Source organism: Rhodococcus sp. 008 (assembly GCF_001682295.1).
Classification (GTDB): domain Bacteria; phylum Actinomycetota; class Actinomycetes; order Mycobacteriales; family Mycobacteriaceae; genus Rhodococcus_F; species Rhodococcus_F qingshengii.
In genome coordinates this window covers 2003052-2060722 of record NZ_CP012749.1, presented here as the reverse complement: position 1 = coordinate 2060722, position 57671 = coordinate 2003052, and the positions used below count along the sequence as shown (strand labels likewise).

52 protein-coding genes (2 of these 52 cut by a window edge) are annotated in these 57671 nt (G+C 62.8%); 23 read left to right on the top strand and 29 right to left on the bottom strand.

Annotated features, from left to right (window positions below; genetic code table 11):
* The 5 genes from cutA to AOT96_RS09735 all read left to right on the top strand — a co-directional run.
* Positions 1-1066, top strand: the end of a protein-coding gene (gene cutA / locus AOT96_RS09755; protein ID WP_058039341.1) for an aerobic carbon-monoxide dehydrogenase large subunit. 1457 nt of this gene lie to the left of the window's left edge; 1066 of the gene's 2523 nt are visible here — the last part of the coding sequence; its start codon lies off the left edge, out of view; its stop codon occupies positions 1064-1066.
* Complete coding sequence (locus tag AOT96_RS09750) at positions 1063-1734, top strand: SRPBCC family protein (RefSeq protein WP_050656897.1); 672 nt, start codon at positions 1063-1065, stop codon at positions 1732-1734. Before cutA ends, AOT96_RS09750 begins: the two co-directional genes overlap by 4 nt.
* Before the next feature lie 281 nt (positions 1735-2015).
* Positions 2016-4115, top strand: a complete 2100-nt coding sequence (locus AOT96_RS09745) for a hydantoinase/oxoprolinase family protein (RefSeq protein WP_007735491.1) — start codon at positions 2016-2018, stop codon at positions 4113-4115.
* On the top strand, positions 4115-6055 hold the full coding sequence (locus AOT96_RS09740) for a hydantoinase B/oxoprolinase family protein (protein WP_065351652.1): 1941 nt from the start codon (positions 4115-4117) through the stop codon (positions 6053-6055). Before AOT96_RS09745 ends, AOT96_RS09740 begins: the two co-directional genes overlap by 1 nt.
* 14 nt (positions 6056-6069) lie before the next feature.
* Positions 6070-6903, top strand: coding sequence for an NmrA family NAD(P)-binding protein (locus AOT96_RS09735; protein ID WP_003945973.1), 834 nt, complete (start codon positions 6070-6072; stop codon positions 6901-6903).
* A gap of 6 nt (positions 6904-6909) precedes the next feature.
* Here AOT96_RS09735 and AOT96_RS09730 read toward each other — a convergent pair whose 3' ends face one another.
* The 5 genes from AOT96_RS09730 to AOT96_RS09710 are packed head-to-tail and all read right to left on the bottom strand — an operon-like array spanning position 6910 to position 11334.
* Positions 6910-7920, bottom strand: coding sequence for a YdcF family protein (locus AOT96_RS09730; RefSeq protein ID WP_047271863.1), 1011 nt, complete (start codon positions 7918-7920; stop codon positions 6910-6912).
* 22 nt (positions 7921-7942) lie between these two features.
* Positions 7943-8752, bottom strand: a complete 810-nt coding sequence (locus tag AOT96_RS09725; protein ID WP_064113529.1) for an ABC transporter ATP-binding protein — start codon at positions 8750-8752, stop codon at positions 7943-7945.
* Positions 8752-9534: an ABC transporter permease gene (locus AOT96_RS09720; protein ID WP_231915863.1), complete on the bottom strand. Its 783-nt coding sequence runs from the start codon at positions 9532-9534 to the stop codon at positions 8752-8754. Before AOT96_RS09720 ends, AOT96_RS09725 begins: the two co-directional genes overlap by 1 nt.
* Before the next feature lie 2 nt (positions 9535-9536).
* The gene (locus AOT96_RS09715; RefSeq protein ID WP_020971398.1) at positions 9537-10319 is read right to left on the bottom strand and encodes an ABC transporter permease; all 783 of its coding nucleotides are present in this window, start codon (positions 10317-10319) and stop codon (positions 9537-9539) included.
* Positions 10320-10329: 10 nt separating this feature from the next.
* Positions 10330-11334, bottom strand: a complete 1005-nt coding sequence (locus AOT96_RS09710) for an ABC transporter substrate-binding protein (RefSeq protein ID WP_065351651.1) — start codon at positions 11332-11334, stop codon at positions 10330-10332.
* A gap of 195 nt (positions 11335-11529) precedes the next feature.
* Here AOT96_RS09710 and AOT96_RS09705 point away from each other — a divergent pair, with 195 nt between their 5' ends.
* The 3 genes from AOT96_RS09705 to AOT96_RS09695 are packed head-to-tail and all read left to right on the top strand — an operon-like array spanning position 11530 to position 13550.
* Positions 11530-12306 carry an IclR family transcriptional regulator gene (locus tag AOT96_RS09705; RefSeq protein ID WP_007735498.1) on the top strand — a complete coding sequence of 259 codons (777 nt, stop codon included), beginning with the start codon at positions 11530-11532 and terminating at the stop codon, positions 12304-12306.
* Between the two features lie 2 nt (positions 12307-12308).
* Positions 12309-13121 (top strand): alpha/beta fold hydrolase, encoded by an 813-nt coding sequence (locus AOT96_RS09700; protein WP_065351650.1) that lies wholly within the window; start codon positions 12309-12311, stop codon positions 13119-13121.
* Between the two features lie 42 nt (positions 13122-13163).
* Positions 13164-13550: a RidA family protein gene (locus AOT96_RS09695; protein ID WP_003946047.1), complete on the top strand. Its 387-nt coding sequence runs from the start codon at positions 13164-13166 to the stop codon at positions 13548-13550.
* A gap of 13 nt (positions 13551-13563) precedes the next feature.
* On the opposite strand, the gene AOT96_RS09690 is transcribed toward AOT96_RS09695, so the two are convergent.
* From AOT96_RS09690 to AOT96_RS09650, 9 genes are all read right to left on the bottom strand, one after another.
* A complete protein-coding gene (locus tag AOT96_RS09690) occupies positions 13564-14814 on the bottom strand; it encodes a reverse transcriptase family protein (protein ID WP_081377614.1) in 1251 nt (416 codons plus the stop codon).
* A gap of 240 nt (positions 14815-15054) precedes the next feature.
* Positions 15055-15996, bottom strand: coding sequence for an ABC transporter substrate-binding protein (locus tag AOT96_RS09685; protein ID WP_003946000.1), 942 nt, complete (start codon positions 15994-15996; stop codon positions 15055-15057).
* A gap of 42 nt (positions 15997-16038) precedes the next feature.
* Positions 16039-16746 (bottom strand): class II aldolase/adducin family protein, encoded by a 708-nt coding sequence (locus AOT96_RS09680; RefSeq protein ID WP_058227752.1) that lies wholly within the window; start codon positions 16744-16746, stop codon positions 16039-16041.
* The gene (locus AOT96_RS09675; protein WP_065351649.1) at positions 16743-17897 is read right to left on the bottom strand and encodes an LLM class flavin-dependent oxidoreductase; all 1155 of its coding nucleotides are present in this window, start codon (positions 17895-17897) and stop codon (positions 16743-16745) included. Before AOT96_RS09675 ends, AOT96_RS09680 begins: the two co-directional genes overlap by 4 nt.
* On the bottom strand, positions 17894-19003 hold the full coding sequence (locus AOT96_RS09670; RefSeq protein ID WP_050656907.1) for an LLM class flavin-dependent oxidoreductase: 1110 nt from the start codon (positions 19001-19003) through the stop codon (positions 17894-17896). The genes AOT96_RS09675 and AOT96_RS09670 overlap by 4 nt, the downstream gene beginning before the upstream one ends.
* Positions 19000-20040 (bottom strand): ABC transporter substrate-binding protein, encoded by a 1041-nt coding sequence (locus AOT96_RS09665; RefSeq protein WP_065351648.1) that lies wholly within the window; start codon positions 20038-20040, stop codon positions 19000-19002. The genes AOT96_RS09670 and AOT96_RS09665 overlap by 4 nt, the downstream gene beginning before the upstream one ends.
* Entirely contained in the window at positions 20024-20866 is an 843-nt protein-coding gene (locus AOT96_RS09660) for an ABC transporter ATP-binding protein (protein ID WP_007735504.1), read from the bottom strand. The genes AOT96_RS09665 and AOT96_RS09660 overlap by 17 nt, the downstream gene beginning before the upstream one ends.
* Positions 20863-21720 (bottom strand): ABC transporter permease, encoded by an 858-nt coding sequence (locus AOT96_RS09655; RefSeq protein ID WP_003946011.1) that lies wholly within the window; start codon positions 21718-21720, stop codon positions 20863-20865. Before AOT96_RS09655 ends, AOT96_RS09660 begins: the two co-directional genes overlap by 4 nt.
* A gap of 4 nt (positions 21721-21724) precedes the next feature.
* Complete coding sequence (locus AOT96_RS09650; RefSeq protein ID WP_047271869.1) at positions 21725-22777, bottom strand: NrtA/SsuA/CpmA family ABC transporter substrate-binding protein; 1053 nt, start codon at positions 22775-22777, stop codon at positions 21725-21727.
* Positions 22778-23024: 247 nt separating this feature from the next.
* Here AOT96_RS09650 and AOT96_RS09645 point away from each other — a divergent pair, with 247 nt between their 5' ends.
* From AOT96_RS09645 to AOT96_RS09630, 4 genes are all read left to right on the top strand, one after another.
* A complete protein-coding gene (locus tag AOT96_RS09645) occupies positions 23025-23774 on the top strand; it encodes an IclR family transcriptional regulator (RefSeq protein ID WP_042448211.1) in 750 nt (249 codons plus the stop codon).
* A gap of 118 nt (positions 23775-23892) precedes the next feature.
* Complete coding sequence (locus tag AOT96_RS09640; RefSeq protein WP_007735511.1) at positions 23893-24363, top strand: NfeD family protein; 471 nt, start codon at positions 23893-23895, stop codon at positions 24361-24363.
* Positions 24360-25175 (top strand): slipin family protein, encoded by an 816-nt coding sequence (locus AOT96_RS09635; protein ID WP_050656912.1) that lies wholly within the window; start codon positions 24360-24362, stop codon positions 25173-25175. Before AOT96_RS09640 ends, AOT96_RS09635 begins: the two co-directional genes overlap by 4 nt.
* A gap of 58 nt (positions 25176-25233) precedes the next feature.
* The gene (locus AOT96_RS09630; protein WP_065351647.1) at positions 25234-26472 is read left to right on the top strand and encodes an HNH endonuclease signature motif containing protein; all 1239 of its coding nucleotides are present in this window, start codon (positions 25234-25236) and stop codon (positions 26470-26472) included.
* 65 nt (positions 26473-26537) lie between these two features.
* Here the strand turns inward: AOT96_RS09630 and AOT96_RS09625 are convergent, their stop codons facing one another.
* Positions 26538-27245 (bottom strand): pyridoxamine 5'-phosphate oxidase family protein, encoded by a 708-nt coding sequence (locus tag AOT96_RS09625; protein ID WP_065351646.1) that lies wholly within the window; start codon positions 27243-27245, stop codon positions 26538-26540.
* A gap of 97 nt (positions 27246-27342) precedes the next feature.
* On the opposite strand from AOT96_RS09625, the gene pdxR reads away from it, so the two are divergent.
* Both pdxR and AOT96_RS09615 read left to right on the top strand, forming a co-directional pair.
* A complete protein-coding gene (gene pdxR / locus AOT96_RS09620; protein WP_065351645.1) occupies positions 27343-28728 on the top strand; it encodes a MocR-like pyridoxine biosynthesis transcription factor PdxR in 1386 nt (461 codons plus the stop codon).
* A gap of 59 nt (positions 28729-28787) precedes the next feature.
* Positions 28788-30905: an oxidoreductase gene (locus AOT96_RS09615; protein ID WP_065351644.1), complete on the top strand. Its 2118-nt coding sequence runs from the start codon at positions 28788-28790 to the stop codon at positions 30903-30905.
* A gap of 7 nt (positions 30906-30912) precedes the next feature.
* Here AOT96_RS09615 and AOT96_RS09610 read toward each other — a convergent pair whose 3' ends face one another.
* The 6 genes from AOT96_RS09610 to AOT96_RS09585 all read right to left on the bottom strand — a co-directional run bounded on the left by AOT96_RS09610 (position 30913) and on the right by AOT96_RS09585 (position 36342).
* Positions 30913-31971, bottom strand: coding sequence for an isopenicillin N synthase family dioxygenase (locus AOT96_RS09610; RefSeq protein WP_223304565.1), 1059 nt, complete (start codon positions 31969-31971; stop codon positions 30913-30915).
* Between the two features lie 144 nt (positions 31972-32115).
* Positions 32116-33219, bottom strand: coding sequence for an inositol-3-phosphate synthase (locus tag AOT96_RS09605; RefSeq protein ID WP_003945979.1), 1104 nt, complete (start codon positions 33217-33219; stop codon positions 32116-32118).
* Positions 33212-33775 carry a PadR family transcriptional regulator gene (locus tag AOT96_RS09600; protein WP_003946014.1) on the bottom strand — a complete coding sequence of 188 codons (564 nt, stop codon included), beginning with the start codon at positions 33773-33775 and terminating at the stop codon, positions 33212-33214. The genes AOT96_RS09605 and AOT96_RS09600 overlap by 8 nt, the downstream gene beginning before the upstream one ends.
* Before the next feature lie 116 nt (positions 33776-33891).
* Positions 33892-34662: a DUF1707 SHOCT-like domain-containing protein gene (locus AOT96_RS09595; protein WP_050656989.1), complete on the bottom strand. Its 771-nt coding sequence runs from the start codon at positions 34660-34662 to the stop codon at positions 33892-33894.
* 9 nt (positions 34663-34671) lie between these two features.
* Positions 34672-35493: a DUF1707 SHOCT-like domain-containing protein gene (locus AOT96_RS09590; protein ID WP_042922022.1), complete on the bottom strand. Its 822-nt coding sequence runs from the start codon at positions 35491-35493 to the stop codon at positions 34672-34674.
* A 9-nt stretch (positions 35494-35502) separates the two neighbouring features.
* Positions 35503-36342: a DUF1707 SHOCT-like domain-containing protein gene (locus AOT96_RS09585; RefSeq protein WP_065351643.1), complete on the bottom strand. Its 840-nt coding sequence runs from the start codon at positions 36340-36342 to the stop codon at positions 35503-35505.
* 149 nt (positions 36343-36491) lie between these two features.
* Between AOT96_RS09585 and AOT96_RS09580 the strand changes: the two genes are divergently transcribed.
* The 3 genes from AOT96_RS09580 (at position 36492) to AOT96_RS09565 (ending at position 41241) form a co-directional block, all read left to right on the top strand.
* Positions 36492-36890: a DUF5318 family protein gene (locus AOT96_RS09580; RefSeq protein WP_007735522.1), complete on the top strand. Its 399-nt coding sequence runs from the start codon at positions 36492-36494 to the stop codon at positions 36888-36890.
* Positions 36891-37476: 586 nt separating this feature from the next.
* Positions 37477-39624, top strand: a complete 2148-nt coding sequence (locus tag AOT96_RS09570; protein ID WP_007735524.1) for a transglycosylase domain-containing protein — start codon at positions 37477-37479, stop codon at positions 39622-39624.
* Positions 39625-39663: 39 nt separating this feature from the next.
* Positions 39664-41241, top strand: a complete 1578-nt coding sequence (locus AOT96_RS09565; RefSeq protein ID WP_030537124.1) for a glycosyltransferase family 87 protein — start codon at positions 39664-39666, stop codon at positions 41239-41241.
* A gap of 2 nt (positions 41242-41243) precedes the next feature.
* Here the strand turns inward: AOT96_RS09565 and AOT96_RS09560 are convergent, their stop codons facing one another.
* Entirely contained in the window at positions 41244-41543 is a 300-nt protein-coding gene (locus AOT96_RS09560) for a helix-turn-helix transcriptional regulator (protein ID WP_003941253.1), read from the bottom strand.
* Between the two features lie 186 nt (positions 41544-41729).
* Here AOT96_RS09560 and AOT96_RS09555 point away from each other — a divergent pair, with 186 nt between their 5' ends.
* The gene (locus AOT96_RS09555; RefSeq protein WP_065351642.1) at positions 41730-45572 is read left to right on the top strand and encodes an nSTAND1 domain-containing NTPase; all 3843 of its coding nucleotides are present in this window, start codon (positions 41730-41732) and stop codon (positions 45570-45572) included.
* Positions 45573-45578: 6 nt separating this feature from the next.
* Here AOT96_RS09555 and AOT96_RS09550 read toward each other — a convergent pair whose 3' ends face one another.
* Genes AOT96_RS09550 through AOT96_RS09540 form a run of 3 tightly spaced genes read right to left on the bottom strand, consistent with a single transcriptional unit; the run spans position 45579 to position 48343 of the window.
* On the bottom strand, positions 45579-46358 hold the full coding sequence (locus AOT96_RS09550) for a DUF4190 domain-containing protein (protein WP_030537127.1): 780 nt from the start codon (positions 46356-46358) through the stop codon (positions 45579-45581).
* Between the two features lie 45 nt (positions 46359-46403).
* Positions 46404-46988, bottom strand: coding sequence for a GNAT family N-acetyltransferase (locus AOT96_RS09545; RefSeq protein ID WP_007735529.1), 585 nt, complete (start codon positions 46986-46988; stop codon positions 46404-46406).
* Complete coding sequence (locus tag AOT96_RS09540; RefSeq protein ID WP_003941247.1) at positions 46988-48343, bottom strand: glycosyltransferase family 87 protein; 1356 nt, start codon at positions 48341-48343, stop codon at positions 46988-46990. Before AOT96_RS09540 ends, AOT96_RS09545 begins: the two co-directional genes overlap by 1 nt.
* A gap of 210 nt (positions 48344-48553) precedes the next feature.
* On the opposite strand from AOT96_RS09540, the gene rpsF reads away from it, so the two are divergent.
* The 5 genes from rpsF to dnaB all read left to right on the top strand — a co-directional run bounded on the left by rpsF (position 48554) and on the right by dnaB (position 53352).
* Positions 48554-48841 (top strand): 30S ribosomal protein S6, encoded by a 288-nt coding sequence (rpsF, locus tag AOT96_RS09535; RefSeq protein ID WP_003941237.1) that lies wholly within the window; start codon positions 48554-48556, stop codon positions 48839-48841.
* A gap of 64 nt (positions 48842-48905) precedes the next feature.
* The gene (locus tag AOT96_RS09530; RefSeq protein WP_003941248.1) at positions 48906-49430 is read left to right on the top strand and encodes a single-stranded DNA-binding protein; all 525 of its coding nucleotides are present in this window, start codon (positions 48906-48908) and stop codon (positions 49428-49430) included.
* Positions 49431-49469: 39 nt separating this feature from the next.
* Complete coding sequence (gene rpsR / locus AOT96_RS09525) at positions 49470-49712, top strand: 30S ribosomal protein S18 (RefSeq protein ID WP_003941245.1); 243 nt, start codon at positions 49470-49472, stop codon at positions 49710-49712.
* An 18-nt stretch (positions 49713-49730) separates the two neighbouring features.
* Positions 49731-50186 (top strand): 50S ribosomal protein L9, encoded by a 456-nt coding sequence (rplI, locus tag AOT96_RS09520; protein ID WP_007735531.1) that lies wholly within the window; start codon positions 49731-49733, stop codon positions 50184-50186.
* Positions 50187-50694: 508 nt separating this feature from the next.
* A complete protein-coding gene (gene dnaB / locus AOT96_RS09515) occupies positions 50695-53352 on the top strand; it encodes a replicative DNA helicase (protein ID WP_065351641.1) in 2658 nt (885 codons plus the stop codon).
* A gap of 98 nt (positions 53353-53450) precedes the next feature.
* Here the strand turns inward: dnaB and AOT96_RS09510 are convergent, their stop codons facing one another.
* The 4 genes from AOT96_RS09510 to AOT96_RS09495 all read right to left on the bottom strand — a co-directional run.
* The gene (locus AOT96_RS09510) at positions 53451-53801 is read right to left on the bottom strand and encodes a hypothetical protein (protein WP_039973505.1); all 351 of its coding nucleotides are present in this window, start codon (positions 53799-53801) and stop codon (positions 53451-53453) included.
* 164 nt (positions 53802-53965) lie between these two features.
* Positions 53966-54427: an Hsp20/alpha crystallin family protein gene (locus tag AOT96_RS09505; protein WP_007735543.1), complete on the bottom strand. Its 462-nt coding sequence runs from the start codon at positions 54425-54427 to the stop codon at positions 53966-53968.
* 1254 nt (positions 54428-55681) lie between these two features.
* Entirely contained in the window at positions 55682-56122 is a 441-nt protein-coding gene (locus AOT96_RS09500; RefSeq protein ID WP_191908650.1) for a DUF1931 family protein, read from the bottom strand.
* A gap of 13 nt (positions 56123-56135) precedes the next feature.
* On the bottom strand, positions 56136-57671 hold the 3' portion of the coding sequence (locus AOT96_RS09495) for an FAD-dependent oxidoreductase (RefSeq protein WP_020971360.1). It continues 192 nt past the right edge of the window; 1536 of the gene's 1728 nt are visible here — the last part of the coding sequence; its start codon lies beyond the right edge, outside the window — the gene reads right to left on this strand; it ends in the stop codon at positions 56136-56138.

Here is a 57671-nt window from a genome sequence, read left to right as displayed (position 1 = left end):
TCGGTCGGTCGGCATCGGTATCGGCGCGTACGTCGAGGGAACCGGACCCGGACCGTACGAGGGTGCGCACGTCGTGGTCGAGACGTCCGGAAAGGTCAAGGCCGCAACAGGCTTGACGACGCAAGGCCAAGGCCATCAGACCGCGTTCGCCCAGATCGTCGCGGACGACCTCGGAGTGAAGGTCTCCGACGTCGAGATCGTCACGGGTGACACCCGCCGGTTCGGTTATGCCGTCGGCACTTTCGCCTCGCGTGGGGCGGTCATGTCGGGTTCGGCCTTCCATGTCGCGGCGCAGATGGTCGCGGAGAAGGCGAAGAAGATCGCCTCCGGAATCTTGGATCTGCCGGAAACCGAACTGGAACTCCGGGAAGGGCACGTGTGCAAGATCGGCACCGAAGCCGGAGTGGAGGGTACGTCCGTACCGCTGAGTGTTGTTGCCGTGCTGTCGAACCCGCTACGATATGCGTTCGACCGTGAGTCGAAGCTGGCCACCGGTTTCGCCAAGACCGACACGGACATGTCGAAGCCGCCGATTCCCGAGGGTGAGCAGCCCGGTCTGGAAGCAACCGGCTACTACTCGCCGCCCAGTTCCACCTTCGCTTCGGGAGTGCACGCGGCGATCGTCGAAACCGATCCCGTGACAGCCGAGATCACGGTCCGTCGTTACGTTGTCATCCACGACTGCGGAAACGTGATCAACCCCCGCATCGTCGAAGGTCAGGTCATGGGCGCCGTTGCGCAAGGTATCGGCGGCGCACTCTACGAGCGGATCGTCTACGACGAGCACGGGCAGATGCTCAACGCGTCGTACATGGACTTCTTGATGCCGTTCGTCACCGAGATGCCGGATTCGCTCGAGATGGATCACACCGTCACGCCGTCGGGACTCAACCCACTCGGAATGAAGGGTGCCGGTGAGGCGGGTGTGATCCCCACCAGCGCCGTCATCGCGGCTGCCATCGAGGACGCCGAAGGAATCTCGATCACGTCCATGCCCATTTCACCGTCCGAACTGTTCGAACTTCGACTCGCACACGCGGGTTCGTCATCAGAGGAGAATGCATGAGAATCGCCGGCACCGCGCAGCTGACGGCACCTCGCGAAGAGGTCTACGACAAGCTCCAGGACGGTCGTGTACTGGCCGCGACCATTCCCGGTGTGCAGTCGCTCGAGCAGCTCACGGACAATCACTACAAGCTCTCCATCATGGCGGGAGTTGCGTCGATCAAGGGCGTCTACGACGGCGAGGTTGTTCTGTCGCAACAGAATCGGCCCAATTCGTTTGTCATGACGGCTTCGGGGGCGGGTGCTCCCGGCACGGTGAAGGCGGACGTCACGGTCACCTTGACGGAGAACGAGGGTGGCACGCTGCTTTCGTATGACGCCGACGCCGTGGTCGGCGGGATGGTCGGCGGCGTCGGGCAGCGCATGATCACCGGTGTAGCCAAGAAGATGGCCGGGGTGTTCTTCAAGAGCATCGACGGCGTCATTGCCAACGGCATCCCCGAGAAGGTCACTGCCGCCGTGGCGGCGGCGGTACCGGCAGTGGCGGTCGAAGGCGCGCCGGTAGTTTCCGGAGCTGTCGCGGCACCGGCGGTTCTTCCGGCCGCCGCACCGACAGCGGGCAGCACAGATGCTCGCACGGTGATGGTCAGCGCCGTCGTCGGCGCAGCCATTGCTTTGTCAGGTGTTGCTATAGGCGGATTCCTGGCGCGTTCTGGTTGTCGCGAGTAGTTCACTCAGGTGTCAACAGCTGATTCACGATGAGGGAAACGCCCCGAACCGACCAGGTTCGAGGCGTTTTTCACGTCCGCGTAACCCACGGGGGCGCCGGCGAAGATCCGCTCGTGATCGTGCGCCGAACCTTGGTCCCCCGATTCGGCGAATTGTGACAAAGAATCCGCTCTTCCGAACCTGTGGAATAGCTCTACACGTCAGGTACGAGCCACTCACCGGCTAGGCCGCAACCGTCGATCGGTACCAGACGAGACGAGCCAAAGATCTCAGGAGGAAGCGTGGAACCCAGGAAGATTCGGGTCGGTATCGATACCGGCGGAACGTTCACCGACATCGTGGCAGTGGACGACGAAACCGGCGCCATCGTCACCACCAAGACCCCGTCCACCCCGGCGGACCCCGCCGAGGGCTTTCTCGCCGGTATCGAGAAGGTACTCGCCAAGCTCGGTGAGAGTGGCGACTCCATCGGTGCGGTCAGCCACGGCACGACCGTAGCGACGAACAAGCTGCTCGAAGGCAAGGTCGAGAACCTCGGCTTCATCACCACCGAGGGCTACGAGCACGTTCTCGAGATCGCTCGTCAGTCGGTGCCGGACGGTTACGGCAACTCGTACTTCTGGGTCAAGCCCGAACGCATCGTCCCCGCCGATCGTGTACGCACCGTCGGTGGACGCCTTTCCTTCGACGGCAGCGAGATTCGTCCGCTCGACGAAGAGAGCGTTCGCAGCGCAGCGCAGTTCTTCAAGGACCGCGGGATCCGGACCATCGGCGTCTGCCTCATGCACTCGTACGCCGATCCGACGCACGAGGAGCGCGTACGCGACATCCTCTTCGAAGTTTTCCCCGATGCGACGGTGAGCATCTCGAGCCAGGTGCTGCGTGAGTACCGCGAATACGAGCGGTCCATCACCACACTCGTGGACGCCGCGGTCAAGCCGAACATCCGCAACTACGTGAACAACATCGCGAATCGTCTGCGTGAGTTCTCGACCACCGACGGTGAACCCCGCGACATCCCGTTCTACGTCATGAAGTCCAACGGCGGTGTCCTGTCGGCCAAAGAGGTTGTTCACCAGCCTATTACGACAGTCCTGTCGGGACCGGCCGCCGGAGCCCTCGGTGCTGCGCTGATCGCCGACGCCGCCGGCGTCGAGCAGGTGTTGACCTGTGACGGCGGCGGAACGTCGACGGATGTCACCGTCGTGGTTCGCGGCGAGCCCGCGCTGACCACCGAAGGGCGAGTGGGCAACTACCCGTCGAAGATCCCGATGATCGACGTCGTGACCGTCGGCGCCGGTGGTGGGTCGATCGCGTGGATGACGCCGGAACACACCCTCCGAGTCGGCCCTCAGTCGGCCGGCGCCGATCCCGGACCGTTGTGCTACGGCAAGGGCGGCAGCGAACCGACCATCACCGACGCGCACGTCCTGCTCGGTCGCATCCCACCCCACCTGCTCGGTGGCGAGATTCCTCTCGACACGGAATTGGCACGCAAGGGCCTCGAAGAGCTTGCAACACAGCTCAGTCTGGGCTTCGAAGAGTGCGCGGTCGGCGTCCTCGAGGTCTCGGCATGGAACCAGGCCAACGCCCTGCGTCAGATCACCGTCAAGCGTGGCCTCGACGTTCGCGACTTCACCCTCGTGACGTTCGGCGGTTCCGGCTCCCTGCTCGCCTGCCGTCTCGTCGACATCCTGGGTCTGAAAGACGTTCTCGTCCCGCTCAATCCGGGTAACGTCTCCGCGTTCGGTCTGCTGACGGTCGATGTCCGCAACGACTACGTCCAGACGCACGTCAGTCGTCACGACCGGTTGAAGGCTGAAGACCTGCAGAGCCAGTTCGACGCGCTGGCCGGCGAAGCCGAGATCGCGCTTGCCGAAGAGGGTTTCGACGAGACGCAGCGCAAGTACTCTCGCACTGCGGATCTGCGTTACCTCGGTCAGGCCTTCGAGGTACGCGTCCCGGTGGCGGAAGGTACCGTCACGACGCAGATCATGGACGACGCGGCCGAGGCGTTCCACCAGGCGCACCGCGAGCTGTACGGCTACGACTTCCGGGGAGACCCGTCGCAGCACGTGGAATGGGTCAACCTGCGCGTGAGTGGCATCGGCCCGATCAAGCGTCCGACGCTCAAGGAGATCCCGGCCGGCACCGGCGCCGACACCGCTCGAACCGGTTCGCGTCAATCGTATTTCGACAGCTGGGTCGAAACGGCCACCTACGATCGCACACTGCTCGGTGCGGGTGACGTCATCGAAGGACCGGCCGTGATCGAGGAGTTCAGCTCGACTGTCCCGATCCATCCCGGATTCTCGGCACGTATCGACACCTTCGGGAACATTCGTATCTCGAAGTCTTCCGACTCGAACGGAGTGAAGTGATGACCGCCATTCTCGATGCTGCTGCCACCGCGGCCAAGCCGTACCGACTCACCGCTACCGACGGCGCGTCACCTGATCCGATTCTGGTCGAGATCGTCGCCGGTTACCTTGCCAGCGTGGAAATGGAGGTCGAGACCTCCATTTCGCGCACCTCGCGCTCACCGATGATCCGTGACGCTCACGACTTCCGCGCGGGTATTCACGACCGGAACCTCCGCAAGCTCACGGGCCGTTCGTATTCCGCACTGGTTCATCCGATCGCCCGGGACTTCCCACTCGAGACGATGAAGCCGGGAGACGTGTACTTCCACAACGACGTCTACCTGTCCGAAGGTGGCATCGGCCATCTCCCCGACCTCTGCGTCACGGTGCCTGTCTTCGCCCGCGTCACTCCCGATGCCGAGCCGAAGGTTGTTGCGTTCGTTCAGGCATTCGGTCACCACGACGACATCGGCGGTTGCTGCCCCGGCTCCATGCCGTCCGGCGCGACCACGGTGTACGAAGAGGGACTGATGGTTCCGCCGATCAAACTGTGGGACCAGGGAGTTCCCAACGAGGCGGCGCTGCGAATCATGACGCGTAACTCCCGCATGCCCGACGCTCTCGCAGCTGACCTCGACGCCGAGTGCTCGGCGTGCCTGATGGGTGCGCGTCGACTCACCGAATTGTTCGAGCGCTACGGCGTCGACACCGTCGAGTCGTGCTTCGACGCGATGATGGACGCGACCACCGAGACGTACCGCCGCGAGATCCTCAGCAAGATCCCGGTCGGTGAGTACACGTGGGAGGACTACGCCGAGCACGACGGCGTCGACGAACCGATGCTCCACATCCAGCGGATCACGCTCACGAAGACGCGGCCGGAGGACGAGGGCGGCGAGCGACTCATCCTGGACTTCAACGGAACCGGACCGCAGGCAAAGGGTCCGATCAACCACTGCGGTGACTACGCGGACGGAAACTTCCTCATCAAGTGGTTGGCCCCGATTCTGCGTAACCTCGCGGACACCCCGGAGCGCATGGCCGAACTGGATGTCAACGAGGGCGTCGTACCGCTGATCGAGATGAAGTTCCCCGAGAAGGGAACACTGATCACCCCGATCTTCCCCGCTCCCACCAACGCGCGCACGTTTGTCATCCTCCGTCTGCTCGGAGTGCTGGCCGGCGTCGTGGCCAAGGCTGTGGACGGCAACATGCCCGCCGATCAGGAGACCATCAGGTACACCGGTGTTTACGGTGAGGACTTCGAGGGTCACTCGTACCTCATGCGTGAGGTGCTCGGCGGAGGTTCCGGCGGACGCTACTACGCCGACGGCGAGGACACGATTCACGTCGTTCCCGATTCACGGAACCTGCCGACCGAATTCACCGAGAGCCGTTTCCCCTTCATCGTCGAAAAGCTCGGTCTGGCCATGGATTCGGGCGGAGCCGGACGCTACCGCGGCGGTCTGGGATACGAGAAGCACATCCGCATGCTCAAGGATGCTCACTTCATGTCCATCGCGGACCGTTCGATCCTCGCCTGCTGGGGAGTCAAGGGCGGCAAGGCCGGTCGGCCGTTCTCCGTCGTCCTGGATCCGGGTGGACCGAACGAGCGTGAGTTCGACGCGCTGACCGATGCCGAGCCGATCAAGGCCGGCGAGGTCGTACGGATTCGCACCACCGGTGGTGGCGGTTGGGGAGATCCACTGGAGCGCCCGACCGAAGAGGTCTTGCGAGACATTCAGTGGCGCAAGGTTTCCGTAGAGGGTGCACGCGACGACTACGGCGTTGTCGTCGTGATCGAGGGTGACGAGCCGACCGTCGACGAGGCTGCTACCACGGAGCTACGGGATCAGTTGCGCTCGGAACGCGGTGAGAACGAACCCTTCTTCGATCGGGGTCCGGGCTACGCGCAGCTTTCCGGTGGCGCCACCTCAGCGGTCTACGACTACGTCTAGGACGGAAAACTCTCATGGAGAACGGAATTGCTCGCGGCGCCGACATCGCGGTGATCGGCGCCGCGGGTAAGACCGGTGAGGCAGTCGTCGCTGCACTGCCGCCGAGCGTGACAGTTCGGCGACTGGTGCGAAAGGCGCGTGTCGACGGGGACTTCGAGGTAGAACTGGAAACCGGAAGCGGACTGCGCAAGGCGCTCGCCGGGTGCCGAGGCGTGTACTTCATTGCCCCGAACGTCCATCCCGACGAGCCCGCACTGCTTCGCAATGCGCTGACGGCAGCGGCATCGGCGGGAGTGGAGCACTTTGTCTATCACTCCGTCGCGTGGCCGTTCAGCCCGTCCATGCCGCATCACCTGGACAAAGCCAGGTGTGAGGACGAGCTGCATCGTTCACCCTTGAAATGGACTGTGCTGCAACCGTGTGCGTACGCGCAGAATTTCGAGGCGGTACTCACTGGTCGGTCTGACACCATCGTCCTGCCGTACAGCGCGGAAACGAAGTTCTCGTTCGTGAGTCTGGCGGACGTGGCGGCTGTTGCCGCGGTCGTACTGAGCGAGGGCTCGGGTGAACATCACGGAGCGACGTACGAGGTGGGCGGCCCGCAAGCTCTGAGCGTCATGGAGGTGGCACAGATGGTGGAAAAGCAGACGTCACGGACCGTCGCGATAGATCAGATCAGCGTGGATCAATGGCGCGAACAGATCGGCAGCAGCCTTGACGTCAACGCCAGCTCGCGTCTGGCGGCGATGTTCGAGTTCTACAACCACCACGATTTTCTTGCCGGCAGCGCGGCCGTCGAACTGCTTTTGGGTCGCCGACCGATGGCCGTCGAGAGCCTGATTCGCTGAATCCGGCTACGAAATGCCTCCGACCGCCCAGACCACCAGTGGGGGCAGGGCGGCCAGGATCAGGCAGACCGTTCCGTTGAGCCACTTGTGCTCCACCGTGACGGCGGCGAACTCGCGCAGAATGGCGCTCGGCAGGTAGTACCGGGCGGTGTGGGAACCGATGACTTCCGCATCCAGATCGAGGCTTCGGGCAAACGTCGCAGTTCGGAGGATGTGGAAGTTGCTGGTGACCAGCACCATTCGAGGCTTCGTGGTGTTGGCACGGAGAAGGTCCCTGGTGTACTCGAGGTTCTCGAGCGTGGTGGTCGAGCGGTCCTCGAGAATCACGCTCTCGCGCGGTATCCCGTGATCGACGAGGTAGACGCACATTGCCTCCGCCTCGCTGACCACCTCGTCCGAACCCTTCCCGCCGCTCACGACCAACAGTGGTGAACGTCCTTCGCGGACCTCGGCGCGAAAGACGTCGGCCGCCTTGTCCAGACGGCTGGCAAGCAGGGGTGTCACGTCGGCGCCCGAAAGCCCGGCGCCGTGAACCACTATCGCGTCCATCCCGGGCTGGTACTTCTGGCGTCCGTAGACGTAGGAGTAGAGCAGAAAGCTCGTGAACAGAAACCCCAGGTACGACGCGACCAGGCTGAACGAACCGAGAACGACTGCGAGCCAATATCTCTGCGTCAGCAGCGCTGATGCGAGCAACACGTAGGGAACGAGCAGGCCGAGTCCGGCGACGAGTGAGAGCAGATTCGCGACGCTGAATCCCTCGCGCCGCAGCATCGTGACTCCGTTGACGATCAGGAATCCTGCGAGCATGAGCACCAGCAACGGCGAGAGCAGAGCGATCGTCGCGATGACGAACGACGGGACCTCGGTTCCCGGCGCACCCGACTGCAACATCCACAGACCGGTGAAGATCAGTCCGAGAAGTAGGTAGACGCCGTTGCTCAGCCTCCGTCGATCCTGCCTGAACCGGTAGCCGCAGAATCCGAGCAGCGCGAGGCCGATGAGGAGAAGGATCACGGAGCCAGCCTAGGCGAGGCGCTTACGACACGGGCGCCACCACCTTCGACTGCTGGATCGCGGACAGGACCCTGGTACGGCACTTGATGAACAGTGGGTCTGCCTTGGTGGTCAGTTGATCTCGAGCTCCGGTCAACGGGACGTCGACGATGTCCTGCGTCAATGCCGGAGTTCCGCCGAGGACGACCACTCGATCGGACAGGTACACCGATTCGTCGACGTCGTGGGTGACGAGGAGGACGGTGATGCCAAGATCACGCTGAAGCGTCAGCAGCAGGTCTTCGAGTTCCGCGCGGGTCTGCGCATCGACCGACGCGAAGGGTTCGTCCATGAGGAGTACCTGCGGCCGATAGGCGAGAGCGCGAGCTATCGCCACTCTCTGCTGCATTCCGCCGGACAACTGCCAGGGGTAGGAACGCGCAGCACCGCCTAGACCGACAACGGCAAGTGCATCGCCAACCCTCTCGTTCTGAACCTTCCGCGCCAGACCGTTGCCCCGTAGCGGCAGGCGAACGTTCTCGCCCACTCGAAGCCACGGCATCAGTGTGCGTCCGTAGTCCTGTGACACGAGAGCCAGCGTGGCCGGCGGTGCATCGATCGCGATCCCGGCGATGCGGACCTCACCGGTGGTCGGCTTCTGCAGACCGGCGATGCAACGAATCAGCGTGCTCTTGCCGATGCCGGAATGGCCGACGATGCAGACGATTTCTCCGGGTGCAACGGACAGATCGATGCCGCGGAGCACTTCGCGGCCGGTGGGACCGCCGTAGGTCACCCCGAGGCCGCTCAGTTCGACTGCGGGTTTCGATGCCGCAGATTCTGTGGATGACATCAGTTTCCTTTCACTGCGAGAGCGTCGTGGGTCCGCGGCTGCCATCTGAGCAACCATCGTTCGATCACGCCGTATCCGAGGTTGAGCACGTATCCGATGATTCCCAGCAGGAGAATTCCGGACCACATGTCGGCGATCGCGAAGGTCTGTTGCGCGACGATCACGAAGTGACCGATTCCTGCAGTGGAGACGTACATTTCGCTTCCGACCATGATGACGACACCGATCGCGAGACTGGTGCGGATACCGACTGTTATCTGCGGCATCGCTCCGGGGAGGAGTACCTGCGTCACCAGGAGGGGTGTACGGATCCGGTAGCTGCGCGCCACCAATCGGATACTCGGGTCGATGGAGCGAATGCCGTCGAGGGTGTTGAGGAGTATCGGCCAGACCGCGCCGAAGGCGATGGCGGCAACGTTACCCGTCGAACCGGTTCCGAAAACGATGAAAAGAGCGGGTAATACGGCCAGCGCCGGAATAGCGCGGAAGAACTGGAGAAACGGATCGGCAATGTCGGCAGCCAGCGGGAACATTGCCAGCAGGAGACCGGCACCGACGCCGACCACCAGTGCCACGGCGAGACCGAAGGCAAGGTTGGTCAAGCTCGGTACGACGTCGTGGACGAATCCCGGACCGAACCAGTTGTCCACAAACGCTTTCCAGATACGCGACAGCGGCGGGAAGTAAGGCGACTTGCTCGACTCCGAACCGAAGTACCATACGACGACGATCAAGATCGGCAGCCACAACTCCCACACGAGGAGTCGAAGTCCTGACATCATCTTCACGTCGTCATCCTCCTCGGGATGTAATGCCAGGCAAGTAAACGATTCTCGATCGCCATCACGGCGAAGGCGAGCAGCATTCCGAGTAGTCCGGCGACGATGATCAGTGCGAACATTCGATCGGGGACGGATTGGCTCAGCAGGATCTCCTTACCGAGTCCCGGCACGCCCGCGATCAATTCTGCACCGATGGTCAGCAGCAAGCTCAGTGTTGCCGAGATGCGAATCCCGGTGAAGATGTAGGGCATCGACGCCGGTGCGACGACGAGAGCGAGTCTGCGCCACAGCGGAAGTCGGAAGGAGCGTGCGGTCGCCAGCAGTTCCGGGTCGACGTTGCGCACACCGTGAATCGTCTGGAGCAGAATCGGCCACACACTTACTGCCACGATCAGTGCCACCGCCATCCGTTGCGTCGGGCCCATGATCAGCAGAAAGAGCGGAATGATTGCGAGCGGCGGAACGGTTCGGCAGAAGTCGATGACGAAACGGGAGGAGACTGTCAGGAACGGGTGCGCGGCGAGCAGCAGTCCTGCCGGGATTCCGATCACCAGGCACAGCGCCAAACCGATCGCTGTGGTGGTCACCGTTTGTCCCAGTGATGTCCACAACGAGGATGTGCCGAGTTCGTTCACAAGGGCCACTGCCACGTCGCTGAACTTCGGAATACCTTTGACGTCCTCGTCGCCGAGCATTCCGAAGATCTGCCAGGCGGCTGCCAATGCGAAGAGCGTCAGCAGCCGACCGAGCAGAACCTGCCTGCGGCGAGTCTGCAGGGTTGTCAAGGCGGACAACTCAGTTGGCCGGGGTCAGCAGGGATTCGGCCTCGACCGAATCCGTCAATACCCCGTACTTGACCAGCAGTTCGATCTCCGTGCCCAGAGCACCCGGTTCCACTACTGCGACGAACTGAGGATTCTTGCTGTTGGCCAGCATTTCGAGCGGAATCTTGGCTTGTGTCGAGAGTGCAGCCTTGACCGCGCCCGGATTCTGATTGGCGTAGTCGATGGATTTGGCAAGCGCCGTACGGAATTTGGCGAGTGAGTCCGGGTTCGCGTCGACAAACGATTCCGAAGCGACCAGCGAGGTCCCCGGTACACCGGGCGCGGCCAAGGGGAAGGGGTGGCCGAGGATCTTCAGCCCCGAGTCGGTTGCTTTGCTCAGGAACGGATCGATGAGGAATGCCGCATCGGCCCCGCCAGTGGAAACAAGGTCACCGAGGTTGGGCATGGGCGCCTGAATGAACGAGATCTTGTCCGCTGCGCCACCGGACTTCTCCACCGCAGCGGAGATGACTGCTTCGCTGACGGACTTCAAACCGCTGATCGCGACGGTCTTGCCTTCGAGGTCACGGAAGCCGCTGATGGAACTGTCCTTGGCGACCACGAGACCGGACTGGTCGACGCTGTCATTTGCGGCAAAATTCGTGAGCCCGCCGACAATGGTGACGGGCATGTTCTGGCTCCGTGCCTGAATTGCGGCAGCGGCAGTCGTGGCTGCCATATCTGCATTTCCGCTGAGCAACAACGGAATTTGAGCCGAGGAACTAGCGCCGCCCTCCACGAGTTGGATGTCGAGTCCCTCATCGGTGAAGTACCCCTGCTCCATGCCGAGCCAAATCGGTGTGAAGTCCGCGATCGGCTGAGGTGCGATTCGAATCGTGGTGGTCTGGGTGCCCCCGTCGTCGGAGGCCGTGGCGTCGCTCGAACAGCCTGTCAGTGCCAATGCCGCGGTCGCGACCGCGGCTAGGGCAACAACTCTGAACCGTGGTGTCGACCGAAGGGTAAGTCCAACCGTCATGTCCGAAAACCTCTCGCTGGGAAAGATATGACTTCCTTGCCGGTAATCCGGTGGGAAGGTGAAGAAGCTCAAAGAATTCCGTACGCCGGAACGATTGTTGTGACTATAGTAATTTCCAAGACGAATGCCAAGGGTTTTCCAAGAACACGAGATTTCGGATCGCCGGGTACATCCACGGCACCGGGAGGGGATCGGATGACGAAGGGTTCTGCGTCCGCCGTCGACAAAGCGTTGGATCTACTCGAGGCCATCGCGCGCTCGACCACGCCGATGAAGCTCAGCGAACTGGCAGAAGAAGTCGGGATGCTCCGCCCGACTGCGCACCGAGTGCTCGGAGAACTCGCGAACCGTGGTTGGGTCTTCCGCTACGACGGTCGCTATCTCCCCGGCCCGGCTGCACTGCAGGTTTCCCACGAAGCGGCAGCGCATTCGTTGGCGGCCTTGTGCGATCCGACCATGCGGGTGCTGTCCGAGAGCACGGACATGATGGTGAATCTGCAGGTTCTCGAGAGCGGCGGGACGCGGATCATCGCGGCGCTGCGTCCCGAGAGACTCAAGATGATCACTCGGATGCTCGGGGATCTGCTTCCGCCGCACCGGTTCGCGGGTCCGCTCGCGTTGGTGGCGGCACTCGAGGACAACACCCGGGCGCCCTACCTGGCGATGGTGGAGAAGAGCGGCTATCCGCTGGAAGGACCCACCGGCTTTCTCGCCGACATCGCCGAGACTCAGAAAACCGGATTCGCCGTTGTCCACAAACGATCTCAGGACATCATCGGTTCGGTCTCGCGTGCAGTGTCTTCCCGCAAGGGGTCTCCGCTCTGTGCGTTGACGGTGATCGGTTTCGATACCGACTTCGATGCGAAGACGACGCGAATGGTCGAAGAACACCTGCTGCGGGCCACCGATGAAGTGCAGCAACTCCTCACTGACCACACTTCGGGCAAGCGCCCGTCCGACACAGGAGAATAAGGATGATTTCACGGACCGAGGGCTTCATCACCGTCGCAGACGGCGAACGGGTCTGGTACGAGACTGCCGGCGAGGGCCCGGATCTGATTCTCACGCACGGTCTCGGCGGAAATGCGGCCGTCTGGTACCAGCAGGTGCCCTACTTCGCTCAGCACTATCGGGTGATCAGCTGGGATCAGCGAGGATTCGGCCGCTCTACCAACGAGAACGGCAACCACGGCCCGGTAGCGGCAGTCTCTGATCTGATCGAAATCATGGACCTGTTGGCGGTTGATCGAGCGCACGTGGTCGGCCAGTCGATGGGCGGTTGGGCCGCATTGGGGACCGCGATCGCTGTTCCGGACCGGGTGGAGTCGGTAGTCCTGGCCTGCACGACCGGCGGCATTCCCGTCGGATTCGGTCCGGACAGCGCACCTCCCCTCACCGCAGAACCCGTCACCGCGCGGCCCCTGGGGGAGCATCCCGCTGTGGGCGGACGGTTGCCGAGCTTGGACATGGCGAGGGCATACCTGTACCAAGCTCTCGGCACCTTCGGCCATCGCCCACCTGACACCGAGTTCTTCCGAATTCTCAAGGCCCACAACTATTCGGTGGCCGAACTCGCGGCGGTGGCTGCGCCGGTTCTCCTGATCGCAGGTGAGCTGGACGATTTGATGACACCCGAGCGGATTCGCGGCGCCGCCGAGTTCCTGCCTCACGCCGAAGTGGTCGAGCTTGCCGACCGCGGCCACTCCCCCTACTTCGAGGACCCACACGCGTGGAACGAGTTGGTGGCGCACTTCCTGGCCGATGTTCGTGCGCGCCCAGTGCGCTGAAACGCCAACTCGTCACGCATATTCCAACTCCGAGGAGATCTAATGGATTCATCTCAGACCGTCGAGTTCATCCCACCCGCTTTCGATACGCCGTTCTCCACCGGAGTGCGCGTCGGAGACGTTCTGTATCTGTCGGGTCAGATCGGCATGCTTCCCGACGGGACCTTGGCAGACGGCTTCGAAGCGCAGGCTCGCCAGACGATGGAGAATATCGTGGCTTCGCTGATCGCCTACGGTTCCGGTGTCGAAGCGATCTTCAAATGCACTGTCATGCTTGACGACATGTCACGTTGGCAGGAGTTCAACAAGGTCTACCTCGAGTACTTCCCGGCGTCGAGACTGCCGGCCCGCAGTGCGTTCGGAACAGACGGACTGGCGCTGGGTGCGCACATGGAAGTCGAATGCATGGCCTACACCCCGCGGGTCTGACTGCTCGCGGGCACTAACCGTCCCAATCCACACGTTCAGCCAGGCGCAGCAATGTGCGTCGGCGTGTAGTGCTGGTTTCGCCGATGTGCGCGATCCGGCCGTAGATGTGGGCGCGGAAGTTCTCCACGCCATCCCGATTCTGTTCCTGCGCAGAAGTACTGGCGGCGTTGTGCAGCAGGGCACGCAAGCGATCGTAGTCGTCGCGCGGATACGAGGGTTGGTCGTTGATCACCAACCCGGTGAGGTGTTGGCGTCGATGAGGGCGCATTACCTTGGTCTTTCGTGGATGGATGGCAAACCCTTCGTCCCCGGCGATCTGCTCGACCGTCCAGAGGAGGGTGCCGACGTCGGCTACTTCGATTCCGGAGAACGCGAGGTCGTCGGCGTATCGGGTGTAGGTGAGCCAGTTCGCTTGTGCGAGTCCACTCAAGCGGATGTCGAGTTTGCGTGCGACGAGATTCGCCAGTGCAGGAGAAGTGGGTGCGCCTTGCGGAAGATGCGCGGTGCGTAGCTGTGATGCCTGTGCATACGGTAGGCCGCGCAGGGTATCGGCAGGTGTTGCAACAGTGCACAATCCGGTGAGAACGCCTGCCACTGCGGGTGGATAGCCGAGGGCGGCGAAGACGGCATGAACGCGGCTGCCGCTGATCGAAGGGAAGAACTGCGCGAGGTCCGCGCCGATCACGATTTCCGACTGTGCGTGCGGCGCTGCAAAAGTCAGAGGGCTTCGACCACGGACAAATCCGTGTGCCGCGTCGTGCGGGGGCACCAGGTCGAGGATGCGGCGCAGGATCTTCCGCTGAATTTCGCGCAATCGGGGTTTCGGTACCTCGAGGAGGCGAGCGCCGGCCTTCTTGCTGATCTGCATCGGCCGGTAGTGGCGTAGCGGTCGGGGTTTCGTGCGGAGCCATTCCCCTCGGTCGGCGAACCACTCGAGTTCGGAGATCGTCAGATCCAGTGAACGAGCCAGGTCCACACTGGTGTTGTAGCGGGGAACGTCGAACCGCCACACCGAGGTTTCATTGGTGTCCAGTGAGAGAGGAACAGGCCGCAGGCGAGGTAGTTCGCGAAGCAATCGATACAGAGTCTGCGGTTCGAACGGTGGAGCGGGCATGAGGTCGAGAACGCGCACGGCCAGGAGCGTCGGGGAAACGCCGAAGACGGTTCCGAATGCCTCCTCGAGGCCGCTGAGGGTCCACGGAGCGTCAGCGGCCGCAACGGCCAGACGACGCGCCAACTCGGGATCGAGCTCGAAGTCACGCATGATACGACTCCGGGATGCGACGGGGCGGGGTGACCAAATCCTTTGTCCGGTGCGGCGGCAAGCACGCGGAGCGTGCCGAACGCCGGTGGACGCAGTATCCAATTCTTCTGGCCGACCCAGGGGTTACCCCTGAGACTGGTCGCGTGGACCAACTCTCACCCACGCGCCGCCGCATTCCTTCACAATGGCAGACCGTTCGGTATCTGTCACGTGTGAAGCGGATCTGTCAGGAGTGGGTCCTCAGATCGACGAACGATCCGAACCGACGAACTCGCTGATCCACGGCACGACTGCTTCGCGGACGGTGACCGCTTTCGGCAGTAGTCCGTTGCTCAGCAGGAGATCGGCCGCGCGCTGCTGCTCGTCCAGGAACTCGTCGGTGACAGGGTTGACACCGAAAGGGCGTCCGCGCAGTGCAGCTTCCCAGGCATCGAGGCTCGCGGACCCGCCACGCTTCTCGACGTCGTCGACGAAGACCTGGGCGGCTTCGCGGGGGTTGGCTTCGATCCAGGCGTCGGATTCCTGCAGGGCCTCGATGATCGCCTGGAGGGCCTCCGGGTTGGTATCCGCGAAATCGCGCCGGGTGAACCACAGTGAGGGGTGGCTGAAGAGTCCGTCGGTGGCGATCAGCGTGCGCAGTTCGTGGTTCGCTTCGATGTCCGTCAGCCCCGGGTACGCGCCAACCCAGGCATCGATGGTGCCGTCGACGAGGTCCGCTCCACCACCGCGTACGTCGGTGTCGACGGGGACGATGTCGGACCAGGTCAGCCCCGCCTGATCCAAGGCGAACAACAAAAGTGTGGTCTGCCACGATCCGTGCGCGATGCCGACGCGCTTGCCGCGCAGGTCCTCAACCGTGTTGATCTCGGACTCCGCCTTGACTACCAGGCGCCCGTTCTCCACACGTGGGCCGGAGATTCCGATGTAGACGAGATCGCGGCCCTGAGCCAATCCGGTGACGGGCGGCGTGAATCCGGTTCCGATCACGTCGTATCCGCCCTCCTCGAACAGCCAGTCCGAGTGCAGGGTCGGCAAGGCGTTCTCCGGGTTGACTGCAGGCTTGGCGGGAAGCTCACGCAGGTCCACCCACTCGACGTCCGGGAGACGACGTTCGAGGATTCCGGTGTGACGCAGAACGAACAGCGAATTGTTGTGTGGGAAGTATCCGACGCGAACGGTCATGAGATCTACGGTTTCCTGTTCTGAATCAGTGATGGGGGGTGGCTAGATGAGGCCGCGTCGACGCGCCTCGTCGGCGAGTCCGCTACGGCCCCACTGCACGGCAAGGTTGGACGGATCGAATTCGACCGAACCGCCGAGGGATTCGGCGATCGCCTGGAACTGTGCGCCCTCCTCGAGGAGGACGACGAACTTCGCGAGGTCGAGCAACCCGCTGCGGCCGATGACGTTGACCCCGCCGTTGGCTTCGAAGATCGCCACCAGATCGGGATCGTGTTCGAGACGCTCGAGAATGAAATCGCCTGCAGAACGGGACCGATCGATGTGCGGCGGAATCTCTCGGGAGAGCGTCAGCCTCTGCGAAGCCGCATAGCGGATGGGTAGCGTCCGATGTGTCTGTGCCCAACCGCCGAGCCACGGTGTGTGGATGTGGACAACGCTGGTGATTTCCGGATGCTGACGGAAGACCGATGCGTAGCCGGTGACAAATCCGGCCGATCCGTTGCCGGACAGCACCTCTCCATCGAAGGTGGCGACAACCGGTGACACCGACGGATCGTTCGCCCACGGTCCCGGATCGTTCAGGGCGACCGCGATTTCGGTGCCGGGTACTCGTTCGACGAAGTTGACGGTCCCGTTGGCTGCAACGGTTCCGGTCTTGCGGAAGACGTCGAATGCTTTGTCTGCTGCTTTGCGAGCTTCTTCGACGAATGCTGCGGTTTCGGTGTCGAGTCGAGTTTCGGTGGTGGTCATCGAGTCTCCAGTCCAGAAGGTGTGATCGGGGTGCGCTGCAGGAGGGGAAGAACTTCTTCGCCGACGCGGTATGCCTCTTCGAGATGCGGGTTACCGGCGAGGATGAAGGCGTCGACGCCCAGTTCGCGCAGCTCGTCGAGTCTTTCGGCGACCTGCTCGTAACTGCCGACCAGTCCGAACGCCGGTCCGCCGCGGATGAGGCTGAAGCCGCACCACACGTTGGGTTGCACTTCCAGATCTCGGTAGCCGGTGATGTGTTCGGGTACCCAGCCTTTGATGCGGGCGGCGCCCACCGAATCACCCTGGGCTGCACGGTCGGCGGCCCCCTTGTCGACGAAGGCCCAGCCTTTCTCGATCTCGGCCCACGCGGCTTCTTCGGTGTACCGGGCAACGACGTCGATGCGTACGGCGAACTTCGGGGTGCGTCCCAGCTTGGCCGAGTTCTCCCGCACGCCGTCGATCTTGGCTCTCAGATCGGCGTACGGTTCCAGCCAGGAAAGGTAGTAATCGGAGTGCAGTCCGGCGGCGGCGACGGCTGCGGCCGAAGATCCGGAGAAGTACACCTCGGGAAACGGTTGGCCGGCAAGTCCGGGTGGCAGTGCAGCGCCGTGGGTTTGGAAGAAGCGACCGTCGAAGTCGAAAGGTTCACCGGCCCACACACCTTTGAGGACATCGAGGAACTCGGACGTCCTGGTGTAGCGATCGTCGTGGTCGACTTTGTCGCCCCACCACAGCTGAGGCGCTCCACCTCCACCACTGATGATGTTGTAAACCAGACGTCCGCCGGTTGCTCGCTGCAGACTGGCCGACATCCGCGCTGCCTGTACCGGGTGAAGGAACCCCGGTTGGAACGCGACCATGAAACGGTATGTGGTGGTCTCGGCGGCCAACGCTGCTGCGGTCGCCCACGGATCCTCGGTCATCGGGAAAGACGGCAGAAGTCCACCGAGGAACCCTGCGGACTCGGAAGCCTTTGCCACCGCTGCCATGTGGTCGATGTAGCTGTATCCGTCCAATTCGCCGCCGCGGATCGCGGGAGCAATGTTGCCCGGCCCGTATCCACCGGCATCGCCGCGGTTGTAGCGACGCGGAGTACGCAGCGACGCGTGGTCGCCTTCCATCCCGATCCGCCAATAGAAATCGATGCTCATGCGGTGGCCTTCTCTTCTGTGGTGGCCTTCTCTTCCTTGCGGATCCGACCCTCGGGATCGACCAGGTGCAGGAGATGCTCGCCCGCCCGGTGCAGCTCTTCGATGTGTGGCCGACCGGACAGGACGAAACCGTCGACGCCGATATCGCGATACGACGACAATCGTTGGGCCACCTCCTCGTAGCTTCCGACGAGGCCGATACTGTGCTCGTAGCCGATGCGGTCGAATCCGGACCACAGGATGCCGCCCCGATCGATCTCGAGTGCAGCGGAATCGGCTTCTCTCAGTTGCCGTTCGACGCGAGCCCAGGCTTCGTCCGCTGTTTCCCTCGCGATGATCGGGATGCGCAGGACCTTCTCGACGGTCCTGCCGAGTTCGGATGCTCGGTCGTCGAGGGTGGTGATCCGTGTCGACAACTCGTCGCCGGCAAGGGTGAACTGATGGACATCGGCATGGTGGGCCGAGAGTTCCAGAGCTTCCGGTGAGTCCCCGGTCAGATGTACTCGGGGAAAACGGAGTCCCGACAAGATGCCTCGGAATCCGCCGCCGAGTACGTCGTAGTATTCGCCGTCGAAGTCGTAACCCGTGCCGCCGAATCCGCCGGGGAGAATCTGTTCCTCGTTCCACACACCGCGGGCGACGGTCAGGAACTCCGCGGCGCGCGCGTAGCGGTCGGCTCCTCGAACCACGTCGCCGCGAGCAGCGGCGTCTTCGGGGTCCGTCTCTACCTTCACTCGCCATTCGAGACGACCTGCCGACAGGCGCTGAAGTGTCGCCGACATTTTGGCGGCGTAGACGGGGGTGCCGAAAGTGGGGTGAAACTCCACGACCACTCGCGAATGACGCGTCTGACGTAGGGCGGCGGCAGCAACGATCCAGGATTCTTCGCCATTCGGATCGTACGGTGCGACAACGCCGTCGACGCCCGATAGTTCGGCTGCGAGAACGATCTGTGCCAATTCGTCGAAGGGCCCGAAGTTTCCGGGACGAACATCGGTCGCAACGGTAGTCGGTCGCTGCGGCCCGAAGCCGCCGCGACTGTTCAGTGCGGCCACCGCCCGGCGTCCGTCACCGCGAGAGGGCAGCTCCCAGTAGACGTCCGTCATTCTGCTGTGCCCTTCTGCGCAACAAGGTTGCGTGCCTGTTCCAGTGGTTCGTGCGCCACCCAGGACTGCAGGTCGAAGTCGGCGGCAAGGAAGCCGTGCGCATACAGGAATTGCTTCTGCACCCCGAGCAGGTCCACACGCTCGTCAGACAGGCTCAGATGCAGTCCGGTGTGGAAGTTCTCGCCGTACGCTGCCACCACACCTTCGGGCCCCGACTGTGTTTCGGTCTGCAGAACGGCTCGGACCTCGTCGATGTTGGCTGCGGCCCAGTCCGCCGCTCTCAGGCTCTCGGCGAGGAAACCCACGACGATGTCCGGGCGTTGTTCGAGTAGGTCGGCGTGAACCGTGATCGGTCGTGGGGTGCCGTTGTTGACGCGATCACGTAGCGATGCAGTGGAATCGAGATCGACGGCAACGGCGAGGCCATGTTCGCGGGCAACTTCCTGGGCGCGGGCACCCTTGACGTAGATGGCGTCGACGTCGCCGCGTAGCAGGGATTCGACGCCCCAAGTCGTGTTGCGGGTGGACGAGGCGGTGCGGACCTCGGGGGCTGCCGTCGTCGCAATCTCGACGAGAGTGACGTCGGCAAAACTCAACTCGCCGAGTCGAAGTGCGGAGGCGAAGCCGTGCAGGGCCATGGCACGGGGGAAGCTCCTGGCCTGATCTGCCGCCCAGGCCGGGATGCCGATCCGAGCGCCTGCCAGAAGACCGGCTTCTCGGATGTCGGAGTCTCCGCGCACCAGGATTGCCTGGGCCTCGTCGATCCAGGTGAGCCCGATGAGCCTCGTCGGAGAACCACTGGCACGCGCGGCCAGTGCGGGGACGTTGCCGCCTTCGCGAATGAGTCCGGAGAGGTGGTGATCGAAATGGCGCACTGCCAATTCCGGTCCGGCATCTTGCAGTACGCCGAAACGCACTCCGGATTCGTTTGCCGTCCGGTCGAGCCAACCGAGACTGTTGGCGAGGCCGCTGGCGGTGGGAACGGGGCAGCGGGTGTACCAGAGTGTGTCGATTGCGGAATCAGCGATCAATGTCATGACTGTCCTGTCCGTCGGGGAAGGTGCGACCGACGCCGAGTTCCTTCAGGAAACTCGCTCGGTAGCGCAGAGATTCGGGATCGTTCCGATCGCGGGGGCGTGGCAGGTCGATGTCGACATCCACGGCAAACCCGCCCTTGTCGAGGATGAGCACACGGTCGGCAAGTCGTACGGCTTCGTCGACGTCGTGCGTGACGAGCAGTACTGCCGGACGGTGGCGGGCGACCAGATCGCCTACCAAGTCTTGCATTTGGAGCCTGGTCAAAGCGTCGAGGGCTGCGAACGGTTCGTCGAGCAGCAGCAGTTCAGGTTCGCGAACCAGAGCACGAGCCAATGCGACGCGTTGGGCCTCGCCGCCGGAGAGGGTGGCCGGCCAGGCGCGGTGCTTGTCCGCGAGGTTGACCTCGGCGAGTGCGTTGCGTGCATTGTCGGTCACCTGACGTGACCGTTTCTGTCCGACTGTGACATTGGCCAGAACTCGCTTCGACGGGATCAATCGCGGTTCCTGGTAGACAACCGTGCGGTCGCGCGGAACCAGCACCTCGCCGCTGTCCGGTGCTTCCAAACCGGAAAGCACTCGCAGCAGGGTCGTCTTGCCGGTACCGCTGGGGCCGAGGAGAACGACGAACTCGCCGCGCGTGATCTCGAGGTCGATACCACCTAGAACAGTCTTGTCACCGAACGACTTACGCACTCCGGTGAGCGAGACCGCTACCGGTGATCCGGCACGTCGCTCGGCCGCGGTGGTGCCGGTCCGCTCACGGGCTGCCAACGGCGGCAGAGGTGCTTCGGTGGATGGCAGCGAGCCGATGGTTGTATTCGTCATCGCGCCACCGACAATCTCCGCCACGGCATGGAGTACCGCTCGATCAGTCTGACGATTGCGTCGAAGATGAGTCCCAGTGCCGCGTACATGACGATGCACAGAACCATGTAGTCGGTGCGGTTGTATTCCTGCGCCAGGGTGACCAGATATCCGATGCCCTCACGTGTGCCGACCTGCTCGGCGGCGATCAATCCGGTGATGCTGAGCGACAGGCAGATTCGAAGCCCCATCAGAACACCGGGGAGGGCGGTCGGAAGAATCGCTCCGAACACCAGTCGCCAACCCGTCAAGCCGAAACCTTGTGCCGCTTCCACCATCTTGCGATCGACTCCGCGCACTCCCAGGTAGGTGTACGCGTACATGGGGGCGACGGTCGCGACGGCGATCAGGACTACCTTGAAGGTTTCGTCGATACCGAACCAGGCGATGAACAACGGAACGAGCGCGAGGAACGGAACCGCGCGGTTGATCTGCATGGTCGAGTCGATCAGTTCTTCGCCGAGCGAGGAGAGACCGGACAGAACCCCGAGAACCAATCCGACGATCACACCGACCGAAACACCGAGTGCAGCACGTTGAAGTGACGCGAGACCGAAGTCGACCAACTGACCCGACTGGTACAGCTCGGCGAATGCCGTCCACACCGCCGGAGGTCCGGCCAGGATCTCTTCGCGGATCAGTCCGGTAGCGGATCCGATCCACCATCCGGCAACCAGCAGCGCGGGCACGAGGAAGCGGAGTGGGATCGAGACCCACTTGGGCCTGCTGCGATTGCGGCGGTAGCGGGGCGTTTCGAGTTGCGGATGCTCCACTGACGGCGACGCAGTTCGTGCGGGCCGGGTCAGCGTCACCATCGGGTCACTTCCCCTCGGCGGTGGGCGCTGCCGCTGCCGAACCTGCCACAGCACCCTGGAGGTCGAAGATCACGTCACTGCCCTTGATCGGCTGCTGGATCACCTTGTTGTCGGCGAACAACGTGGAGATCGATTCGAGGTCGGTAGCGTCGGCTGCAGTCGGGTAGCGGAAGTTGGTGATCTGGCCGCCCAGGGTGATCGCGTCGTCGAGTCGCTGTCCGGAGAGTGCGCGCGGACCGGTCTGTTCGAAGACGTTCTCGAATGCTGCCGGGTCGGCCTGCTGCTTCGCGGTGAGTTCCTGGGTGACCTCGAGGAACTTCTGGACCACTTCGGGATGCTCTTCGAGTACTACGGTGCGGCCGGCGATGATGGTGCTGTCCACTGAGTCGATGCTCGCCTCGGTTGCGATCTCGACCGCGCCCTTGGCCTTGGCCTCCTGATACGGAATCAGGAACGATGCCCACGCGTCGACCTGCCCGGTGGAGAACGCCGACGCCGCGTCAGCCTGTTGCAGCGGAACACGTTCGACGGAATCGATCGGCACTCCGGCCTGCGTCAGGGCCTTGAGCGTGATGTACTCGCCCTTGCCTGCAGGGTTGACGGCGATGCGCTTGCCGGCCAGATCTGCGACGGTCTTGATGCCGGACTCCGGAGTGGCGATGATGCCGGCCTGGTCCTTGTTGTACGGGTCGGACGTGGCGAAGATGCGGACACCCACGTCCTTGGACAGTGCGCCGACGACGGGACTGTATGCGCCGGTCTGGATGTCGAGTTCACCGCTGTTGAAGAGTTTGAGGTTGGAGCTGAATCCCGGTGTGGTCTTGACCCATTCGATCTTTGCGCCCAGCGGTGCCAGAGCCTCGTCGTAGGTTCCGTCACGCTTGCCGACGGCGATGGCACCGGAGTTTCCGGGATCGAAGACCTTGAGCGTGAAGTCTGCGCTGGAATTGCCTGCGGCGCTGTCGGAATCGGAAGACCCACACGCCACCGCCAACCCGGCCAGCGGGATCATGGCGAGCGCAGCGGCAGCTCGTGGCAGTCGGCGGAAGCGGGACATGTATGTGGCTCCTTCAGGCGTTGAATCGTCAGAACTGACGACGATGACGCTATTGGGTGCCTGTCCGTTTTACCCCCGTTTGTTTTCTGGAGATTGGAAATCTTGACAACACCGGAAGTCTGTTCATCTGGGCTTTTGTAGGTCCACGTTCGGTTCCTTTCCATCTGATGGAAAGGATGGCCGGACTGCTGGGTCCGTGTTAGCGTCCGATTCTCAGGTCGATCAGGCCACAGCGAAAGGATCGTTCGTGACGGACGCACGCGGCGCGGGAGTTCAGACGGTAACCCGTGCCCTGACCATGCTCACATGTTTTCGCAGTGGCGAAGAACTGGGAGTCTCGGAAGTTGCGCGGCGACAAGAGCTTGCGGTCAGCACCACGCATCGATTGCTGCAGTCGCTCGTCGACGCGGGATTTCTCGAGAAGGACGACGCAACCAGTCGGTATCGCATCGGCGCGGCGCTGGCGGCTTACGGACAGGTCTCCTACCGGCAGCATCGGATCTATCTGTCCGAGCCCTTTTTGGAGCAATTGGCCGCGACGACAGGAGCATCCGCTTCCCTGGCAGTGCGAAGCGGAAGTGAGGTGGTGTTGCTCGGATTCAGTCGGTGGCGCGAGGCCGACGGGCACGTGCTGCAGGGTGTCCGTCTTCCCTTGCATGCGAGCGCACTGGGGAAGGCCTTTCTGGCTTGGTCCGATGTCGACGATTCCGAGCTGGCTGCGCTGCCACGTGAAGCGACCACTCAGCGTGCGATCACCGATGTCGCCGGTATCCGCCGGGAACTGGAACTGACTCGTGAGCGAGGATACGGATTCAACGACGAGGAGTTGACCCCGGATTTCCGAACGATCGGAATTCCGATCATCGATGGATCCGGCACTGTGCGTTACGCTCTCGGGCTTCGTGGTCCGGTCGAGCTGATGATCGACGAACGGATTCCGTTTCTCGCCGACCTTGCCAAGGTGACTGCACGACAGATCGGTGAGGTCCTTCTCTGACGTGATGTGAAAGCGCTTGTGGCAGATCCGGCCGAACGTGATTACCGTTGAAGTCGAGGGCGCGATCGCACAATGGCTACGCGATGTGACCGCGTCCTCGCGAGCGTGGAGACGAGTGATGACGACGATCGGTGTCGTTGCCCTGTTGCTGGGCGTCCTGTTGATTGTGGTCGAGGCGCACGCCCCAACCGCGGGGGTGCTCGGTGCGCTTGGAGCGCTCATGATCGGTGCCGGCGTCTGGATGCTCTTCACATCCGACGGTATCGGCCAATTGATCGCGATCCCGGTGACGGCGGGGGTCGCGGTAGTCGGCCTGGGCGTGGTGGCGGTAGCGAGTCGAAAAGCGCTTACCGCGCGCCGCGCTCCCGTGCGTACGGGGACGGAATCTCTTGTCGGCTCGGACGCGACCGTTCGCAGTTGGACCGGTGCGCAGGGTCAGGTCGAGCTCGACGGCGGATTATGGCGTGCTCGAATGGAATTCGGGTACGACGATTCTGTGCCTGCCGTGGGCGAATCCGTCGTCGTAGAGCAGGTTCGAGGCCTGACTCTGAAAGTGCGCCGTCGTGAACCGTGGGAGCTGCCGCTATGACCACCGTGCTTGTCGTGTTGTCCGTGTTTGTCGTGCTGATTGCAGTCCTTGTGGGCATGTCGGTGAGAGTTCTGCGCGAGTACGAGCGCGCGGTGGTGTTCCGCCTCGGTCGACTGATCACCTTGAAGGGTCCTGGTCTGGTGATTCTGGTGCCGGCGATCGATCGTATGGAGCGGGTCAGTCTGCGAACCGTCACGCTGAAAATACCGGTCCAAGAAGTGATTACCCGCGACAATGTTCCTGTGAAGGTCACCGCCGTCACGTACTTTCGGGTCGTCGACGCTGACCGTTCGATAGTCGAAGTCGAGGATTTTCTGGCCGCCACCTCACAGATCGCCCAGACCACACTGCGCTCCATCCTCGGTAAAGCTGAGCTGGACTCGCTGCTATCCGAACGTGAACGCCTCAACGAGGATCTGCAGAAAGTCATCGACCAGCAGACCGAACCGTGGGGAGTCAAGGTCACGACCGTCGAGATCAAGGACGTCGAGATTCCGGCCAACATGCAGCGCGCCATCGCCAGGCAAGCAGAGGCCGAACGAGAGCGGCGAGCCAAGATCATCAACGCCGACGCCGAGTTTCAGGCTTCGGCCAAGCTCGCCGAGGCGGCCGAGGTGATCAGCCGCAATCCGACCACCCTGCAGTTGCGTTATCTACAGACGCTTCACGAGATCGGTAGTGAGAACAACTCCACCGTTGTCTTCCCCTTGCCGCTGGATCTTGTCCGGCCCTTTATCGGTGGCGGAGTTGCGGCAACTCCCGCGACCCAAGAACCTGCCCGTTTCGTCTGGAATGCGAAAGTTGTTGATTAGCATCTAGTTTCGGTTACCATCCCTTGTGTTCGAAACTGTGTTCGATTAAACTTTGAGCATGGACAGTCGGGATGCGTGGCAACTGGATGGCGAGGACCTCAAGGGTGAGGTTCTCGATCTGGTGCGTGTCCGACACGAGTTGCAGTCGCGGATGGTGTTGCTGATCGTGGAGATGTTTTCCCGGGACGTTCTCGGCGGGAAGGGTTTTCGGGCGATCGCGCAGTGGTTGCACGGGTCGACGAATCTGGAGATCGGTGAGTGCAGTCTGCTGGTCGGGTTGGCGCGGTTGCTGATGCTCGAACCTGTTGTCGCGGATGCATTCCATCGCGGCGATGTGGATGCGTTGAAAGCCCGTCAGGTGGCGTCGTTTTGTCAGCATCCGCCCAAGAACATGACGCCGGCGGATGTGGACAAGGCCCGCGGGATTCTGTTGGGGTTGGCGTCGAAGAACATCGTGGATTGTGATGCGGTGCGGGCGGCGATCCGGCGGATCGAGAAGCAGTACGGCAAGCGTGAGGACGGTGTTCCGGTGGGTGAGGATTCGGAGCGTAACGAGTTCTACGCGTCGAAAGGTTTGTACGGGCGTGTGTCGGTGAAGGGTGATCTGGATGCGATCAACGGGGCGCGTCTGATCACGTTGTTGTCGAGCCTGTCGGCGCCGACGCCGGAGAAGGACGGCGTGAAGGACACCCGTACGCCGGCATTACGGCGGGCGGACGGGTTCTGCGAATTGTTGCGGCGGTACGAGCGGGCGGGGTTGGGTCCGGTCGAGGGCGGGGTGAAACCACACATCACCGTTACCGCCAGTGCGAAAGACGTGACCGACCTGAAAGCGTTGAAGGATTTGTTGCCGTCGACAGAAGAGCTCGGGTTTGCGTGGACGGATTGGGTGGGCCCGATCAGTATCGACACTGCCCGGATGCTGGCATGCGACTGCACCGTGACGCGGATCCTCCTGGACGAGAATGGTGTTCCGCTCGACTGCGGCAAGGAAGCGAGAACAGCAACGGTGCCGCAGCGGCGGGCTCTTGCGGTGCGGGATGGTGGGTGCGCGTTTCCGGGATGTGGGACACCGTCGGGGTGGTGCGATGCCCATCATATTGTTCACTGGAACGATGGCGGCCCAACGGATCTCGACAATCTGATCTTGTTGTGCGGTCATCATCATCGGACGATGCACCACACGGAGTGGCGGGTGGAGATCGGTCCGGATCGCAAATCGGTGTTCTATCCGCCGATGTCGATCGATCCGGATCAACAGCCGATCGGCGGGAACAGCCCACCTACAGCAGCCTGAACGGGCGCAACTGAATACGTACACACCGGGGCATAGCCATACCCCGGTGTGTACGGCGTGTGCGGTCAGAGCATTGTCGAGATATGGTCCGGAAGCGCGACACCGGAGTCGAGATCCTCGGACGGGACCGGTTCACCGAAGTGCGTGGCTGCGGGAACTACTCCAGCCCAAACGGTTTCGACACCAATGTCGGCGGCATCGTCACCGGGGCCGCCGGTGCGAGCCTTGACGGAAGCCTCGTACAACGGCAGCGCAAGAACGATGGTTGCCGCCATTTCCTTGCGCGTGTGTTCCCGCAAGTGTTGGGAACGTCCGGGAACCACCTGGTCGACGATCAGATTCAAAGCCTTCACGCGCTCGTCGCCGTCGGTCACGACTCGAGGTGATCCGACGATGACGCCGCTGCGGTAGTTCATCGAGTGGTGGAAGCCCGACCGAGCCAACACGAGCCCGTCGAGGATCGTGATGGTGATGCAGATTTCGCTGTCGGGAGCCAAGCTCCGTGAAGCGACTGAACCGTGAACATAAATAGATCCGCCGCGGTCGGGGCCGTCGAGGTCGAACCCGTAGGCGGTGGGAAACACCATGGGAACTCCGCCGACGTTCACGCCCATGTGGCACAGCTTCGCGGACTGCAAGACGTCGACGAGTGCCGCGCGTTCTGCGACGCCGTGGTGGCGGGCGCGCTTGTGCGTCGTACGTGCTGTCGGGGACAGTGGAATAGGTGCAGTGGGGGCAGGAGCAGGGGCAGCAAAGACAACGGCATCTGTCATGCAGACAATGCTGGTGGCAAAGTGGCTTCAAGTCATGGTCCAATCAGTGGAGACTTCGATAGGCCACTTCGATTTGCCACTTCCGGGAGGGTTCTGAATGTTTCTGCCTTCGGCGGTAGCCGTGGTCCTCGATCGGACAGATCGGCGGGCGCTCCCGGTCCAGATTGCCGACCACCTGAGAGCTGATATCCGCAGTGGTAAGGCGGCAGTGGGTCTGAGGTTACCCAGTTCCCGGAAGCTGGCGGCGGAGCTCGAGGTGGCGCGGGGCGTCGTGGAACGGGCGTATGAGCAGTTGATCGCCGAGGGTTGGCTTGTCGCTGTGCACGGCTCAGGCACCTTCGTTGCCGAGGCGCCCTCCCCCATGGTCACTCCCACGACTACACCGAAGAAGGCCGCCGACAAGATGTCACCCAGGGTGCAGCTCCGGCCGGGCGTGCCGTGGACGCCGCCGCGTGCATCGGCAGCGTGGCGGCGGGCGTGGCGTGACGTCGGGTCCAAACCGCCACCTTTCGAGGATCCCGATCCTGCGGGTGACTACGAATTGCGTTCGGCACTATCGGAATTACTGGCAAGAGCCCGTGGAATGTCGGTTGAACCCGAGAGAATCCTGATCACCTCAGGTGCCACGCATGGTCTCGGCCTCGCCCTGTCGGCTCTGCGTACCCGTGGTGCTGTTCTGGCGATGGAAGATCCCGGATACCGGTATGCGTCCTCGGCCGCTACAGCCTGTGGATGGTCGCTGCTCGACGTGCCCGTCGACGCTCATGGTCTCTGTGTCGACCAACTCGAAACGGCGTCGGAGAGCGTCCGCGGTGTGTATGTGACACCGTCCCATCAGTATCCGACAGGAGGGCTGCTTCCGGTAGGTCGGCGCAACCAGTTGATCGAGTTCGCACGCGCCCGCGACGTCGTCCTGTTCGAGGACGACTACGACTCCGAATTCCGTTACGACGTAGCGCCTTTGCCTGCGCTTGCCCAGCTGGCTCCTGATCGGGTGATGTATCTCGGAACGGTTGCCAAGACGCTCGGCGCCGGAATTCGATTGGGCTGGTTGGTAGCTCCCCTCGACCTGGTCGACCGCATAGCAGTACACCGCAAGCGAATCGGCGACTTCCCGTCGGTTCCGCTGCAGCAAGCACTCCTGTCCCTGCTCCGTGACGGCGAATGGGATCGAGCGGTGCGTACCGCCCGGCGCAGGTACCGGGAGCGTGATCGGGCGGTCGAGGAAGCGCTGTCATCGTTCGGTGAACTGCGGGGTCTCGGCGCCGGCATGCACACGACGCTCATGCTCGACGCGGATCTGGCAGCCGCCGTCGCTCGCGAGGCACTTGAACACGGCGTCGAAGTGCCCACCCTGGTCGAGTCCACCCGAACGCACGGAGACCCCGGCGGATTGGTCATCGGCTACGGACGGGTGGAATCCGCGGACCTCGAATATGCGCTCGAGGTGATAGCCGAGTGCCTCGCACGTCACAGCGCGTGAAGTCTCGTTGATCGGGAGTGCGGCAACGGATGGGCGTGGTCCAGTTCTAGCGTCTGCTCGTGACGATCCGAAGCCAGACCTTTCCGCACCTGCTCGCACCAGGCACCATCGGCCCGATGACCGTGCCCAATCGCGTGGTTCTCCCTGCGATGGACATGAACCTGTGTGAAGACGGGGAAATCGAAAAGGGCGACATCGACCACTTCGTGGCGCGTGCAGCTGGTGGAACGGGTCTGATCATCACCGGTTGCTGCGCTGTTGCGTATCCGCTGGGCTGCACCAGCCGCAAGGAACCGGGGCTTTCGGAAGACCGGTTCATCCCCGGTCTCAAGGCGTTGGCCGACGCAGTCCACGACGCGGGCAGCAAGCTCTGTGTGCAGATGACACACCACGGCAAGGTGGCGCGCATCGATACCCTCGACGGCCGACCCCAGTTGGTCCCGTCCACACCGAAGCCGCCGGGTGACATGAGTGCGATGGCCGATTGCACGCCAGAAGAACTGGGCAAGATGGCTGCCATCAACGAGGGCAAGAGGGCTACGTACCACGAGGCAACCAAGGAAGATCTTGATTGGCTGGTCCGCATGTTCGCCGAGGCTGCCGGACGGGTGAAGGCGGCGGGCGGCGACGCCGTCGAGATTCACTGTGCCCACAACTACGTCCTCGGAGCGTTCCTGAGTCGATACACGAATCAGCGCAGCGACGAGTACGGAGGTTCCATGGAGAACCGTGCTCGCCTCGCTTGTGAGGTCATTCGAGCGGTCAAGGAGGAGGTCGGCGGTGCGCTCGCCGTCATCGTGCGTCTGGCCGGTCAAGAGTACGGCGAAACCGACGGGCTGACCGTCGACGAGGCTGCTGCGGCTGCCAAGATGTTCGAAGAGGCCGGCGCTGACGCCATTCACGTCACCGGTACCGCGCTGAATGCTTTTGCCAACTTCACCGACGGCCCCCTGCCCGACAAGGTCGGCTACTACACGGACAATGCAACGCGAATCAAGCAGGCGATATCGATCCCCGTGATCACGGTCGGACGTATGCTCCCCGAGGTCGGCGAGAAGATGATCGCGGAAGGTCGCACGGATTTCGCCGCAATGGGCCGCCAGCTCCTGGCCGATCCACAGTTGGTGAACAAACTCAAAGACGGTGCACCCGAGCGGGTTCGGCCTTGCATCAATTGCTACGTCTGCGTGCAGGAGAACTTCTGGGACGAGACGCCGCTGTGCGCTGTCAATCCCGCGCTCGGCAACGAAGCGCTTCTCCCCTTCGTCCGGACCAGCACTCCGAAACGCATTGTTGTGGTCGGAGCGGGCCCCGGTGGTCTCGAGACGGCCCGCGTGGCCGCTGAACGTGGGCACCGAGTCACGGTGTTGGACAAGTCCGATCGCCTCGGTGGCACCCTGTGGTTCTCGAGCCTCACTACCCCGGACAACGGGCGTCTGCTCAGCTGGTTGAAAGTGGAAATCGAGCGTCTCGGTGTCGATGTTCGACTGAAGACCGAAGCCTCGGTTGCCTCGATCCGGGCACTGAACCCCGACGCCGTAGTCGTGGCCACCGGTGCGGTTCGTGAGCGGCCTAGCGTTCCGGGCGGTGATCTCCCGCACGTGCACACCGGTGATTCGTTGCGCGCGTTGATGACCGGAGCGGGAGACGTCTCACAGGTACCGCCGTTCCTGCGGACGATGGCCAAGTTGGGCAAGCTGTCCGGTATTACCAAGAGCCCCGCGGCGATCCGAGCTGTGACCCGCAAGTTCCTGCCCATGGGTAAAGACGTTGTCGTGATCGGTGGTTCGCTTGTCGGACTCGAGCTTGCGGAGTTCCTGGCCGAGCGAGGTCGCACTGTGACGCTGATCGAAGAAGGCCAGCAGTTGGGCATTCCGATGGCGATGCCGCGCCGCTGGACGGCGGTGCGCCACGCCAAGCATGTCGGTGTGAACATTCACCGCAATTCAACGGTGCAGCGCATCACCAAGGAGCACGTCGAATTCAGTTCCGGTGACAAGACACTGACCGCTCCGGCCGACATGGTTGTCGTCGCCTCGGGAGTGTCGGCGCAGGCGCCACTGGCCGATTCTCTGATCGGCGTCGTCTCTGACGTGCACGTGGTCGGTGACGCGGTGAACGTCGACTACATCGAGGGCGCGATGCACACGGCGTGGAAAGTCGCGATGGATCTGTAGTTCAGCATCAGGTAGCGCTTTGTGCCGCAACGATGTCCGGCCACCAGCGGGCCGCGACATCGGGGTGCGCACGTAGTCGACTCTTGAGGGCATTCGCCCCGTAGGAATCGTGGATCGGGTTGTTCGCGTCCACGGTGACGCCGGTGGCGCGCGCCGCCAGCTCGGGCGGTAGGTCGAACTCCGGGATCTGCGCTGCGTAGTTCGGGTTGAAGAAGAACGGCACCGAGATACGTTCACCGTCGCCCTCGGGTGAAACTACCCGGTGCACAGTCGCTTTCAAGTAGCCGCCGGTAGCGACCTCGAGAAGTTCGCCGATGTTGACCACCAGCGCCCCGTCGATCGGCGGGGCGTCGATCCAGTCGCCGTCGTGCTCGACCTGCAGACCACCCTTGCCCGGTTCGACATAGAGCAGAGTCAGCACACCCGCGTCCTTGTGCCCGCCGACGCCCTGGGAGCCGGCACCTTTCGGGCGGCCCGGGTAACGCACCACCTTGATGAGGATCGACGGATCGTGAGCGAACGCGTCGTCGAAGATGTTCGCATCCTGGCCCAGGGCTACCGCCCATTCGCGTAAGAGGCTCAGTGCGATCGAGGTGAGCGTGTCGTTCCACTCGGTGATGACGTCGCGAAGTTCGGGAAGGGCGTCGGGCCACTGGTTGGGGCCCTGCAGGATCTCCCAGGCCGGTGAGGTGTCGGTGCGCTCGGCCGCGGGCTGTTCGGCCCCGATGTCGATCTGCTCGCGCCAGTCCTGCTTGCCTTCGGTCAGTTCGCCGCCGAGCCTGGTGTACCCACGGAAGTGCGGGCTGCGGACGTTCTCGATCGCGAGCTTCTCGGCAGTCGGTAGCGCGAAGAACTCGCGGGCGACGTCGAGGAGGCGTCGCTGCAGTTCGTCGGGAATTCCGTGGCCGACCAGGTAGAAGAATCCGACCTCGTGGGTGGCCTCGCGGAGCTGAGTGCGGAACTGCTCGGCGGTGTCGGGGTTCTGCGCAAGCGACAGATCGAGCACTGGCAGCGACGTAATCGACATGGGGTCCTCGATCCGTGTGATGGTTCTGATGTCCATCATTCCACGCTGAGCGGCACCCGGACCCGCACGGCAATTCGGCAGCCGCAGGCGTGATTACCCGCGCGGATGCGGAAACACCCTGCGGATAACAGAATCGGGGCCTTGCGCCGTTGGCGCAAGACCCCGAATCAGCGTGAACCTAAATCAGGCCTCGTCGGCTCCGATGATGAAGGCTTCGAGCTCGATGCGAGCCTTGTCGTCGGCCATCTGGACCGGCGGGGACTTCATCAGGTAAGCGGAAGCCGGGTAAACCGGTCCACCGATGCCGCGGTCCTTGGCGATCTTGGCTGCGCGGACGGCGTCGATGATGATGCCGGCAGAGTTGGGCGAATCCCAGACCTCGAGCTTGTACTCCAGGTTCAGGGGAGCGTCACCGAAGGCGCGGCCTTCGAGGCGGACGTATGCCCACTTGCGGTCGTCGAGCCACTCCACGTAGTCCGAGGGACCGATGTGGACGTTGCGGTCGTGAACCTTGCCGGCAAGTGCGCCGGTCAGGTTGGACGTCACGGCCTGGGTCTTGGAAACCTTCTTGGACTCCAGGCGATCACGCTCGAGCATGTTCTTGAAGTCCATGTTTCCACCGACGTTGAGCTGGTAGGTGCGGTCCAGCACGACGCCGCGGTCTTCGAACAGCTTCGCCATCACGCGGTGTGTGATGGTGGCGCCGACCTGGCTCTTGATGTCGTCGCCGACGATCGGGACGCCGGCGTCCTTGAACTTGGCAGCCCACTCCGGGTCGGAAGCGATGAAGACGGGCAGAGCGTTGACGAATGCAACGCCTGCGTCGATCGCGCACTGTGCGTAGAACTTGTCAGCGTCGTCGGAACCGACGGGCAGGTAGGAGACGAGGACGTCGACCTGAGCGTCCTTGAGTGCCTTGACGACGTCGACGGGCTCGGCGTCGGACAGCTCGATGGTCTCGGCGTAGTACTTGCCGATGCCGTCGAGGGTCGGGCCACGCTGAACGGGAACGTCCAGGGGCGGGACGTCGGCGATCTTGATGGTGTTGTTCTCGCTCGCGAGGATCGCCTCGGAGAGGTCGAAGCCGACCTTCTTGGCGTCGACGTCGAACGCAGCGACGAACTGCACGTCGCGGACGTGGTACTTACCGAACTTGACGTGCATGAGGCCGGGGACCGTCTGGGTCTCGTCGGCATCCTTGTAGTAGTGGACGCCCTGAACCAGGGACGAGGCGCAGTTACCCACGCCCACAATGGCTACGCGCACCGCGGTGCTGTTCTCACCCATGGTCGGGTTCTCCTTCTTTCCGGGATGTTCCTGTTGTCGATTGCTCGGCTGCGATCAATTCGTTGAGCCAACGCACTTCGCGTTCACTCGATTCGAGTCCGAGCTGATGGAGCTGACGGGTATAGCGGTCCAGCGATCCGCTGGCCCGACCGACGGCCTCGCGGAGCCCCTCACGGCGCTCCTCGACCTGGCGTCGCCTGCCTTCGAGGATCCGCATCCGCGCTTCTGCGGGGGTGCGGCTGAAGAAGGCGAGGTGAACGCCGAAACCGTCGTCGGTGTAGTTCTGCGGCCCGGTGTCGGCGACCAGTTCGGTGAACCGTTGCCGACCTTCCGGAGTGAGCTGGTAGACGCGACGCGCCCGACGCTTGAGCGTGCCGGTGGCAGTGTCGACGTCTTCAGAGATCAATCCGTCGGCTTGCATGCGCCGCAGTGCCGGGTACAGCGATCCGTACGAGAACGCGCGGAATGCGCCGAGCAGACCAGTGAGCCGCTTACGCAGCTCGTATCCGTGCATCGGTGACTCGAGGAGCAGCCCGAGGATTGCGAGTTCGAGCAACTGACAAACCTCCCGAGTCGTTGAACCTAACCGCTTGATGCGATAACCAACTATATCGCGCCGATATATAAAACCACACTGCGGACCGATACGTGTACCAGGGTGTCACGGCTAGATCAGGGGGTGAACGGGTAGATCGACATGATTTCCCCGTCGAGGCCAGCGGTCAGGTACCCGCTCTCGTCGAGGTCGTTGCCGACGTGAATCTGGATGGTCGGAACATTTTCGGTGCTATCGACAGAGACGTACCGAGTGGTCGGATTTTGCACCGACGTCGTTGTTCCGGCGCCGTCGAGCAGGGCGATCACGATGCGAGGATCGAGCTGTCTGACGTCGATCTGTGTCACGTCGGGTTCGCGTGATCCTCCTGAAGTCGTGTCCTCGAGGTCGCCTCGGTAGTAGCTGTCCAGGCTCTTGCGCGGCGCGGCAGGATCGGCGCGCGTTACGCGTGCATAAGTGGGATAGATGGTCATCTCGTCGACCAGTCCGCTGCCGTACTCCGTTTCGATGGCATGGAACATCGCCCCCAGGCCGTCGACGGTGTGTAACTGTGGCTCGGGGCTCGAGAAGATCGTGACGTCGGACGCGGCGTATTTGATTCCGAAACCGACAGCCGAGACCAGTGACAGCGCGATGATCACAACGGCGATCCAACGCGTGTCGAGCGAAGGTTCTTTCCGAAGAATGGGTAGGGACGCCTCGGTCTGCAGATCGGACGTCAAATCTTCGAGATCGCCGAGAGTGACTGCCACCGCGGCGAGTTCGGTCAATTCGTCGTGCTCGGTCGCCGTGAGTTGTCCGTCGGCGAAGGCGGAGTCCAGCACTGCGCAGGTAGCCTCGCGATCGGCATTGCGAGCGCGGGTGGTCCTGGTCAGATCGTTCGGCATGTCCGGGGCCTATCGAGGAGTGAAGGGAGACAAGCGGATCGGGCGGCCATCCGGGGTCAAATCCATTGAGCCGCTCGCGCCGAGGTTGTTGCTGGCGTAGATGGAGATGCGTGGATCGTCGCTCGACGAACTCATGCTGATGTGTGTGATCTCGGCGTCGGGGACGTTGAGATTTGCGGACACTCCTGCCAGATATCCGGCGAGTTTGTCGATGTCGACGGCAGCGAGGTCGAAGGTGACGGTGCTGGCTGCTCGAGTCGACGTGCTGTCGCGTGGTGTGAAACCGCCTCGAAAGTCGATGTCTTCCTCCAGGTTCGGCGAGACAGCGGCGGCGCGAGTGACGCTTGCATAGCCGTCGTAGAAGTTGGCGGAATCGATTATCGTCGTGCCGTACTTGGCGCTGTATCTGGTGATGAATTCCCCGATCCCGCTTGCGGTGACCGTGTTCAACGTCGAACTCACAATGGGGGCAAGCGGTTCGACGTTTTCGGCTGCCGCCGGTGGAGGCGGTGGGGGTGAAGGGTCGGCGGACAAGGTGAGGTACCCGATCAGGCCGGCGAAGATAGTCGATGCGGCTGCGAGGTACCAGATCTTGTCGATACGGCGAACTTTGGCGACGGCGTTGCGCAGCGTTGCTTTCTGCAGATCGCGGACCAGCAGATCGAGCTGTCCGAGCGTGGTCGCGGTCATGGCCGCAGCCGTCCGGTTCGCGTGCTCGTCGACCGTGATCTGGCCGTCGGACAGAGCCGTATCGAGAACGGCGCAGGTATCGGAACGGTCGACGTCGCGCGCACGGGTGCGCGTAGAGGTAGTAGTCGGGGACCCACTCACCGGCTCACCCTAGCTCCCGTACGGGTAGGAACGAGAGATCTCGCCCCACGGCGTGACCTCGATGCGTCCTTGGTGGCCGAGTCCGTTCTCTGCATAGATCGCGATCTCCGGGACGCCGTAGTTCGCGTCCACGATCAAGTGGGTGATCGCGGCGTCCGAAACATTGACATAGTCGCCGATGTTCACCATGTACGGCGCGAGCTTGTCGATCTGGATGGAACCGAGGTCGAAGGTCGGCTGGCCCGTTCGCCGCGGAATGGACGTCACTTCCCTCTCGAAGCCGTCGCGAAAACTGATGGACTCGGTGAGAGCGGGAGCATCGGGGACCGCCCGGCTCACTGATGAGTAGTCGCCGTGGAAGCTGGCGTCGTCTACGAACATGTCACCGAACTCTTCTCGATACCTCTCGATGAATGCGCCGATTCCTTCCGGCGTCAACGTGTCGATGTGTGCGATCAGGATCGGTTCGACGGTCGGCTCCGGCACCGGGGTGGTGGTCGGCAACGGCGGAGCGAGGGAAGTAGTGCTGGCATAACTGGCTGTGATGTCTTCCGAGGGCGTCAACGGTGACCGACTCCACGCCAATGCTGCGATCGCGCCGACGACGATCAGAGCAGCAGCACCGACGAACACGGCCTTTCGTGCCGTCGACGTCCGAGGCACCGTTTTGGTCTCGATCTTCGGCACCTGCAGATCGTTGACCAGGCGTGCGAGTGCGAGCAGGGTCTTCGCGGACTTCGCCTTCTCGGTCCGGTCGAAGTAGTCCTCCGCGCTCAACTGCCCTTCGGCGTACGCGGCGTCCAACACATTGCACGTTTCGACGCGATCAAGATCACGAGCGCGCGTCATCGGAGAACGAGAAGACTTCACAGGAAGTGATCGTAATGGCTGGTCGCCATGCCCCCAGCCCCCGAAATGTGTTCATCGTGACCCTCCCGAACCGTCCGTCGCGGCACGGACGCACGTACGCTGGTCAGGTGCGGATACAGCGGCAAGTTGTGGACTACGCGCTCGCGCGTCGGTCTGTGCTGGCCGAAGTGTCTGCGGGTCGGACCGACGTCAAGCAGGTGTGTGACGCCGATCCGTACCTACTCAGAGCCGCGAAGTTCCACGGCCGGGGCAGCGACGTCGTCTGCCCCATTTGCCGCAAGGAACAGTTGACGCTCGTGTCCTGGGTGTTCGGCGACAAGCTCGGTCAGGTTTCGGGATCGGCCCGAACCTCGGACGAGCTCGCTCGGCTTGCGGAAACAGCAGAGGAGTTCACGGTGCACGTTGTAGAGGTGTGCCGTACCTGCAGTTGGAACCACTTGGTGCAGTCCTATGTGCTCGGCGCAGTACCTGCGCCGCCGCGACCGCGGCGAGCACGCCCACCAAGCCGGCGCACCGCCAGCGAGTAACGCCACACCCGAAGAAGGGCCCGATCGAAGTCTGCACGTGATCGGTCCGTGACCACTGGAGATTTGATTCGTGAGTTCCCCCAGCAACAACAACCCGGGCGGCAACAACCCGGGTGGCCGTCCCGTCGGTCCCAACCGTCCCGCCGGACCTCCTCAGGGTCGTCCGCCGCAGGGACGTCCCATGGGCCCACCACCGCAGGGACGCCCTCCGATGGGTCCGCCCCCTCAGGGTCGTCCGCCGCAAGGTCGTCCGATGGGACCCCCGCCCCAGGGGCGTCCGCCGCAAGCCCGACCTGCCGGCCCGCCTCCTCAGGGCCGCCCCGCCGGTCCCCCTCCTCAGGGTCGTCCGCCGCAAGGCCGACCTGCCGGCCCGCCGCCTCGAGATCGCGCCGTAGGCGCTCAAGGAGATCGCGCCTCCGGCACTCAGGCGAACGAACCGACCCAGCGCGTCGCGGCAGCAGCAGCGACCACCCGTAGCAACGCGGGCACCCGCCCGCCGGTCGGACCTCCACCGACGAAGCCACCGACAGGTGGCTCCGGTGGCGGTGGCAACGACGGACAACCCCCGAAGGGAAGAAAGAGCACCGTGAAGAAGAAGTCCAAGTGGCGCACAGTTCGCCGCTCGGCCTACGTCTTGGTGGCGCTCGGTCTTGTTCTGCCCGTCCTTGCCTTCATGGCGGCGTACATCGTGCAGGACGTCCCCAAGCCCGGCGACCTCAAGACCAATCAGGTGGCGACGGTCTTTGCCGCCGACGGCACCACGGTGATCAGCACTGTCGTCCCGCCAGATGGCAACCGCGTCGAGGTCTCGCTCGATCAGGTACCGCCGCACGTTCGCAACGCTGTTCTGGCCGCAGAGGACCGCGATTTCTACTCGAACCCGGGCTTCTCGATCTCCGGTTTCGCACGCGCGGCCCGAGACAACGTCCTCGGTCGCGACAGCGCCGGTGGTGGCTCGACCATCACGCAGCAGTACGTCAAGAAGGCGCTTGTCGGCTCGGAGCGTTCGCTGACGCGAAAGATGAAGGAACTCGTCATCTCCTCGAAGATGGCCAACGAGTGGTCCAAGGACGACATCCTCGCCGCGTATCTGAACACCATTTACTTCGGTCGCGGCGCATACGGCATCGGCGCAGCATCCAAGGCTTACTTCGGTAAGCCCGTTGACCAGCTGTCCATCGAAGAAGGCGCCGTCCTGGCGTCGTCGATCCAGCTTCCGTCGCTCCTCGATCCCGAGACCAACCCGACAGGCGCGAAGTCCCGCTGGGATTACGTGCTCGACGGCATGGTGTCTGCAGGCACGCTGGATCAGGCCGCGCGCACGCCGATGCAGTACCCCGCTTACATCCCGCTCGCCCAGGTCGACAACAGCAGCCAGGGCTCGACCGGCCCCGAGGGCCTGATCAAGCGTCAGGTGCTCAAGGAGATCGGCGACGCTGGAATCAGCGAGCAGTTGCTCAACACCGAGGGCTTGCAGATCACCACGACCATCGACCCGCAGGCTCAAGCCGCAGCGGTCGAAGCAGCCCGTTCCAATATGGAGGGCGAGCCGGAGAATCTGCGTACCGCAGTTGTCTCGGTCGATCCGAAGACCGGAGCCGTCAAGGCGTACTACGGCGGTGAGGACGGCGCGGGATACGACTTCGCGAATGCCGGACTTCAGACCGGTTCCTCGTTCAAGGTGTTCGGCCTCGCAGCCGCCCTGGATCAGGGAATCCCGCTCTCGCAGATGTACGACAGCTCACCGCTGACCGTCAACGGCATCTCCATCGGCAACGTCGAAGGTGAAAGCTGCGGCACCTGCACCATCGCAGAGGCGCTCAAGCGTTCGCTGAACACCAGCTTCTACCGCCAGATGCTCAGCCTCGACGGCAACGGCCCGCAGGAAATCGCGGACATCGCTCACAAGGCAGGCATCCCGAAGGACATCCCGGGCGTCGGCCCGTCGCTCACCGAGGCCGACGGTTCCGGCCCCAACAACGGCATCGTGCTCGGCCAGTACCAGGCCCGCGTGCTCGACATGGCGTCGTCGTACGCGACACTCGCCGCGTCCGGTACGTATCACGCACCGCACTTCGTGCAGAAGGTCGTCGCGGCCGACGGCACCGTGCTGCTGGACCGCGGCGCGCCCGCCGGTGAAGACCGCATCGACGCTGCCGTGGCGGACAACGTGACGGCTGCGATGCAGCCGATCGCGGCGTACTCGCGCGGTCACAACCTGGCCGGCGGACGTCTGTCGGCGTCGAAGACAGGTACCGCGCAGCTCGGTGACACCGGAGCCAACAAGGACGCGTGGATGGTCGGCTACACGCCGTCGCTTTCGACCGCGGTCTGGGTCGGAACTCCCGACGGTGAAGCGATCACCAATTCCGGTGGCGCGATGATCTACGGCTCAGGTCTGCCTTCGGACATCTGGAAGGACACGATGGACGGCGCCCTCGAGGGCACCGACAACGAGAAGTTCCCGACGCCGGGCAAGATCAACGGTCAAGCCGGTGGTGTTCCGGAGTACACGGCTCCCGCACCGCCCAAGACGTCGGCGCCGCCGACCACCGCACCGACGACGACGGAAACCACTCCGCCGCCCGTGGTGACAACGACGCAGGTCGAGGTTCTGCCGGGCATCACGATCCCGATTCCGGGCATCTCCCGGCCGACGACAACCACGCCACAGGTACCAGGGGCAGGCGAGACCACCGAGGAAGAACCGGCAGGTGTGAGCCCCGGCCAGTAGTTGGAGGGTGGTCGGTTCGAAAGACGGTAACCTCGCGGAGTGGCCGCGAATGCTGATGATGCCGAACCGACCTCCCCCGCTCCGCTGGCCGAAGATCTTCGTTCGGCGGATTGGCGGGACGTTCCCAGTCGCAACGACGCGATGGTGTCTGCGCTGTCGGGAACCGTCGGCGGTCCGGTAGGTCGTCACGCACTGATCGGGCGCACTCGCTTCTTCACACCGATGCGAGTGATCCTTCTGCTCGCCGTGGTGTTCTTGGCTTTCGGCTGGTTCGCCAAGGCGGGCTGTATTCAGCAGGCGCCGGTCGGCGAGAGCGGGCAGGTCGGCCTCGACTGGAGTGGCAGCCGTCAGTACGTGGCGATGTGTTACTCCGATACCGTTCCGCTGTACGGAGCCGAGCGCCTCGATCAGGGAGCATTCCCGTACAAGACGTCGTGGGAAGAAGTACGCGGCGACGGTTCGATCCAGATGCGGTACATGGAGTATCCGGTCATCTCGGGGCTCTACCAGTACGGCGCAATGAAAGTCGCGAAGGCGTGGGATTCGATCACCTGGCTGCCGGGCGCGATTCAGGTGGCGCTCTATTTCAACGTCGTGGCGTTCGGGTTGGCGTTGGCGTGGCTGGTCACCGTGTGGGCGAGCACCCTGCTGGCCGGACGACGAGTGTGGGACGGCGCTCTGATCGCGTGCTCCCCTTTGGTGATCGTGCACGTGTTCACGAACTTCGATCCTCTGGCGACGGCGTTCGCGGCGGGTGGGTTGTTGGCGTGGGCACGCAAGCGGCCCGTGCTCGCGGGAATCCTGCTCGGCCTGGGCGGCGCCGCAAAGCTCTACCCGCTGCTCCTACTGGGACCGCTCTTGGTCCTGTGTCTGCGCGCGGGCAAGACGAGGGACTGGCTGGTGACCGCTCTCAGCGCGGTCGCGGCATGGCTTGCGGTGAACCTGCCCATTGCCGCGCTGTACCCCCATGGTTGGTACGAGTTCTTCCGGCTCAACTCCGAACGCGGGGCCGATCCGGATTCGCTCTACAACGTGATCGCGTCGTTCACGTCGTGGAAGGGCCTCGACGGTCCTCTCGCACAGGGTGAGTCGCCGTCGAATCTCAACGCCGTCTCTCTGCTTTTGTTCGTGGCCGTCTGCATCGGTGTCGGATACGTCGCCCTGACGGCGCAGCGTCGTCCGCGAGTTGCGCAGCTGTGCTTCCTGTTGGTGGCGGGCTTCCTGCTCACGAACAAGGTGTGGAGCCCGCAGTATTCTCTGTGGCTGGTGCCGCTGGCCGTGTTGGCCTTGCCGCACCGCAGACTCCTGCTCGCGTGGATGACCATCGACGCCCTGGTCTGGGTTCCACGAATGATGTATTACCTCGGGGTGTCCAACAAGGGGCTGCCCGAGCAGTGGTTCACCGGAACGGTCGTGATCCGGGACATCGCGGTACTCGTTCTGTGCGCGCTGGTGCTCCGGCAGATCTACCGGCCGTCGGAGGATCTCGTGCGGTACGGGTTCATCGACGATCCGGCGGGCGGTGTTCTCGATCAAGCACCGGACAAACAACCTGCCTGGCTACCCGGTTGGCTGAAGCCGTCCAAGGCGAAGGAACCGGAACCCGTCACGGTCTGAGGTCACCACTCGTCGAGGGTGGTGTACCCGTCCTGGACCGCGCGGGCAAACAATGCTGCCTTCGTGGGAGCCGGCCGCCCGACGTCGCTGTACTTCGTGCGGATCCGAGTGATGTGTGTGTTGACGGTGCAGACGCGTAGGCCGAGTGTCTCGGCGACCTCGGACTTGGAATCCGAACGTAGCCAGGCAAGAAGTACTTCGATCTCACGGACGCTCAGCTTCGGCTTGTGCTTGCCGTGCTTGGGGTTGCCGACTCGGGACACGTTTGCCTCGATCTTCGGAGAAATGCCGATTGAAGACATGCGAGTAGCGCCTTTCGACGGAGGGGATGGGCGTCGACTGCCGTATTTGCAGAAGGGCTGCTGGCTCAGGGTGCGACTGAGACGAGTATTTCGATCGAGGTGTCTCAGTGGAACGGGTGCAACTCTCTCGATACAGAGTCCATACAACGGACAAATCCCCTACCTGCTCCGATAGAGTGCGTCGCTATGAACTCGAAGGCGGAAGCCGGTACGCACAATCAGGTCGATCCCGCCCGGATCGAGTCGCGTGGGCAGTTTGCTGAGACGCTCACTGCACTGCGGAACGCAGCCGGACTGACGGTCCGCGAAGCCGTCGAGCGTTCGGGTGGTTTGCACGGAACCGTCAGCGGATGGTTTGCCGGCCAACACCTGCCGACGCCGGCGAGTACCCCGATGTTTTTCGCGCTCCTCGAGGCCTGCGGCGTCGATTCCGAGGATGAGCGGCAGCGCTGGATCAGTGCGGTGCAACGAGTGAGACAGCTGACGGCCAGACGACGCGGCGACGCCACCGTTCCGTATCGAGGTCTCGAGTCGTTCCGGCAAGAGGACGCCGAGTGGTTCTTCGGTCGAGACGAACTCACTGCCAACTTGGTTGAGCGGGTGGCGTCGGCGATACGAGGTGTCGGTCGCCGTCAGTTCATGGTGATCGGTGCCTCCGGATCGGGTAAGTCGTCGTTGCTGCGGGCCGGGCTCGCCCCCAAGATCGCCGGGGACGATCCACGGTTCGACGGTTGGCGGGTGGAAACCCTGCAGCCGGGTACGGGAGGAATTCCGTCGTCGATCTCCGACGAACCAACCGTCTTGATCCTCGACCAGTTCGAGGAACTGTGGACGCAGTGCGACGGTGATCGGCGCGAGGAAATACTGCGGACCCTCGCGGAACTCGGTGAGAACACGATCGCAATCATCGGAATGCGCGCCGACTTCTACGGGCTCGCGGCGGAGGAACCACTTTTGGTGCCGCTGCTCGACGATTCGCCGATGGTGGTCGGGCCGCTGACCGACGAACAATTGCGCGAGGTGATCGTCGAGCCGGCGGTCAAGGCCGGGATGACCGTGCAGAGCGAATTGGTTCAGGTTCTGGTCTCCGAGCTGACACCACGCGGCTCGCGCACGGCGAGCGACCCCGGAGCTTTGCCCTTGCTGTCACACGCACTGTTGGGGACCTGGCAACGGTCGACGCGTAAAACTCTGACCGTCTCGGATTACTACGCCACCGACGGGATCGCCGGAGCTGTCCAGCAAAGCGCGGAGGAAGTGTACGGCGAGCTCACAGAGAGGCAGCAGCAGTTGGCGCGCAGGATCTTCCTGCGATTGGTCAACGTCGACGAAGTGACGCAGACGCGTCGGCGGGCACCGCGCACCGAACTTTTCCTCGGTGACGACGTCGACGACGTGAATACCGTCATCGACCGGTTCGCCTTACGCCGCCTTCTCACCGTCGACGAGGAGACCGTCGAGGTTTCGCACGAGGTCTTACTGTCAGCGTGGAGTCGGCTTCGCGATTGGATCGACTCGGACCGCGCCGGCCTGGCGGTTCATCGCCGGTTCACGTACGCGGCGCAGGTGTGGGAAGACAGTGGACGCGACCCCGGCGCGCTGCTCGGACCCGCACGTCTTCACCTGACGGAAGAATGGCTGAACTCGGGTGAACTCGGTCTCCCACTGGAACCGAGTCGGACCCGCGCCGCCGACCTCAACGCCACCGAGCGGGAGTACCTCGCCGCGAGTATCGAGCATCGTGATCAGCAGGAATTTGCCGATCGCCGACGTACACGCGTGCTACGACGGCTCGTGACTGCGCTGGCAGCCGCGTCGGTGATCGCTCTGGTGTTGGCGGTGGTTGCCACCGTCGCCGGTATCGGCGCCAATCGTCAACGTGTCCAAGCAGATACTGCGCGCGACGAGGCGATGTCGCGTCAGGTGGCCACCGAGTCGATCAGGATGCGTGAGCGGGATCCGTCGCTGGCGTCGCAGCTTGCTCTGGCGGCATTTGCGGTCAACGAAACGACCGAAGCCCGCTCGGCATTGCTGGATGCGTCGGGCGTTCATTCGGCTACTCGCATCATCGGACCGCCCGGCGCGATGAAGGCCCGGATCAACCCAGCTGGAACTGTTGTGGCGGTGGGTGGTTCGGACGGGAAGGTCAGGCTTTATCCGATGGTGGACGGTGTTGCCTCAGCCGTTCCGCAGGCGGAGTTCCTCGGAGTCTCGGAGGGCACGGCCCTCTTTGCCGTCGCCTACAGCCCGGACGGACGGCTCCTTGCGACCGGTGGTGCCGGCGGCGCTGCACTCTGGGATGTGTCGGACCCGAAGAATCCGGTCCGTGGAACACTTCCCGTCGACGGTGAACGCGTAGTGCAGGACATGGAGTTCAGCCCAGACGGAACCAAGCTGGTCGCCGGTACCTCGACGCCCGACGTCCTGCGATGGAACATCGACACCTCCACGAATGCCGTTGCTTTGCCTGCTCTTCCGCATCCAGCTGACGGCATTGTCACCGCGACGTTCAGCCCCGACGGACGTTTCCTCGTGACGGGCGGGCGTCAAGCGACTCTGCGCGTGTGGGACGTCGCGAAGTGGGGTGAGGAATCGGCGCCGATCTTCGCGACCGAGCCCAACGGCACCACCGTCCACTACCTCGGCGTCGCCTTCAGTCCGGACGGACGCGAGCTCGCGGCGGGAACCACTGGCAGGGAGGTGGTTCGGTGGGACATGAGCGATCCGGCGCGCCCCACTCCCCTGCCGGCACTGACGGGATTTTCCAGCTACGTCAACGAACTCAACTACGGCAAAGACGGAACACGTCTTGCCGCAGGAAGTTCCGACAACTCCGTGCGCGTGTGGGACCCCCGAACCGGGGCATTGATCGAAACACTTCCGGACAGTGGGGCGGTGACCACCGTCGACTACAGCGATGACGGCCGCAATCTGGTCACCGGGGGACTCAACGGTGTGACTCGCGTGTGGGCTCTTCCGGGTCCGGTCTGGGCGGGAGCTCGGGACACGATCTTCACCAGTCCCTTTGCCGCGGACGGCTCGCGTCTGGTGGCCGGCGTCGGTGCCAGGGGTGGCGCGATGTTGGCGTGGAACACCGAGGATCTCGATCGCCCCGCGGTGATGCCGGAGTTGAAACCGCAAGGGGCCGACTCTTTCAGCGGTGCATCGGCGGTGTCGGCAGACGGGAACCTGGCTGTGAGCGGCACCGGCGGCGGCGGTGCCTATCTTTGGGACCTGAGTGATCCGGCGTCGCCACGGATCTACAGCGAACCCGCGGTGTACGTGAAGGGCATCGTGGCGGTCGTCGCGTTGAATCCCGCCGGAGATCTGCTGGCGGTGTCCTCGCAGGACGACAACAGCATTGCGTTGGTCGACGTTTCCGATCCATCGGAACCGAAGCTGCTGTCGTCGACCGATGTCGGCTCTTACCCGCAGATGATGGCATTTCAACCGGGCACCGACATCTTGGCGATCGCGAACGCCAAGAACGAAGTGGATCTGTGGGACGTGTCGAACGCAGCGTCGCCCCGGGTGGCGGCGACGGTGGGTGGATTCGAAAGCTACGCATTAGCAGTGTCTTTCAGCGCCGACGGAACGCTGTTGGCCGCTGGAAGTGCGGATCACGGTGTCGCCGTGTGGGACGTACGCACACCGTCGGCACCCGAGGAACTCGCTCGTCTCGTCGGCCCCGAGGGCGCAATCTATTCGATCTCGTTCAACCGCGCCGGTGATCGGCTCGCTGCCGGTGTCGGCGACGGAACCGTCTGGCTCTGGGACATCGAGACTCCCTCGCAGGCAACACGATTTGCGACGCTGTCCGCCTACCCGGGTCGCGTCAACGACGCTCAGTTCGCCGGCGAGAGTGACATGATCGCGGGTAGCGGGTCGGACAAGACCGTTCGCTTGTGGGGAATCGACCCCGACGGCGTCGTTGATCGATTGTGCCGCACAGCAGGATCTCCCATCACGGAAGCCGAATGGGAGCGGTACCTGCCCGGTGTTCCCTATCAGGATCCGTGTGCCGGCTGACGCGCTTCAGTTCATCCAGAACTCGAGCGCCGGTTCCCGACCCAGCTCGCCTCCGCTGCCGGTGATCACCAGTCCGGCGGAGGTGAGCTTGTACGTCACGTCCTTGTTGGTGACGGTGAATCCGTTGCCGGTGGGCGTCGGATCGTCGAGTTCGATGGTGGCGCCGTCGCTCAGCCGTTGACCCTTGTAGTAGTAACGCCCGACTCCGGTTTCGCAGATGACGATTCGTGATCCGGTCGTGACGGCGATGGCGACGGCAGGATTGGTGGAGTTGCAGCTGGGGCCGCCGGAGATGAAACCCTGACGGTTGGTGCCCGAGACGGTCGGCGCTGGTCCGATCGAGGTTGTGACGCGTGGGGGCGTCGTCGTTTTCGGCGCTGTGGTGGGTGCACTCGGCGCCCGAGTCGTGGTCGTGGAGTACGAGTACGGCGTCGTATAGGTGAGACTCCGCGAACTCGCTTCATTGGCGGCGTTGCCGAAAGCGGCGGCGAGCAGCCCGAAGAACGCGATCCACACGATCACGGCCAGGATGCCGAGTGCGGTGAAGATGTAGCCGATGATCAGTCCGGCAAGGGCGAGTCCGTCGCCTTCTTCGCCGGTCCGTTTGATCTGGCCGCGAGCGATGTGCCCGAAGACGATCCCCAACGGCGCGATGAGGAACGCGAAGACGAGGGCGAGTACCGCGAGTGTGTTCGTCGGCCGCCTGCCGTACGGATCGGGCTGCCCGTACGGAGCCGGTTGCCAATTCTGATTGCCCTGGTACCCGTACCCACCCTGATCGCTCATGAGGTGAATCTTGGCATGGACTTCGTCGAAGAGTGCAGGTGATGGCTAGTTTCGGGTACGTGTCTCGAGCTGAGGTGCGATGGTCGGCCAATCGTCGTCGGTCATCGCGAACAGCGCTGTTGTACGCCAACTGCCGTCGACACGGCGTCGGTGCTTGCGCAGCAGGCCCTCGAACTGGGCGCCGAGCTTTGCGATCGCGGCCCTGGACTGTTCGTTGAACTCGTCCGTGTGCCACTCGACGCGTACGGCTTCGAGCTGGTCGAAGGCGTGACGAAGCAGGAGCAGCTTCGATTCGGGATTGATCCCGGTTCCCTGAACCGATCGCGACAACCACGTGTATCCGATTGCAAGACTGCGGTTTACCGGGTCGATCTGGTACATGGACGTGGTGCCGACCACGGCGTTCGTCACGATGTTCACCTGCGCAAAGGCGATCCGATTAGGGTCGTCGGTTGCTGCAGCGATGTACTTCTGTGCCTGTTCCCGATCGGTGATGGGCGATGCGGTCCAACGAAAGATCGCCGGGTCGTCGGCAGCAGCGAGCAGAGCGTCGGTGTGCGCGACGCCCAGGGGTTCGAGTCGGACACGATCACCGGTCAGCGTCGGTGATTCGAACCATGATGCAGTCATCAGGCGTGCTCCCGTGAGTGAGTCGGAAGGTTGTTGTCGGAGTTCGCAATCTGATCGGTCCCACCGGCAAGCGGATACCGCAACGGGACTCGCAGGAACAAGAAGAAGAACACGGCGAGCAGGACGACGTGGCCCCACACACTCGCCTGGACGACGGCTTCGTACTTGCTCGGATCGAGATTCATGTCCAGTTGGTAGAAGTACCGGAAGATGCCGATACCCAACGCAGCGTCGGCGACCAGATAGGCGACGATCCAGAACCACCGGATCTTGAACAGTACGAGGAAAGGCAGGATCCACAGTGTGTACTGCGGTGAATTGACCTTGTGCAGCAACACGAATCCGCACAGCATCGCGGCACTGACTGCAATCCACGGAAAGTAGCCGTCGCGGACGTAGCGGCGCCAACCCAGATACATCGCGAGCGCGAATGACAACAGGATCATCACCGGAGACAGGATGCTCACCAGTGCGTCGTAGTCGGCGTTGAGCTCGCGAACTCCGAAACCGTAGAACGGGCGCAAACCCCAGAACCACACCGAGTTGGTGGTGATGTCCGCGCTTCGCTTCTCCTGGAAGCTGAACGACGCGCGCCAGCCTTCGTAGGAAATGAGGGCGAACGGCAGGTTGACGAGGACGACGGTGACGATCGCCGCGCCCGCCGTCATCAGCGCTCCACGAACGTCGTAGCGCTTGCCTTCGGTGCCGCGTAGAAGCACGTAGGCCATGAGCGGCAGCACGAACATTCCCGGGTACAGCTTCAAACAGAAACCGATCGCCAGGATGACGGCCGCCAGAACCGCGCGAGTTCGCAGCGGGATCCGCTCGAACGTCATCAGGAAGATCGCGCCGACGCTGGTGGCCACCACCGGGAGCTCCCAGTTGTGGAATGCGTACAGAACCAGGGGCGGAGTCGCCGACCACACGAGCGCGTACGCGCCGCTCATCTTGCCGAGCATCCACGCCGTGAGCAGTCCGAAAGGAGCCAGGATCAGGGCCGAGTGCAGAAGGAAATCGGTGTCGGTGTGTGAGCCGATACCGCCCAGCCACATCAGAATTCCGCTGAGCACCGGGTATTCGACGGTTCCGCCGGTCAGGAATCCTTCGGGCGTTATCCCTCCGGTGACGAAGGGGAACAGATGCTGATCGATACCTCGTCCGAGCCAGAGCAACTGAATGTCGGAGTAGCAGACGTCGATGTTCTTGTTGACGTCGAAGTTCAGGCTTCGTCCGTCGGGCGCGAACGGTGCACCGCCGCATCTGGCCTTGTTGAAATAGCCCAGCGCCATCGTCAGCCCGCACAATCCGACGACCAACGCCAGGATCGACGCCGGGGTCTTGCGGTCTGTTCGCATGATTCTCACCCTAGGGGGCGCAGTGGCTCGCGGGGTGATGCGTCTGCACCACGCGTCGCGCATCGACCTGGCGGTCTTCCCGGAGGGCCGGGACGATTTCCCTGGTCAAGGCCCCTCGTGTAACCTACGAGGGTTGCTGACGCAACGACCCTCCTGCCACGGATAGTCCGTGGCCGTTTTCACTTAGTCCACAGGAGGTGATGAGGTCTTATGCGTCATTACGAATTGATGGTCATCCTTGACCCCAGCCTGGACGAGCGCACTGTCGCTCCTTCACTGGATACGTTCCTCAATGTTGTGCGCCAGCACGGCGGCACGATCGACAAGGTCGATGTCTGGGGTAAGCGTCGTCTCGCCTACGAGATCCTGAAGCATGCTGAAGGTATCTACGCGGTGATCGACATCAACGCCACTCCCGCCACCGTCGCTGAGCTCGATCGTCAGCTCGGTCTGAACGAGTCGGTTCTGCGCACGAAGGTTCTGCGCCACAACAAGTAATTACTGTCGGTAGCGAGCTCTACTCTCGCGCCCAACGGTCTTACATCAATGCAGGAGGAACCACATGGCTGGCGACACCATCATCACCGTCATCGGAAACCTGACGGCTGATCCTGAACTTCGTTTCACCCCGGCGGGTGCCGCGGTTGCAAACTTCACGGTTGCTTCCACGCCCCGCACCTTCGACCGTAATTCCAATGAATGGAAAGACGGCGATGCGCTGTTCATGCGTTGCAACATCTGGCGCGAAGCAGCCGAGAACGTCGCGGAGAGCTTGACCCGTGGTTCACGAGTAATCGTGAGCGGCCGGCTCAAGCAGCGTTCGTACGAAACTCGCGAGGGCGAAAAGCGAACTGTCGTCGAGCTCGAAGTCGATGAAATCGGTCCTTCACTGAAGTACGCCACGGCAAAGGTCAACAAGGCCAACCGTGGTGGCGGCGGTGGAGGCGGCAACTTCGGCGGTTCCTCCGGCGGATCGGGTGGCGGACGTCCGAGCGCTGCACCTTCGGGTGGAGACGATCCTTGGGGCAGTGCGCCTCAGGCTTCGGGCTCCTTCGGTGGTGCGGGCAGCGACGAACCGCCCTTCTGATCCGTACCTGATCAGGAACATCCAGAAAAGAGCAAAGACATGCCGAAGCCGCCCTTGCGCGACAAGGTTATGAAGAAGAAGGTCTGCACCTTCTGCAAAGAGAAGAACACGCAGATCAACTACAAGGACACGACGTTGCTTCGTAAGTACGTCAGCGATCGCGGAAAGATCCGTGCTCGCCGTGTCACCGGCAATTGCGTCCAGCACCAGCGCGACGTTGCCATTGCCGTCAAGAACTCACGTGAGGTAGCACTGCTGCCTTACGCCACCGTGGCTCGCTAAGGAAAGGGAGGAAAGAACATGAAGCTCATCCTCACCGCTGACGTGGACAACCTCGGTGCGCCTGGCGACACCGTGGAGGTCAAGGACGGCTACGGCCGTAACTACCTGCTCCCCCGCGGACTGGCAATCGTCGCCACCCGTGGCGCCGAGAAGCAGGTCGAGGGCATCCGTCGTGCACAGGAAGCGCGCGCTGTGCGCGGCCTGGATCACGCCAAGGAGCTCAAGGCAGCTATCGAGGGCCTCGAGTCCGTAACGCTGACGGTCAAGACCGCCGGTGGCTCGGGCAAGCTCTTCGGTTCGGTTACCGTCGCTGACGTCGCTGCTGCGATCAAGGCTGCCGGTGGACCGGTTGTCGACAAGCGCTCCATCGTGTTGCCGAAGGCTCACATCAAGAACACGGGCAAGCACGCCGTGGTCGTGAACCTGCACCCCGATGTGGTTGCCAAGTTCAACCTGAACGTCGTCGGCGCATAGTCGACTGTTCGTCTCGCCGGGCCCCGCACACTTCGGTGTGCGGGGCCCGACGTTTTGTTTCGGGGTGCGGTGTGCCGCCTGACAGCGTCCCGAATCGGACCTGGGGATAACTCTCACACTGTGATGTTCGACTTGGTGATCAGTGACGAATCGGGCGAGGCAACACGCCCGACACACCGACGCGCCGACTGTGGAAAAACTATTTTCATCAACAGGCCTGTGAAATTGTGGATAGCCATCTACCTGGTCTTATGTAGTTACTATGCAAAGTAGTCCCCAAATGCTCCACAGGCGGTGCACACCGTGGGGCGGGAGTTTCCACAAAGCATCCACAGGTTTATCCACAGTCCGGTTTGTATGCGGACCTACTAGTCCCTAACGTCATCTCGGCGTCTATCTACAGCCCGGCCGAATGCGGCTAGGGGATGTCGGTGGGGGCAGGTACAAATGATGAGGGCGCTGCGGTTTCTGGCAGTGTCGTCGAGTGTTTTACGGGAAGGTCTCGCTTGTGGCTGTTGTAGATGATCGAGGACCTTCCGACTTCTCGGGGCCGGACTACCCGGGCCCTCCCGAGGCCGAGCCCGACCAGGAGTTCGGACGCCAGCCACCTCAGGACATGACTGCCGAGCAGTCGGTGCTCGGCGGCATGCTGCTGAGCAAGGACGCCATCGCTGACGTCCTCGAGGTACTGCGCCCGGGTGACTTCTACCGGCCCGCTCACCAGTCCGTCTACGACGTGATCCTGGACCTCTACAGCCGTGGCGAGCCCGCCGACCCGGTGACGGTCTCCGCCGAGCTCGACCGTCGAGGTGAGCTCCGCCGTATCGGTGGTGCTGCCTACCTGGTGACGCTGACCCAGACAGTGCCCACAGCCGCCAACGCCGCCTTCTATGCCGAGATCGTGGCCGAGAAGTCCGTGCTGCGTCGTCTGGTCGACGCCGGTACGCGCATCGTCCAGTACGGCTACGCCGGCACCGAGGGCCAGGACGTGGCCGAGGTTGTCGACCGCGCGCAGGCCGAGATCTTCGAGGTCACCGAGCGTCGAACCACCGAGGACTTCGTACCCCTCACCGAGCTCCTCCAGCCCACGATGGACGAGATCGACTCCATCGCCAGCCGCGGCGGAATTTCCCTCGGTGTGCCCACCGGATTCAAGGATCTCGACGAGATCACCAACGGCCTTCACGCTGGTCAGATGATTATCGTCGCGGCCCGTCCTGGTGTGGGCAAGGCGCTTGCCCTCGATACTCCCCTCGCGACGCCCAGTGGCTGGACCACGATGGGTGACGTTGCTGTCGGCGATCTGTTGATCGACAACCACGGCAAGCCGACGCGGGTTGTTGCCGCTACCGACGTGATGGTTGACCGTCCTTGCTACGAGGTCGAGTTTTCCGATGGAACAGTGTTGGTGGCCGACGAGCAGCATCAGTGGTTGACGGAGACGCGTGCTTCGCGCCGTTCAGCGCAGAACGCCAAGACAGGTTACAACCGCTATAAGAATCAAAAGACATTCGCCGAGGTCCGAACCACGGCGGAGATCGCATCGACGGTGCGATGCGCAACGGCGGATGGCCGCGTTAATCACTCTGTCGTGAATGCCAAGCCGCTCGACCTACCAACGCAGGATCTCCTTGTCCCGCCCTACACACTTGGCGCTTGGCTAGGTGACGGTTCTACTGCCTGCGCACAATTCACCACTGCTGATCCTGAGATCATCATGTTGATCGAGGCCGAAGGCCTGGTTGCAGTTCCGTCCAAGTCGGCGCATTTGCGCTACAGCCTTCAATTAGCCCCGGAAGATCCCGTCGCTCCGCGCGATTGCGTTGTGTGCGGAAAGAGCTTCGTGCCGTTCACCAGTCACGTGCGAACGTGCGGTCAATCATGCGGCGGCAAAGCACGTTTCATGTCTGACCCTGTACCTGCGCCAACTTGTTCACACTGTGGTGGACCTTCGATCGGGCTGCGACTGTGCCAGAAGTGCCGCAATGAGTACGGCACGGTTCAAGGACGCCTACGTACGGTCGGTGTTCTGGGCAACAAGCACATCCCTGTCCAGTATCTCCGTGGGTCTGAGGCGCAGCGTCGTGCGGTTCTTGCGGGACTTCTCGACACTGATGGAACTGTGACTGCCGGTGGCTCCGTTCAGTTTTCGGTAACCAACGAGCGCCTCGTCCGCGACGCCCAGGAATTAGTGGTCAGTCTTGGCTATCGCTGCCAAATGAGCACAAAGCGAGTCAACGGTCGCACCGAGGCTTCGTCGACTGCATTCACCTTGACCTTCTCGACTGATGACGAAGTGTTCGGTCTTACGCGGAAAGCGATGCTGCACAAGGAGCGTCGAGCGAGTAAAAGCACTACGCGCAGCGGATCGCGCTACATTGTCGATGTTCGACCAATTGCGAGTGTTCCGGTTCGCTGCGTCGAGGTCGACAACGCCGACCACATGTACCTGGCCGGTCATTCGATGGTCCCGACGCACAATTCCACGCTCGGAATGGATTTCCTGCGTTCCTGCTCCATCACGCACGGCATGGCCAGCGTCATGTTCTCGTTGGAAATGAGCAAAACCGAGATCGTCATGCGTCTGCTGTCCGCAGAGGCAAAGATCAAGCTCGGCGACATGCGCTCCGGAAAGATGACCGACGACGACTGGACCAAGCTCGCGCGTCGTATGAGTGAGATCAGCGAGGCGCCGCTCTTCATCGACGACTCCCCCAACCTCACCATGATGGAAATTCGCGCAAAAGCGCGGCGGCTCAAGCAGAAACACGACATTCGCCTGATCGTCATCGACTACCTCCAGCTGATGAGCTCCGGTAAAAAGGTCGAGTCCCGTCAGCAGGAAGTCTCCGAATTCTCACGTAGCCTAAAGCTTTTGGCGAAGGAGCTCGAAGTTCCGGTTGTCGCGATCTGTCAGCTCAACCGTGGTCCCGAGCAGCGAACCGACAAGCGTCCGCAGGTCGCCGACCTTCGTGAGTCCGGATCGCTCGAGCAGGACGCCGACATGGTGATTCTGCTGTACCGCCCCGACGCGACCGAGCGAGACGATCCCCGTGGCGGTGAAGCCGACCTGATTCTGGGTAAGCACCGTAACGGCCCGACCGCGACAATCACTGTGGCGCACCAACTTCACCTCTCGAAATTCGTCGATATGGCGCGGGGATAGTGGCTGCCGCCATCGCCTGAAGGTGGGACGGATTTCAGATCTTGTGAGATCCTGCTACAAGCACCAATTCGATTCCACTAGTGCAAAATTCGGTTTTTCTACAGGTGGGGTAGTGCTGCAGTGAGGAAGACGGCGCCGAAGGCGATTCCGGCAATGCCGGTGAGGATCCCGACCACGCCGGCGGTGTTGTCGCCCAGATCGCGTCCGGGGGTGTCGGGTCGGCGCGCTGCCAGGGCGGTTCCGATGGCGGCGGCACCGAGGAGGATGCCGAGGCCGAACATCCAGAACGTCAGTATCGAGAGTGCACCGAGCATCAACGCCATGTCGCTGTATTCATCGCTGGTGATCGGACGGTGGTGATCCCACCAATCGGGTGGAGTGTGCGCGCGGGATTCGGTGTTGTCGGTGTTGTCGGATTGTTCGTGCGGGGGGATAGTGGATGCAGTCATGGCAGCTAAAGGGTTCTCGCGCTGATTCTTTCGTGTGGTGGATGTACCGGTGTGCGCCACGGGTGTGCAGTGGGAGATCGAAACGATGGTGGGTGAGGCCCGAGAACCCATCGCGTGTCCTCGGGAGTCACCCCACCATCAAAGCGGTGTTCGGGCCAGGCGGATCAGGCTTCGATCTGCACCTGTGTTGTCGATCCGGCGTTATCGGTTCGGGAGGGTGGTCCGGAGGAGACCTCGATCCGCCGCGGTTTCGCCTTCTCTGCGATCGGCAACGTCACCGTCAACACGCCGTTGTCGTACGAGGCCTCGATCTGTTGGGCGTCGATGTCGTCGCTGATGGACAGCTGCCGTTTGTATGTTCCAGCGAAACGCTCACTCGCCAGCCAGCTCACACCCTCTTCGGAGAGGGCGGTGCGGTGCGCGGTCAACGTCAGGGTCGAGCCGTCGATGCGGACGTCCACTGATCCTGGGTCGACGCCGGGAAGATCGGCGTGCAGGACGTACTGGTCCTCGACCTTGTAGAGGTCCATCGGCATGAACCGTGGACTGCGTCCGTTGCCGGTTCCCGCGGCGAGTACGGACTTGGTGATCGCGTCGATGTCGGTGAAAGGATCGAAACGAAGCACAGCAACACACCTCCCATGTCGTGAAAAGAAAAGTCACCGCCACTGTGGCGGTTGACCGAACTTACTGTGCGAGAACATGATAACCACACGAATTAGCACTCTGCAACCGAGAGTGCCAGAAGCTTTGGGGAAGTGTTCCGGTCCCTGAAGATCGCTGCTTTGCCTGGTCCCGACAAAAGCGGTGGCCGCCTTCGGCCTCGATTCGAAGCGGGCGGCGCGGTACGGCACTTCGTCAGTAGCGGCGGCGCGGCAACGGATCCGCCGGAGCCCCGACTCTGCGTGTGCGAGTCGGGGCGTATGACCGACGTCGGCATTGAGCACACAACACCGATGACCCACTATCCGTGCGAAGTCGACGTTCATGTCGTCCGCACATCTTCAACCATAAACAGTGCGATCGGTATAAATCATGTTCAGTCGCCTTCGATGCCAAGAAGTGACATGGCCGTTTGCATGGCAAGGTGAACATCTTGGTCGTCACGCTAGCGGCGCAGTAGCCGCGGTGCCTGGAAAGGTGGCCCGTGCCTGGTATTTGGTTTGCAGACGTCTGTTCCGAATGCTTTTGCAAAATAGGTCTTTTCCCGATGTTTGCGGGTGGATCGGGCATCGAACATCGCGGGTGCTCGTTCGTCGGAGTCGCTGCGAACGATGTCGGTGTTCGTGCACACACCGAACCGGCTGTAAGGGAGAACACTTCGGCTACCGTCAAAGCTTGCTCATCACAATGGAACTGGGACTTTCGACCCTGTCGTCTACAAGCAGTGCGCAATAACCTTCGTCGGGTCGGGGGCACCCGTTCCGTTCGAGGGGGCAAACAATCGGGCGGGTGTTCGTCAAGGCAAGGCCATATCACCCTCACTGGTCTCCTTGCCGGGCCTTGAGCTGTGCGCGCCCAGAAGTGCTCAGGGCCCGCCCGATGCGGGGATCGAGAAAGTGAAGACGAAAGGTTCTCAGATGAGCCGAAGGAGTGATCGGCGATCGACAAGTTCTGCTCGCCGCCTGGCCACGCGGACTACCGGTGTCAGAGGTTCGGCGTGTAAGCCGAACTCGCTCACGGCAGAAGATCTGAGGGCTGTAATCGAGTCCCTCACTGGAGTTCTCGCTGCTCGAGAATCGAGCGCGGAAACCGCACCTCTCGCCGGAAATCCTCCGTTGTCGACGCCAACTGACAGGCAGTTCTGAATCGCACCGGTATTTTCGCAGCCGCACAGCATATTCGAACTCGGACGCGCTGTCAGCCGGGACGGGTGGTAATCACAGAAGGAGGTGGAAGATCTCGAAGGCGACTGTCCATTGGGCTGTGCCGGGGTTCTTGCGGTCCGGTTCGACCGTGGCGAAGGTTTGCGCCAGCGCTACGCTCAACCCTCCTGCGATCAGCGGCAGTCGTTGCTCTGTCTCCTCTGAGAGGGCCACGTCCAAGGGCGGGCGGGCCGTGAGCTGATCGAGCAGCGGTTGAAGTTCGATCTCCTCGTCGAGTTTTTCGAACCGGTGGATGCTCTCCTGTAATCCCTTGGTGATCGGCAGGTCCCACGGTTCGATCACGTCGCGCAAGTTTGCTTTCGCGGAGGCTTTCCCGATCAGGATCACGTCGTAGATCTTGTCGTCGATGAAATCGGTATAGCGCTTGAGATCGTTCCGGTCGACCTGCAGTCCGGCCGCTGCCCTGAAGAACCGCTGGAATTTCACGGTGCCCATTACTGGCATGTCGTCAGCTCCTTTCGAAGTATTCATGGATTTGGCGTACGGCCATCGCTCCTTCACCGACGGCGGATGCGACTCGTTTCACCGAACCGCGGCGGATGTCGCCCGCCGCGAACAGGCCGGGCAGGCTGGTTTCGAGCGTCCTGGACAGGCCGCCGTTGATTGGCAGGCTGCCGTCCGCTCGTGCGTGGATCGCGTCCACACCGGTGAGGACGAAGCCGTGGTCGTCGAGTGCGATCGCGTCGGCAAGCCACCCGGTGTGCGGTACCGCCCCGATGAAGACGAACAGGGCGCGCACCCGAATCGTGTCCTGGTCGCCGGTGCGATTGTCCTCGACTGCAATTGCTTCGAGGTATTTCTCGCCGTGGACCGCACGAATCTCGGTGTGCCGGTGCACGGTGACCCGCGGATGGTGTTCGATCTGGTCGACCAGGTATCGGGACATGCTCTTCCCGAGGTCATCGCCGCGGATGAGCAGGTGCACCTGTGAGACGTGCTCGGCGAGGAAGACGGCGGCCTGGCCGGCGGAGTTGCCGCCACCGACGATGGCTATCGGGTCGGTGCCGCATATCCGTGCTTCCTGATGCGTTGCGGCGTAGTACACGCTTGTTCCTTCCAGCGCCTCGATCCCCTGAACGGCCAACTTGCGGTACCGCGCCCCGGCGGCGAGCACAACGGCCCGGGCGTGCACCGACCCGCCGTCCGCCAGTCGGAGCACATGGTTCCCGGCCTCGGATCCCAAACCGGTCACTTCTGCCGACACCAGGATGCGGGCGCCGAACTTCCCGGCCTGGAGCACGGCTCGCTCGGCCAATTCGGAGCCGGAGACCCCGGCGGGGAATCCCAGATAATTCTCGATCCGGGATGAGGTACTGGCTTGGCCGCCCGCAGCGATCCGCTCCAACGTCACCGTGTTCAACCCGTCCGAGGCGCCGTACACCGATGCGGCCAGGCCGGCCGGTCCGGCACCCACGACGACGAGGTTGTAGACGTCCTTGGCTGCGTCCGCGACGGGTGCCGGGACAGGAAGCCCGACGACGCGTGCGAGTTCCGCATTCGTCGGATTGCGCAGCACCTTCTCGCCGTGCCAGATCACGACGGGTGTGTCCTCGGGTGCGACGTTCAGGCTGCGTAGCAGCTGCTCCACTCGTTCGTCCTGTTCCAAGTCGAACCACTTGTGGGGCAGACGGTTTCGCATCGCGAACTCACGAAGTCGCAACGTATCCGGGGAGAAGCAGGAGCCGATGATCCGGAATCCGGAGCCGAGCCCGATCAGCAAGTGCCGACGCACAAGGTAGGCGCGCAGGATCAAATCGCTGAGCACGGGATCGTGGGCAATCAGCTCGCGTACCTGCTCGGCCGGGACGACGAGTATCTCGCCGTCCTCGATCGCTTCGGCGGTGAAGAACGCCACCTGACCTTCCAGGAGTCCGAGCTCGCCCAGGAAACGCCCAGGACCGTGCACGCGCAGTATCCGGCGCTCGCCGTCCGCGTCGCCTTCGTCGACGACTGCGATCTTTCCGGAAAGGACGACGACGAAATC

Excerpts from the sequence above, each read along its gene's own strand:
- AOT96_RS09750 (WP_050656897.1), top strand. The coding sequence starts at position 1,063 with ATGAGAATCGCCGGCACCGCGCAGCTGACGGCACCTCGCGAAGAGGTC.
- AOT96_RS09740 (WP_065351652.1), top strand. The coding sequence starts at position 4,115 with ATGACCGCCATTCTCGATGCTGCTGCCACCGCGGCCAAGCCGTACCGA.
- AOT96_RS09735 (WP_003945973.1), top strand. The coding sequence starts at position 6,070 with ATGGAGAACGGAATTGCTCGCGGCGCCGACATCGCGGTGATCGGCGCC.
- AOT96_RS09725 (WP_064113529.1), bottom strand. The coding sequence starts at position 8,752 with ATGTCATCCACAGAATCTGCGGCATCGAAACCCGCAGTCGAACTGAGC.
- AOT96_RS09720 (WP_231915863.1), bottom strand. The coding sequence starts at position 9,534 with ATGATGTCAGGACTTCGACTCCTCGTGTGGGAGTTGTGGCTGCCGATC.
- AOT96_RS09710 (WP_065351651.1), bottom strand. The coding sequence starts at position 11,334 with ATGACGGTTGGACTTACCCTTCGGTCGACACCACGGTTCAGAGTTGTT.
- AOT96_RS09705 (WP_007735498.1), top strand. The coding sequence starts at position 11,530 with ATGACGAAGGGTTCTGCGTCCGCCGTCGACAAAGCGTTGGATCTACTC.
- AOT96_RS09700 (WP_065351650.1), top strand. The coding sequence starts at position 12,309 with ATGATTTCACGGACCGAGGGCTTCATCACCGTCGCAGACGGCGAACGG.
- AOT96_RS09695 (WP_003946047.1), top strand. The coding sequence starts at position 13,164 with ATGGATTCATCTCAGACCGTCGAGTTCATCCCACCCGCTTTCGATACG.
- AOT96_RS09690 (WP_081377614.1), bottom strand. The coding sequence starts at position 14,814 with ATGCGTGACTTCGAGCTCGATCCCGAGTTGGCGCGTCGTCTGGCCGTT.
- AOT96_RS09685 (WP_003946000.1), bottom strand. The coding sequence starts at position 15,996 with ATGACCGTTCGCGTCGGATACTTCCCACACAACAATTCGCTGTTCGTT.
- AOT96_RS09680 (WP_058227752.1), bottom strand. The coding sequence starts at position 16,746 with ATGACCACCACCGAAACTCGACTCGACACCGAAACCGCAGCATTCGTC.
- AOT96_RS09675 (WP_065351649.1), bottom strand. The coding sequence starts at position 17,897 with ATGAGCATCGATTTCTATTGGCGGATCGGGATGGAAGGCGACCACGCG.
- AOT96_RS09670 (WP_050656907.1), bottom strand. The coding sequence starts at position 19,003 with ATGACGGACGTCTACTGGGAGCTGCCCTCTCGCGGTGACGGACGCCGG.
- AOT96_RS09665 (WP_065351648.1), bottom strand. The coding sequence starts at position 20,040 with ATGACATTGATCGCTGATTCCGCAATCGACACACTCTGGTACACCCGC.
- AOT96_RS09660 (WP_007735504.1), bottom strand. The coding sequence starts at position 20,866 with ATGACGAATACAACCATCGGCTCGCTGCCATCCACCGAAGCACCTCTG.
- AOT96_RS09655 (WP_003946011.1), bottom strand. The coding sequence starts at position 21,720 with ATGGTGACGCTGACCCGGCCCGCACGAACTGCGTCGCCGTCAGTGGAG.
- AOT96_RS09650 (WP_047271869.1), bottom strand. The coding sequence starts at position 22,777 with ATGTCCCGCTTCCGCCGACTGCCACGAGCTGCCGCTGCGCTCGCCATG.
- AOT96_RS09640 (WP_007735511.1), top strand. The coding sequence starts at position 23,893 with ATGACGACGATCGGTGTCGTTGCCCTGTTGCTGGGCGTCCTGTTGATT.
- AOT96_RS09635 (WP_050656912.1), top strand. The coding sequence starts at position 24,360 with ATGACCACCGTGCTTGTCGTGTTGTCCGTGTTTGTCGTGCTGATTGCA.
- AOT96_RS09630 (WP_065351647.1), top strand. The coding sequence starts at position 25,234 with ATGGACAGTCGGGATGCGTGGCAACTGGATGGCGAGGACCTCAAGGGT.
- AOT96_RS09625 (WP_065351646.1), bottom strand. The coding sequence starts at position 27,245 with ATGACAGATGCCGTTGTCTTTGCTGCCCCTGCTCCTGCCCCCACTGCA.
- pdxR (WP_065351645.1), top strand. The coding sequence starts at position 27,343 with ATGTTTCTGCCTTCGGCGGTAGCCGTGGTCCTCGATCGGACAGATCGG.
- AOT96_RS09610 (WP_223304565.1), bottom strand. The coding sequence starts at position 31,971 with ATGATGGACATCAGAACCATCACACGGATCGAGGACCCCATGTCGATT.
- AOT96_RS09605 (WP_003945979.1), bottom strand. The coding sequence starts at position 33,219 with ATGGGTGAGAACAGCACCGCGGTGCGCGTAGCCATTGTGGGCGTGGGT.
- AOT96_RS09595 (WP_050656989.1), bottom strand. The coding sequence starts at position 34,662 with ATGCCGAACGATCTGACCAGGACCACCCGCGCTCGCAATGCCGATCGC.
- AOT96_RS09585 (WP_065351643.1), bottom strand. The coding sequence starts at position 36,342 with ATGACGCGCGCTCGTGATCTTGATCGCGTCGAAACGTGCAATGTGTTG.
- AOT96_RS09560 (WP_003941253.1), bottom strand. The coding sequence starts at position 41,543 with ATGTCTTCAATCGGCATTTCTCCGAAGATCGAGGCAAACGTGTCCCGA.
- AOT96_RS09555 (WP_065351642.1), top strand. The coding sequence starts at position 41,730 with ATGAACTCGAAGGCGGAAGCCGGTACGCACAATCAGGTCGATCCCGCC.
- AOT96_RS09550 (WP_030537127.1), bottom strand. The coding sequence starts at position 46,358 with ATGAGCGATCAGGGTGGGTACGGGTACCAGGGCAATCAGAATTGGCAA.
- AOT96_RS09545 (WP_007735529.1), bottom strand. The coding sequence starts at position 46,988 with ATGACTGCATCATGGTTCGAATCACCGACGCTGACCGGTGATCGTGTC.
- AOT96_RS09540 (WP_003941247.1), bottom strand. The coding sequence starts at position 48,343 with ATGCGAACAGACCGCAAGACCCCGGCGTCGATCCTGGCGTTGGTCGTC.
- rpsF (WP_003941237.1), top strand. The coding sequence starts at position 48,554 with ATGCGTCATTACGAATTGATGGTCATCCTTGACCCCAGCCTGGACGAG.
- AOT96_RS09530 (WP_003941248.1), top strand. The coding sequence starts at position 48,906 with ATGGCTGGCGACACCATCATCACCGTCATCGGAAACCTGACGGCTGAT.
- rpsR (WP_003941245.1), top strand. The coding sequence starts at position 49,470 with ATGCCGAAGCCGCCCTTGCGCGACAAGGTTATGAAGAAGAAGGTCTGC.
- rplI (WP_007735531.1), top strand. The coding sequence starts at position 49,731 with ATGAAGCTCATCCTCACCGCTGACGTGGACAACCTCGGTGCGCCTGGC.
- AOT96_RS09510 (WP_039973505.1), bottom strand. The coding sequence starts at position 53,801 with ATGACTGCATCCACTATCCCCCCGCACGAACAATCCGACAACACCGAC.
- AOT96_RS09500 (WP_191908650.1), bottom strand. The coding sequence starts at position 56,122 with ATGGGCACCGTGAAATTCCAGCGGTTCTTCAGGGCAGCGGCCGGACTG.